This is a genomic window from Clostridium bornimense, assembly GCF_018917145.1.
Lineage (GTDB): Bacteria > Bacillota > Clostridia > Clostridiales > Clostridiaceae > Clostridium_AN > Clostridium_AN bornimense_A.
The window spans coordinates 1-56,653 of sequence record NZ_JAHLOD010000023.1 but is presented as its reverse complement, the minus strand read 5'-3'; the positions used below and the strand labels follow the sequence as shown (position 1 = coordinate 56,653).

The following is a 56,653-nucleotide window of genomic DNA, read 5'->3' as shown; positions in this document are numbered from 1 at the left end:
TAAAGCAGAATTAGAAGCAAAGAAAAAAAGAGCATCATGATAAATGCGACTAACAACGTAGTCGCATCATCATATATCTTTTATTTATTTTGATTGTCTACTTGACAGGAGTCAGATCATAATGGGATAGTTCTTTTTTACTTGTATATAACAAAGTTTTCTTTTTCTAATCTATCAATCATTTTTTCATAAGTTTTAAATGTATCCTCTGTAATGGGCTGCGAATCAATATCATAATTAATGATTTCATCAAAATTTTCAAAGTTAAATCCCATTGATTTATAATATTGATATACTGCTTCTTCCATGTCTTCTATAGTTATATCATCAAAACTTTTATAATAATATCCAGCATCGATGTACTCTTGTAATAACTTTTCTTTTAACTGCTCTTCTGTGATTTTATCATCATAATATAAATCTAAAAACATTTGTTTTGTTAATTCATATCGTATTTGTTTTTCCAAAGCTTTACTCATACTCTGCACCTCACTTCATATTAGATTAGCATCATTATAGTAGCAAAAACTTTTATATCTTATTTATCTGCAATATTATCGAAGCTATGCTGTAGTTTTTATGAGTATGCTTTCAAAATATTTATTTTTTTGAAATAACTACTGAAGATAATGGTTTTATCTTTAATTTGTTTCCTTTTATAGAATCCTTACCACTTCTTGAATATTCCACTTTCATTCCATCTATATTCTCTACTGTTACTTGTTGTTCTTTTTCACTAAAGTTATGAATTACGTATACTTTACTATCATCCTTATTTCTTTCATATGCCATAATACTATTATTATTTGCTTCTATAGCCTTAAAATCACCATTATATAATGCTGGTGTAGATTTTCTTAAATTAATAACTTCCTTATAAAAACTATACATTGAATTTTTATCTTTCTTCTGTTCGTCTAATGGTGTTAAATCTTTATTGTATTTGCTTTTTTCCCAAGTAGTATTTGAATTTTTACTTCCATCAGTCCACACAAAAGGTTCTCTTATATTTTCATCAGGCTTTTTCCCTCTCATTCCTATTTCTTCACCATAATATATATAAGGATTACCTGGTAATGTCATATATATCATAGTTGCCAGTTTAGATTTTTCTTCTGAGTCACACATTGACATAATCCTCTCTTGATCATGATTTGTTGCAAAAACTCCATCAATGTAATTACTATCTATAGAATCATATCTACTATAGATTTCCTCTAGACTCTTAGAAAATTCTTTATTATCGATAATAGCTTTACCAGAAGATATTGCATTAAAAATATCTGCAGATACATCAAAATTAAAGATAGTATCAAAAGGTTGTACATAGGCAGATACATCTTTTCTTGATTCATCCCAACATTCTCCGACTAAATATACATTTTTATTAACTTCTTCACATGCAGCAGCAAACTCATTCCACCATTGCAAATTCTTATGTAACGGATCACTTTCTTCTTCAAATTCATGTACACCATAAATATGCCTTGCTGCATCTAACCTAAAACCATCAACACCTTTTTTTAACCAAAACTTTGCTATATCTTTTATTTCTTCTCTTACGGCTTCATTATTATAATTCAAATCTGGCATACCACTCCAAAAAATTCCGTAGTAATAAGCTCCATTTTTTTTGTGCCATACATTATCTGACCCAAAATCTGATGTCGCATTGGATACATAATTATCCTTATCATCTTTAGTAACCCATCTATAATAATCTCTATACTTACTGTCTATTGAAGATTTAGATTCTTTAAACCATGAATGTTCAGAACTAGTATGATTAATAACTAGATCCATAATTACTTTTATATCTAGCTTATGTGCTTCTTCTAATAACTTTTGAAAATCTTCCATAGTACCATAATCTTTCTCGATTTGCTTATAATCTGTAACATCATAACCATGATAAGACTCTGACTCTGTTATAGGCATAAGCCAAATTCCTTCTACTCCCAATTCTTTTAAATATGAAAGTTTTTCTGTAACACCATTAATATCACCAATTCCATCGCCATCAGAATCGGCAAAAGATCTTACAAAAATTTCGTAATAAACTCCTTTTTTATTATCCATATCAATTTTATTTCTTTTTACATCTTCAAATTCTACCTCATTAAACTTAGAATTCTTAGATGAAGGAACTTTCATTCCAATCTCACATCCAGATATCAATACAATAAATAACAAAAACACAACAATCCCTTTTAAACGTTTTCCCATAACCCAATTTTCCTCCTTAACTTTTCCTTTATAGTACCACTTTTTATCATTTATTCCAATATATTTGTATGTTCGTTATTGTAATTATTTGTGTTATATATTGATATTAGCATCTGTTATCGGAAAGTAGTGGTACTAATATATAATAAAAGCACATGGATTCTATTTAAAATTTATCCATGTGCCTCTTATTTTCTTTTTACAAATACATTCTTTTACATTTACCACTACTTATCTTTAACAGATACTAATATGCGATTTTATATAAACATTTTATGATGAATTTGTATTTTAATGTATATTAGGAAATTTCTTCAATAAATAATACTCCTTCTTCATTATGCAATTCTAATATACAATCAGCATGATTTACTTTCTCTAACATTCTTATAGTCATAACTACCCCAACATTATTCTTATCTATTTTATCTGTTTTTGGTACCTCTAAATTAGAAATTCTTATTCCTTGAGCCCTAAGTTTCTTAATAAAACTTGTAACATTAGATATATTATCAAATTCAACATAAATATTAATTACCTTTGAATTATTTTGAACATATAAATCCAACTTGTGAAGACCTGTCATCACACCGAATAAAAATATGCATGATATTATGGCACCTTCATAAAATCCAATCCCTATAGCTAGTCCCATACATGCACAAGCCCAAAGTCCAGCCGCTGTAGTAAGACCTTTTACCTGATTTCTTCTATCAACAATTATAGTTCCTGCACCTAAAAAACCTATTCCACTTATAACTTGAGCTCCAAGTCTTGTAGGATCAGAATCCATATGCATTATGTCAATTATATATTGATTTGTAATCATAATAATCGTTGCACCGATACACACTAATATATGTGTTCTAAATCCTGCTGGTCTCTTTTTCTTTCCTCTTTCTAATCCTATTATACCTGCAAATAATGTAGCAAGTGTTAATCTCAATATTATAGAAACTGTATTTACTTCTCTTAGATATGCTATAATTGCATTCATACTTCCGTCACCCTTAAAATTTAACTATTCTACTTTTTATTACTTAAATTCTATATATAACACTATTTTTCCTTCTTTTTCTTGGGCAAAATAAAAAGGTTATTGCTAAAATAATTTAATTTTTTCTAGCAATAACCCTTATTAATTAATAATATGGAGTTAAGTTTTCCATATAAATCGCCATAATTTCCTTCATTTCCTTTGGTGGCAATTCATCTAATTCTACTCCAATAAAATTATCAGAACTTCTAGCAACTCTCGCATTAGCCTCCAACCCTTGTTCATTATTGGATATTTTCAACTTAATTTTATCATTAACATTAAAATCATATCGTTTAGGAAGTATTATTCCTAATCCCTTTTCAGAGAAATCATGTATCTTTCCTTTTACATCACCATATTTATCTGTATTTAACTCTAACTTAGTATCTTCTGATACAGTTATACGTTCAGATGTCCTATATATAGGTCTTTGATATGCAAGTCTTATACATACACCAAGAGCAATAACATTATATATACTCCATAAAATATTAATTAAATATCCTATAAAATAAATGTTACCAACCTTAACATTTACAACTCCCACAATCCATGAAATTAATATTATACTCAAAAGGAAAATATGTGGTGCCACTACTTTAAATTGAAAATATGATTTACCAGTTGTAACATCTTTAGGTGTTACATTAAAACTAACCTTTAAATTTAAAAGTGACTTTATAACTGAGAACACTAAATGTGGAGCTACAGCTGTATCATAAAATATACTATATAACATCTTTTGATTTTTTGTTGGTACTGATTTCATTACTAATAATTGACCTATTGAATAGGGAATAAGTACAGAAGCCATAACAATTAAATTACAATCAATAATTGGGACTCCAAAAAATAAATACACCATTGGACATAATATAAATACCATCTTTGTTATAGATCCAAACCAGAACAAATATCCACTAAGATATGATATCTTTTGGCTAAAATTCAACTTTTCTTTAAAAAGCTTAGTGAATTTCTTCATAACCTGTATATTTCCTCTACACCAACGATCTCTTTGTTTTACAAGATCCACAAATGTAGTAGGACTTAATCCTAACGCCAACGTTTCATTTATAAATACGCTTTTATATCCATTACCTTGTAATAACATACCCACTGCCATATCTTCTGTTATAGTACATGTTGGAAATTTACCTATCTTCATAATTGCATCTCTGCTATATACATTATTTGTTCCAACATCAATTATTGCATTAATAGCTGCCTTATGTTCTTGTAAATCTCTCATAAAAAAGTCTTGTTCATTAGGTATATTTTTATTTAAATGATATTGATACATATCAGGATTATAATAATTTTGTGGAGTTTGAACAAAACCCATATTTTCATCAATAAAATATCCTACTGTCTTTTCTAAGAATTCTCTCTTTGGCATCATATCTGCATCTAAAACCACAAATAATTCCCCATTTGTAAATTCTAAAGCATTATTTATATTTCCAGCCTTTGCATAAAGATTATTATCTCTAGTAATATATTGAACTCCATAACTTTCAGCCATATCCTTAAATTCTTTTCTTCTACCATCATCACAAACATATACTTTATATCTGTCCTTTGGATAATTTAAATTCAAGCACGCTGCAACATTTTTTTCTACTAACTTTAAAGGCTCATTGTAAGTACATATCAGCACATCTACTGTTGGTAATTCTTTGCCATTATATACTTCTAACCCTTTAACCTCTTGTTTCTTCGCATTAGCACCTTTACCATATAAATATTGTATACAAACAAACTGTACAATAGAAATTAATTCTGCTAAAAATAAAATGCCACCAAAAATCATTCCAGATACAGATGAATATGGTAATGTAACCAATCTACAAGTAGTATAAATAATAATTGCAATCATTTCTGTGACAACTACTATCTTTGCATACTTTGGATTTGATCTAGCTGCAAAATAGCCACTTATTAAAATCGTCATAGAAATGATAAAATAAACTAAACTTACAACAATCATAATTTCCCTCCCTCGTACATTTGCATATTGCATTTGTTATTTTTTATATATTGTACCTAAATATACACCTTATCTCTTTTTATGTAAATACTATTTTATCTTTTTGTGAGTTTTATTAAATTTTTCAACATAAAATACAGGTTTTTTATTGAATTAACTAGAATTTTATTATTTCTTGATTTTTATTGTATTTTTGTATTTTTTCTTTATTTGGTATGAAAAAACCAATATTCAATTCAGAATATTGGTTTCTTAATATTATTTTATTTTAAATCTAATAACTTTTTTCTCTGATACTCTTTCTACTTTACCGTCTTCAACTAATTGTCTAATTAACGCAGATATTTTTTGACTAGTACATTGGGACAAACCTAAGGAATATTCGTCTTTTCTTATTTCCTTTATTGTAATAAAATCATTTTTGTTTTTTAAAGCTATTAAGATTTTCTCCTTAATCTCTTCATTTTCTTCTTTTAATTTTGTTACAGTTCTATTTCCTTTTTTTTCCGATTTCGTTTCTTTTTCTATAATATTCTTTTTCTCTTTAATATCTTCTTCTTTTTCTTCAAAGCCTTCTTCTTTTTCCGGAACTTCTTTATTTTCTTTAACCTCTTCTTCCTTTTCTAAAACGTCTTTATTTCCTTCAACGTCTTCTTCTTTTTCTGCGATATTTTCTATTTCTTCCTCTTCTATTACTTCCACATCATTATTATTCTCATTTTCGCTTTCCATAGATTCATCAACAACATCTTGTTTTTCTTCTATATTTCTTATTTCTACTTCTATAAAATCTTCATCTTTATTATCTTCTTCACTACTAATTTCTTTCGGCATCTCTATTGAATTATAATGAAGAAATTTAGTTATATGCTTTAATCCAACTTTATTATCAGATGTCAACTCTATACTATTACATTCCTCTAATTCATATATATATTTCATAAATACATCATTGTCCATAGCCCTAATAATTTCATCAACACATTTAAGTTTTTTCATATCCAATTCAGTATTGAAACAATATAATACAGCAATTATTCTTGTTTTATTTAATAAATTTACCCTAACTTCTTCACTCTCAATATTCTTCTCTCTAATATATAACTTAGTAACAGATAATCTCTCATTAAGTTTTTCCTTATATCTATGTAATGCCTTAATTTCTTTACCTTTAAACTCTATGCCGTCAATTATCTCTACTTTATTTCCCCCAAAAAAGCTTTTAATAGTTTCTATTATATCCACGTTGATCCCTCTTTCTTTCGAAAACTCTTTGTCCACAATTCATGTATTTTCTTCATTATATCATATTATTTTCTATTTTGTATATTTTTTGTCGATTTATATTTTATATAGCTCTTGAAATACGGTAATTAAAAGCCTTTTATATAAAAATATTTACCATATCTATTGTGTTTCCTCTTTCATTATGCTAATATATAGTAAATCAAATAATATATTACAGGAGGTTGATGTAATGAAAATTCCGACTATAGCTATTATTGTTGCTATATCTATTGTGGTTATAATATCACTAATCCTAATAACATGGAAAAAAGCTCCCGCTGATAAAGCCATAGTAGTTACAGGTTTAAAAAAGAGAGTCATTAGTGGTGGTGGTGGACTTGTCATACCTTTCTTTGAACAAACTGACAGAATATCATTAGAAAATATGAAAGTAGAAGTTAGGACTCATGAGTCACTAGATAGTAATGGTGTTCCTATCGACACCGATGGTGTAGCCATCATAAAAATAATGTCTTCATCTACTGGAATCCTTCTTGCTATGGAACAATTTAATACTGGCAAAGAAAGAGAAACTATTGAAGTTATCAGAAGTACTGTACAAGATGTTCTTGAAGGTAAACTTCGTGAGATTGTATCAAAAATGTCCATTGAAGAGATCTATAAAGACAGAGAAATGTTTGCTAATGAAGTAGAAAATGTCGCAAAAAGCGACTTAGAAAAAATGGGACTTGAAATAAAAACATTTACTATAAGAGATATAGATGATACTAAAGGTTACTTAACAGCTTTAGGTGCTAAACAAATAGCTGAAGTTAAAAAGAATGCTGCTATTGCAGAAGCTGAAGCACAAAGAGAAGAAAAACAAAAAACAGCAGAAGCTAAACGACTTGGAACAGAAGCAGAAATTAAAGCTGATACTGAAATAGCTAAAGCCATAAAGGAAAAAGAACTTAGAGTACAAGCTTATAAAGAAGAAGAACAAAGAGCAAAAGCAAAAGCTGACTTCTCTTATGAAGTAGAACAAAACATCGTTAAAAAACAAGTTATTGAAGCTGCAAAAAATGCAGAGCTTTTTGAGGAACAAAGACAAACAGAAATAGCAGAGCAACAAGCTAGAAAAAAAGCTATGGAACTTGATGCAACTATAAAAAAAGTAGCAGAAGCTGATAAATATAGCGAAGAGCAAAAGGCGGAAGCAGCAAGATTTAAATTAATAAAGCAAGCAGAAGCTGAAGCTGAAGCAATAAAAATTAAAGGTATGGCAGAAGCTGAAGCAATAAGACTTAAAGGTGAAGCAAATGCTGATGCTATGAAGGCTGAGGCGGAAGCCATGAAAGAAAAAGCTGAGGCATACAAACAATATGGTGATGCTGCTGTTATTCAAATGTTAGCTGATAAGCTTCCAGAAATAGCTCGTTACATTGCAGAACCACTTTCTAGAACTGATAAGATGGTTGTAATTGATAATGGTGGACAAGGAGCTGCTTCAAAAGTTACAAAAAACGTCACTAATATTATGGCTGAACTACCAGAGGTGGTTAACTCTTTAACAGGTGTTAATATTGTAGACTTAATCAAAGATATTTCTAAAAAAGAAAAAGTTAATAAATTGGCTATTACCAAAGACGACACACCTGAAATAAAAGACATAAAAAATTAATATCCACTCTCTAAAAAAGGAGTTATCATACTAACAGTAATGATGTTAGCGATAACTCCTTTATTTCTCTACCTAGAAACATTCCACTATATCACTGTGGACAAACACACAGAAATTCACCACTACTTTTCTAAAACAGATGTTAATATCCAATTATAACACTTACAATAGCAAAAAATCATGGAATCCACATTATAAAGAAACTCCATGATTTTTTATTCTACATACTAATTTGTCACAATTTCAACTTTACTGCCACCACGCCCTGACTCTGCTGGTGTTATTACTAGTTGCATTGGAACTCTGTTTTTAATAGACTCAACATGACTTATTATACCTATCTTTAACTTATCATTATGAATCTTTTCAAGGGAATTCATTACTATATCTAATAAATTATCATCTAATGTACCAAATCCCTCATCTAAGAAGAATAATTCTAAAGGTGCCGTACCTTTCAACTGAATTTGAGCTGATAATGCCAAAGCTAGTGCCAATGATGCTAAGAAAGTCTCTCCACCAGAAAGGGTAGTTGCATCTCTTTCTGCTCCACCATTTTTATAATCTCTTATTATAAACTTACCATTTTCATCTACTTCAAGACCATAATTGCCGTTAGTAATTTCTTTTAGTCTTTTTGATGCCTCCATAGAAATATATTTAAGCTGATGAGCTGCTACAAATTCAACAAACTTCTTTCCCTTAAATAATTTTTCTAAATCACTAAGCAATGCAAGTTTGTGATCTAACTTTTCTTTCTTTTCTAGAAGACCTTCCATTTCCTTTAACTTTGTGTTGATATTTTTTATTTCTTCATCAATTCTTACCTTATCTTCACTTATAAGTTTATATTTTTCTTCCAATGAGACCTTATCGCTCTTTATTTTTTCCCATTTTTCTTCTTCTAAAAATCTACCATTTATTTTTACATTGATACTTTCAATAGTTCCCTTTAATCGTAAAAGTAAATCATTATATTCTTCTATTTCCTTTTTCAAAGCCTCTACTTCCATATTAGAAACTTCATATCTTCTTACTTCATCGATAGAAGTAAACTTTTCTTCTTGTAGTTTTTCATTTATTGATTCTTCCTCTAATCCCTTTCTATGTAGCAGTTGCTCCTTCTTTCCTAAGATAGAACTATAATTTTCATTAGCTGTAGTGTATTCTTTATCCTTAACAAGTTTTTCATTTTCAAGATTTTTATAGGTATCTTCTATAAACTTTACTTCTTTTTCTATAGAAGCCAATAATTCAGATATATCCTCTACAACTCCAACTTTAGATTTTATAGAATCTTCTTTTTCTTTACAATTCTCCTCTAAAGCCTGCATATTACTTCTCTTTTCAATAAACTCTCCTCTTAGATCATCAGTACTTTTTTTAATTTCTTCTTGTTCCTTGCTTAACTTATCTTTAGCACCTCTGAAGTTCTTTAATTCTTCTAAAAGTTTTTCCCTCTTCTCTTCTATGACTTTTATTTCTTCCCACTTACTTTTAAAATCTTCAACATTAGTATCCCTTACTAATTGATTTAACTCATCTTTTATCCCTTTGAAATCTTCTTCTAGACTTTTATTTTCTTTCTCAATCTCCTTATATTGTTTATTCAAGTTTTTTATTTCAACAACAACATTACTTATATTTTTCTCCAAGTTTAATTTCTCTTCTTTTCCTAAATTAACTTCCTTTTCTAATTGCTCTTTCTTATTAATATGACTTTCTATATCACTTTTTAACTTTATAAAATTATCCTCTAATTCCTTAGGCGATATATTTTTAAAATCTGATCCTAATTCTAATAATATTTTATTATTCTCTTGTAACTTTTCTTCCTCATTCTTTATATTAGCCTTAACTATAGCAACTTTTTCATTATATCCTTTTAATAAGATATCTTTATCCTTTATATTATCCTCCAGTTCTTTGATACCATCTATTTTTATAGCCTTTATATTTTCTTTAAAATGCTCCCTTGAACCACAAACAGGACATATTTCTCCCTCTCTTAATTGCTCTCTCAAATTGTGTGCCAACATTTCTTTGTCCATAATATCAAGATTATTTTTCATAGCTATTAAGGATTCTTCTTCATTACATATAACCTTATTATAATTATCTAAATCTATATGAAATTTGGAAATTCTATCTTTTCCATCTTCAATATCCTTTGAAATTCTATTAAAACTGCTCCATTTTTCCTTATTCTCTGAAAGTAACTTCTGCATATTTAAAAGATCATCTTGAGTCCCCGGCACAGATTTTAAAAGATTTTCTAACATTTCAATTTTTCCATCTAATGACTTTGTTATACTTTCCAAATTATTAGACGCACTTTCCTTCAAGTTGTTGTTATTCTCTATAACCTGTAGTATACCCTTTATCTTTGAATTATTTTTATCTATATTTTCTTTGAAAGTGTCATGTCTCTCTTTCAATATTATTCCCTTTTGAACCTTTTCCTTTAATCCATCTTCAATCTTAAGAGATAGAATCTTCTCATCAGCTTCCTTTTCCTTCTTTTCTAATGATTCTAATTCAACTTTGAGTTTATTAAAAATAGCATTCTGATTCTTACCTCTTTCACTTATCTCATTAAGATTAATTTTAAGTTCTGTAATTTTCTTTAACATATTATTTAAAGATTTCTTATCCTCTAGTGCATCTGATGCCTTTTGCTTTTTCACCAATAACTCTGGTTTCTTAGTATCATTATTTTCTTTAGCTATAGTCCACTTTTCTTCTAAAACTTCTTTTTCTTTTTTTATTTTCTCAATAATATTCTTCGTTTCAGTTATCTGTAATTGAGTTTTCTCTATTTCCTTTAAAGTATTATCATACCCCTTAATATAAGGCAATACCCTTGCCGCAGCTTCTCCTAACCTTACTACCTCTTTAGATTTTTCTATATCACCTTTCTTTCGAATAAGTGTTTTTTCTTTTTCCCTATATCCTATTAAATCTAATTGCAGATTCCATAACTCTTCATTTTCTTTATATACAGTATCAATTTTTAATAATTCATCTTTAGCATTACTAAGATTTCTACTAATCTCTACTAATTCTGATTCCTTACTCTTAAGCAATTCTCTACTTATATCTTCATACCCCTTAAGTTCACCCAATAATACACTATTATTTTCTTTTTCCCTTACAATCTCTTTTGATAACTTAAAAGATAAATTATCACCATATTGTTGCAAATTAAAAAGTCTTTCTAGCATATCCCTTCTACTTTTACCTTCTAATTTTAAAAATTCACTAAACTTCCCCTGTGGCAATACTACTGTTCTTGTAAAATCCTCAATACCGAGACCTATTATAGATTTCACTTTTTCATCAATTAATTTTTTCTTATCTGCTAATATCTCATTTTTACCATCAGTTATATCCATAAGCTTGCATTTTCCAGAGTTTATAGCCCCATCCTTTTTTCTTTTAAACTCCCTAGAAACAACATACCTTTTTGTATCAGCACCTGAAATTTGAAAAGTAAACTCTACGCTAGTACTATCACAATTAGTATTTATGTAATTTGAACTTTTTCTTGAAACTTCTCCATATAACGCCAACGTTATACCATCAAGAATAGTAGATTTACCACTACCAGTAGGTCCAAAGATACCAAACAATCCTCTTTTAGTTAGTTTATTAAAATCTATTGTTTGTTTTTCAATAAAACTATTTAATCCTTTGATTTCAAGTTTAATTGGTCTCATGATCTTCCTCCTCTGATATTATTGATAATAATGTATTTACTACCTCATCACTAGGTTCAACTTCCCTCTCCTTAAAATAAAAATCTCTAAATATATCTTCAAAAGACTTTTCCTTAAAACTTTCAACATCATCCTCTTCACTATTAAACGATGTTATCTTAGGCATTATCTCTAAAATATCCTTTTTCAGATCTTTCATCATCTTTATTTCGTCTTCTCTTATATACCTGTCAGTAGTAATTTCTAAATACACCCAACATTCTCTATCCTTATTCTCTTCACACTTTTTAATAGCATCCTCTACACCATTACACTTCCATATCTCTATAGGTTTATATACCTTAAGATCTATGTCAGTAACATTACATGGCTCTCCAGCCTTAACATCAATAATAAAACACTTTTTAGTAAAACTTATCTCTTTCTTATTATAATGAATAGGAGATCCTGAATATCTAGCCCTTCTTTCTGTTCCTGGTACTATTTGCGGCTTATGAACATGTCCTAAAGCAATATATTGCGCTTCCTTAGGAAAACAGCTACCATCAACTACATAGCTACCACCTAATTGAATACTTCTTTCAGATCCACTTTCTTCACTTCCCATAGCAAAAATGTGTGTTGTAACAAGATTAATTGTATCTTTTCTATAATGCTTCTTTAATCCATCAAACAAAGTAAAAATTCTATCACTATAAGACTTCATCTTTTCTTCTTCATCATCCATAGCATCATATAAAACTTCATTTAATCTTTTTTCACTAGGATAAGGCACCGTAAGTATTACCGCCTTTTCTCCATTAATACTTATCTCAATATAACCTTCCCCTGCATCGACAACTGAGTTCTTGCCATATTCCCCAATAGGTACAATAGACTTAGGAGTTCCAACCATAACAATACCATGATCTCTTGCTAAAGGTCCTGCTGCTACTAATCTATCTGGATTATCATGATTACCTGAAATAACCAAAGTCATTCTTTCTCCATCTCTTGATAAATTTTTTAATGTATCATAAAACATTTTTTCTGCCCTTGCCGGTGGATTACTACTATCATAAATATCTCCAGCAATTATAACTAAATCTATATTATTATCTTTAACTATATCTATAAAATCTTTTAAAAATCTTTCTTGTTCATCCATTCTACTTTGACCTTCAAGATTTTTTCCAAGATGCCAATCTCCAGTATGTAAGATTCTCATATTTTTATCCTCCTTATAGGAAAATTCCATCAATTTAAGTATAGACTAAAATAAATTTTCTTAAAAGTTTATAATAAACAAAAAATCTATAAAGATAGCTTTTGCTACTTTATAGATTTTAATATCAATATACTTTTTTAATGTGGAAGTAACCGTTACCCCTAGTTACTTCCATCCCTCAACCCTATATATTATTCAAACCCAGTAAATGTTCTCTTTTCCCATGGTTCTCTATATCTCCCATACCCCTTATACCGGCAATTTGTCGAATTGTTTATAGGAATCTACATAATCATCTTTCCCCAAAGATGATATCTATACATAATTTGAAGCTATTTCAAATATACCATAACTCTTCAAACATCTATTTGCAATTATATAATATCATAGTTATTTCGAAAATTTTGTCGTAACTTGTCGCAACTTTAAATTTTTTTAAATTATTTTAAATTTATTATTAAAAATATTTACCAGTAATTATTATACAATTAACACCCTTTGTACACTAATGGAGCTTTAAATGACTTATCTAACCTTTCAATTACATATTCATAAAGTTCTCTATTCTCTACAGGTGATTTAAATGTAAAAGTATTTATAGAACCTTTTCCAACTATTGAATATTTATGATATATATTTTTATCATCATTCCATGTTAAATTATAAGCATAATCATTACACCATGTAATATGATTATCTTTCGGAATATATAACATATCTTTCCTATAAAGACTTTCTGCATTACTTCCTTCTGTATTGTTGTTTCCCCATACTATAAGTTCCACTGTATTATCTATATTACTAAAATAGATTCCATCACTATTTGATGATGGTTCTTTTGGTGCTAATTCTAAAGGATATTCTATTGAAAATCCATATCTTTCATTAGTATAAGTATTATATGTACTATATTTTTCAATAAGATCTGTGTTTATAGTTTCTTTATACCCCTTTACTACTTGTGTATTAAGCACTACCAGTATAACAGTAGATACTACTATTAAAAATTTTTTATTTATTGTAACCATATTTTCTTACCCCTAACTCGACGTAATATAAATATAGTATTCTCAACTTTTAATTAATTATACCCAACAATAAATATTATTAATGCACCTATTAATAATAATCCAATAATTGATGATAAAATAATTGGAACCCATGCTACCTTTGATATTCTTGAAGATTTAGCTTCTTTCTTCCGTTTGCTCTGATTCTTATTTTTAGCCTTATTATACATATCTTTAATCTTAGTATCATTAGGGCTTAACCATAATGTTCTTTTAGCTAAAATCTCCACTAATTCATATTCTTTTTCATCATATAATTTATATATAATTTCTCCTAACTTAGTGGACATATATTCCCTACTTTTCTTATCATTAGATATATTTCTCTCAACCATATCCATAGTATTCTTTATTTCTTCTTTGTTTTTATCCATAACATATATTTTTACTAACTCAATGTAATAAGGTAATATATCAAATTGACTAGTTTTATTTCTTATTATAGATTTCTTAAGAAAAGACGATGCTTTATTGTACCTTTTATTATCTTTGTAAAATGCTAATATTTCAAATACTCTATTATCATTTAGAGGATCAATTTCATAAGCTTTAAGAAAATGTTCTTCTGCTTTATCATATTGAGATGTCTTCTTATATGCTTCTCCTAAATTCTCTTGAAATTCTGCGTTTTTAGGCTCTAATTGTACAAGTTCTTGAAATTGTAATAAAGCCTTTTCATATTGTCCACTATAAAGAAATGCTACACCTAAATAATTCTTAGCCGATACTAATTTCGGTTCTATGGCTAATATCTTACTAAATTCATTGATAGCTTTTTTAAAATTTTGACTTTCTAAAGCTTTCATACCCTCTTCATTATATCTATTTATTTCTTTACCATGTTTTAAAAACGCATCATACTCTTTTCTAGCAACTGGATTAGTCAATGTTTCATAAGCTTTTCTTATCTCTTTAAACTCCTCCGGAGCTTTCTCTGGTGGATATCTTCTTACCATACTAACATATGCTTTTTTTATTTCAATATCTCCTGCTTCAGGGCTAACTTTAAGAATCCCATACAAATCTCTCATTTTTTTCTCCTCTCTTGTAAATTTAATTATTTAATATTTCTGAAACTCTGCTATTTACAAAAATACTATCTGGTACTTCATTTACTAATTTATTAAGCATTTCTTTACTTTCATCAACTTTTCCTTGGCTATACATCATTAATCCACAATTATATAACGAATCATCATAATAATTTTTTTCTTTAAATTTATCTATGTATCTCTTATACCACTTATACGCACCTTCATAATCTCCTGTTTTCTCTAAAGAAACAGCTAAGTAATATGTTCCTTCTGCTACATATATTTCATCTTTCCCTTTATTACACAAAGGAGTTAATTCTTTTATAGCTTCACTATAATTCTCTTCCTTAAATTTCTCTATAGCTTTATTAAACACTTCTGACTCATTTGCAATAGACTCTGTAGATTCAACATTTTCCTTTTTTTTACTACTTATACTATTTATATCAACAACCAGTTTATCATAAGCTGATTTGCTCTCTTTCAATTGACTTTCAAGGACAGTAGTCCTATTTTTATATGAATCTAATTCATTTAATGTAGAATTGTACTTTCTATAACTTCCACCAGCAATTATAGTCATAGCAATAATAGCTATTCCCATAGTAGCATATGCCATAATATTTCTTCTATTTGAAATACTTGTACTCTTCTTATTATTCTTAATTTTCAATAGCCAAGATAAATACTTATTATTTCCTATATCTTTATTTATCCCTTCCTCTAAATATCTTTTAGCACAAGAATAATCTTTTATATTATAATAAGCTAACCCAAGCATTATATAAGGTTCAATCCATTCCTTATTTCTTTTATTAATATCTTTCATAACTTGAATTGATTCCTTATACTTTCCACTATTAAAATTAACTATACCTTCATTATATATTTCTAATATTTCTTTAAACTCTTCTCCTTCTAATATATCTAGATAATACTGAGCCCTATTATTGTCTGGTCTATACTCTAAACTTTTATGCCAATAAAAGTTTGCTCCTTGAAAATCACAAAGTTTATACTTACACAATCCCATAAGATTAAGAGTATCAATATCCCTGCAATAATATTTAAGAGCCTTTTCTAGATTATTAATAGCAGCTGAAACCTTATTATCCTTAACAAGTTTCAATGAGTCATTATAATATTTATTTGAAATTTCTATTAAACTACTCATATATCTCTCCTAAAAATTAACTTTGTCACTCTATACAATATTAAAAAGTAAATCCGTTAACTCATTATCATATTTCTGTAATAATGATTCATTATCTGATATAATAGCTCTTTTAATATTATCTAAAATTACTTTTACCTTTTGTTTTAATTCACCATTTAACGAATCTAACTTTTTTTCTCCAAGTTCTATAACATCTCTACCTTTATAAGCTAACTTACATGATGACCACTTTTCTAAATCTTCTTCAGATAATTGTTCTTCTTTAACTAATTTAGTTGTATCAATAATTCCTTCTATACACTTTCCATTACTTAAAACTTTTGCTGTTATCTTTAATATTCCATCAAGATCGTAAGTAAATGACACTTCTATTTCTTCTTCTCCTGCTGGTCTTGGTGGTATTCCATCTAAAACAAATTCACCAATACTTACATTTTCATTTGCCTTTTTTTCATCACCTTGATAAACGTCTATAGTCATTTTTGTCTGATTTCTTTCTACAGTAAAGTAATTTTTCTTAACAGTACATGGTATCTTACTATCTCTCATAATTATTGGATCATATACTCCCTCTAGTACTCTATCTTCACCATTTATTACGATACTTGTCCCAAGTGTATATCTACAGGCATCAGTTATAACAACACTCTTTTTAGAGCTTATCTCATCATTTTTAATACCCGCTTGAATAGCTGCTCCCAAGGCTATAGCCTCATCTGGATTCACTTCATCTCTTATCTTATCTCCAAACTTTGATACAAGTAACTGTCTAACATAAGGAATTTTACTTGATCCTCCTACAGCTATTACTGTACCTATATCTTCCGGCTTGAATCCCGCAGCATTCATAGCATCATCTATTTCTCTTTCTGTACTCTTTACTAAATCACAAATAAGCTTTTCAAACATTTCTCTTGTAAGTCTCATCTGTATTGCTAACGGCTTATTATATTTATCTACTGTTATAAATGGAACTTCAATATTTGTATTTTTCTTTGTTGTTAATTCTATCTTTGCTCTTTCCGCCGCATCCTTTATTCTTGCCATAGCTTTTTTATTTTCTCTTAAATTTATACCATGACGATCTTTGAATTTTTTAACTACATAGTCAATGATCCTATCATCAAAATCTTTTCCACCTAGTCTGTTATTTCCTCTACTAGCTTTTATATCTAATATTCCATCAAATAACTCTAAAACAGTAACATCAAAAGTTCCACCACCTAAGTCATAAACTAATACATTTTCTTCTTTATTTAAATTATTAATTCCATAGGCTAATGCTGCTGCTGTAGGTTCATTTATTATTCTTTCGATTTTCAATCCAGCTTTTCTTCCTGCAGACTTAGTAGCCTGACGTTGAAGATCTGTAAAATTTGATGGTACAGTAATTACTGCCTCTGTTACTTCTTCTCCAAAATAATCTTCAGCTGATCTTTTTAACTCTTTTAAAATCATTGCTGATACCTCTTGTGGCAGCAAGTGTTTCCCACCTAAAGGAACTCTTTTATTTGTTCCCATAAGTCTCTTAACTTCCATTATTGTTCTATCTGGTTTTAATATAGCTTGTCCTTTTGCTTTTTCTCCAACAATTAACTCATTATCATCTGTAAGCCCTACTACAGATGGAGTAACTCTAGAACCAAATCTATTTACTATTATCTCTGGTTTACCATTCTTTATATAAGCAATTTCAGAGGTTGTTGTCCCTAAATCTATTCCTATTACTCTACCCATATTCTACTCCTTTTAATTCAATATTCTACTTTACTGCAATAACAGATGCTGTTCTTTTTACTTTTCCGTTCATTAAGTATCCTCTTTTTACAACATCTACAATTTCGTATTTTGTCTTTGTATCATCTTCAACTGCATCAATACATTGATGTAAATCTTGATTATATATTTCTCCAACTGTAGGAATTTCTTCAATACCTACTTCTCTCAATTCTTTTCTTATTATCTTTTTCACAGTATTCATATTATTAATAAGTGCCTCATCTTCTGTAGACTTAGCAAAATTATCTATATAATCAATTTGGTCTAAAACTTTTATTACCTTTTTAACTAGCTTATCTTCTCTTTCACTATATTCTCTAATGGTAGATTCTAGCTCACGAATTTTCTTATTTTTTTCATCTAATTCAGCTTTTATTGTATCCATAATTAGAGTATTCTTTTTATTAGCCTTTTCGATATTTCTCATTTTTTCTTCCATATCTACAAAAGGTCCATATAAATCATCTAATTCCTTATCATCCATAGTCAATTTCTTTATTGGAAATAATTCTAACTCTTCTCCTATATGAATATTGATGTCATCTTTTTCATTAGTAGCCATAACATCCACTCCCAACTTTCTTTGTATGTATATGTAAATACACCTGTTTTATCTATATTACAACAAATTATAACATAATTATTTATATTTTTCCAGTATTTATATAAAATTGTAATAACTTTTTATAGAAAATTGTTGAAAAACAAAAACAACAGCTTCTAAAAGCTGTTGTTTTCTATTTAATATATTAATTTAATTAAAGTAATTAACAAATTTCAAAAAGAAGATCTGTTAACTCTTCATCATATTTGTCTACTAACTCATCATCATCATCAATAATAGCTCTTTTTAAAGATTCTATCACTTTAACTACTTTTACTTTATTTTCGCTATCTAAATGAGGAACCTTTTTTTCTGCCATTTCAATTATAGTCTTTGATTTGCTGCTAAGTCTCGAAGAACTCCACTTCCCTAAATCTTCACTATATTCTATTGGTTTTGAATTAACACCCATTGTATCAATAATCCCAACTATAGATTCCCCACTACTTATAATTTCTGCAGTAACTTCTAAAATTCCATCTATATTATATGTGAATGCCACTTCCACCTCTTCATCTCCAGCTGGAGCTTCTGGAATACCTTCTATCTTAAATTCTCCAATCTTGGTATTCTCACTTTTTAAAGTAGCATCTCCTTGATATACTTCAATTGTCATAGATTTTTGATTATCAAAAGAAGTACTATATATTTTGTTTTCTGTACAAGGTAATTTACTATCCTTCATTATTATGTGATCAACAGTATCTTTTCCTACACTTATTCCTAATGTATGCATACATATATCCATAATCTTTATAGAACTTAATTTTGGATCATTTTTATGTATAGCACCTTGAATAGCAGCTCCCATAGCTACTGCTTCATCAACATTTATACCACCTTTTAGCTTATCTCCAAACTTATTTTTTAACAGTTCTCTTACGCAAGGTATCCTTGTAGAACCACCTACTGCTATAACTGTATCAATATCTTCTTTATTATATCCAGCAGCTTCAAGAGCTTTATCTACCTCGACTTCTGTTATATCTATTAGATCTTTTATAAGCCCTTCAAATTCTTCTCTAGATATTTTAAAATTTATTTCTAGCGGATTATTTTTTTCATCTGTTGCTATAAATGGTATTTCTATTTCAGCAAAATTCATAACCGATAGATCAATTTTCGCTCGTTCAGATGCTTCTTTTATTCTAGCCATAGCTATATAATTTTTACTTAAATCAATATTAGTATCTTCTCTAAATTTTTTTAAAATATAATTTGTCAGTCTTTCATCAAAGTCCTTACCTCCTAATTTATTGTTTCCCCTACTTGTCTTAATATCTAAGTTACCATTTAATAAGTTAAGAATAGTTATATCAAAAGTTCCCCCACCTAAATCATATACTATAATCTTCTCTTCCTTATCTAAATTATCAATACTATAAGCAATAGCAGCTGCTGTTGGTTCATTGATAATTCTCTCTATTTTTAACCCTGCTAATTCTCCTGCAATTTTTGTAGCTTGACGTTGCAAATCATTAAAATTTGCAGGTACTGTTATCACTGCTTCAGTTATATTCTCTCCAATATAACTTTCAGCATATCTCTTTAGTTCTTTTAAAATCATTGCTGATACTTCTTCTGGTGTTACAACGTTGTCGCCTAAGGTAACCATTTTATCCGTACCCATAATTCTTTTTACTTCCATTACGGTTCTATCCGGCTTCAAGGCTGCCTGACCTTTAGCTGTGTTTCCGATTATAATTTCATTTTCATCAGTAAGTCCTACTACTGACGGAGTTATTCTACTTCCTAACTCATTAATTATTACTTCTGGTTTTCCATCTTTAACATAAGCGATTTCAGAGGTAGTAGTTCCTAAATCAATCCCTATTATTGTACCCATTAAATTTCCCCCTAATTAATCCTTTATATAATACATTTTAATAGTTTTATTTTTTTGTACAATAACTTCGACAATAATAGATTTAATCAAAATTTTCTTACAGCTTTTTTCTATCTTTTTTTGAATTACACACTATTTTCCCCGTTATACTTTATAAAATAATAAAAATTCTAATAATTAAAATAATTATTTTTATTACATTATAATAATATAAAAATTGTTTAATAATCTTTTTCACTTTCCTTAACAAAAAGTAAAAAAATAGAGTTATTTTCACAATAAAATTCAAATTTTATCATAAAAACAACTCTAGTACACACACTTCTTTAATCTATACTATATATAAACTTTACTCCCTTTATACCATTTTACCCATATCATTAATATTATAGATTGAAGTGCATTATAAATTTTTTTTAATACATATTCCCTATATCAACTTATTTTTTATCCCTGTAAAATGACTTTCATCATTTATCTTCAATATGAATATATCATATCTTTTATGCGAATTTTGTCGCTTATTGTCTTTTTACCATTAATATTTTATATTTTTTTATTAAACTTCATTTTTTATTATGTATTTGTATAATTTTAACTTATTTAAATTATTTTCACATAATTGAATTTTTATTTTCAACGAATAGAAAAACTGCTGTAAAACTAACAAAATTAGTCTTACAGCAGTTACAAAATGTACTTTAAATTTGCGAAAAAGAGTTTGTTCTCTTATATATATCGATATAATATAGTTATTTTTTATAGCTAATTATATACTTCTTGTATATTTTTTCAACCATAGATTTTCTTCTTCTGTCATATATGGAGATATTTTTTCATATACCATAGCATGATATTTATTTAGCATTTCTATTTCTTTCTTTGACATTAAAGATGGATCTATTGCATCTAAATCTATTGGTGCATATGTTATAGTCTCAAAATCCATAAATTGACCATATTCATTTTTTTCAGCTTTTCTACATACTAACTCATTTTCAATACGTATTCCATGACTACCTTCAATATATACTCCTGGTTCATCGGTAGTTACCATACCTTCTTCAAATACACAACTATCGTTACGTTCTGGTACTATTCTCCATCTAAATCCATTAGGAGCCTCATGAACATTAAGCAAGTAACCTACTCCATGTCCTGTTCCACATTTATAATCTATTCCTAACTCCCAAAGTGGTCCTCTAGCAAGAATATCTAAATTCATACCTCTACAACCATAAAGAAATTTTGCATTTGCAAGATTAAGCATACTACGAGTTACTGTTGTAAAATGTAACTTTAACTTATCACTTATTGGTCCTAATGCCATAGTACGTGTAATATCTGTAGTTCCCTCAAAGTATTGTCCACCTGAATCAACAAGTAAAAGTCCTTCTTCTTTTAGTTCTGCTGCAGTATCTTCTGTAGCAGAATAATGCATCATAGCTGCATTAGCCTTATATCCAGCAATAGTTGGAAAACTTAATTCTATAAATCCATCTTGTGCTCTTCTGCAGTTTTCTAAGTAATCACTAGCAGATATCTCTGTTATCTTAGTCTTTCCTATATTATTTTTTAACCAATACATAAATTTAGTAAATGCAACACCATCTTTTATATGAGCTTTTCTTAAATTCTCAATTTCTACTGAATTCTTTATAGCTTTAGCGAAGGTTGTTGGATTCATTTCACTAATAATTTTAATACCTTCGGGTAAAGTTTTAGTTAATGTGTAGTTTACTTTATTAGTATCTAATAATACTGTTGCATCGGCACTTATCTTTTTAACATCTTCATATATGTCGTTATAATCTTTAATAGTAACGTCAGCTGCAGTTAGATATTTAACAATTTCATCATTAAGTACAGTTTTATCTACATATAATGTAGCAGTATCTTTTTTAACTATAGCATAAGATAATACTACTGGATTACATTGTACATCATTTCCACGAATATTAAAAAGCCATGCAATATCATCTAATGAAGTTAATATATGTACATCAGCATTTTTTTCTTCCATAACATTACGTAAATCTTTTAATTTATCTACAGCTTCTTTTCCAGCATATTTAACAGGAAGTAAAAATGCTGGTTTCTTTGAAATTTCAGGACGATTACCCCATATTAAATCTACTAAATCCTCTTGATATTTTATAGTAACATTTTTTCCTTCAAGAGTATTTTCGATATCTTCAACATATCTAGTATTCATTACACGACCATCAAAACCAATGCAGCCATTTTCTTTAACGGCATCTTTCAAAAATTCTTTAATGGTAGGAACGCCTTCTTCTCCCATAGGAAATAACTTAAAACAAGTTCCTTTTATCTCATTAGCTGCTTGAATAAAGTATCTTCCATCAGTCCAAAGTCCTGCAACATCTTTTGTAATTACTACAATCCCTGCTGAACCTGTAAATCCAGAAATAAATTTTCTTGCTTCAAAATATTCTCCAACATATTCAGATTCATGGAAATCTGCTGTAGGAATTATATATGCGTCTATGCCTCTTTCATTCATTAAAGAACGTAAAGCTTCAACATTTTTATTTATCATATGTTCTCCCCTCCTAGAATTAAATTCTTTCAAAATTATTATATCATTAATAGAATGTATTTGATGTAAATTTGAAACAAATAATTATTTTAATTATAGCAAAAACTGCCACACTTATTTGTATGGCAGTTTCTCATTATTTATAATTTTATGCTGCTTCCATTGCATTTAATATAACTAACTTTAGCAATTCTACATCACCTTTATCAGTTATATTTTTTATTTTTAATCTATTGTTCAATTTTTCTTTTTCATAATTCTTATAGAGCTTACCTATTGCATTATTAAGGAAAGCTGTAGTAATAAGTTTTAATCCCGAGAAATCCAATAAAATTTCTGCTTCACTTTTATCAAGGCTTGTAGCTATTTCATCAAAAATCAAATCTCCTTGCTTATTTTCTGAAGCAACTTTAGAACCAATAATATCTTTAATTACTAAATTCATGACGTTCCCTCCCTTTAATAATACACTCATTTCTAATGTCTATAAGAATATTATATACTAAATATATATGCATTTGACCTATACTAATTTCAAAATATTTTTTATCATCTATAGTTATATCTGAAAAGTTATAATCTAATTTTTCTCCAAGTAAATAGTAATCACGATAGTTTTGTTCAGTATCTAATACTTTTATAGAATCACATAATTCTTTTATTTTATCTATAGTTATAGCTTTAATATGATTTTGACTTATAGGATTAGAAATTTTAAATTTACTATACAACTCACTATCATAAACATGATTCCTACAAAAGTTTGTAAATATAGCTACATTGTCTTTATATGCACTTTTATGTAGTCTATCATTATCCTTATTTTTTAATTTAGTAGAACTATAAATTATACCATTAAAATCATTTTCCTTTGCTATTTGAGCTAACATTTGTGGTAATACATATTCTTCACAAAACGAAAACTTTCTATGCTCTTGACGTTTTTCAAAGGTACAAATTGAAGCTAGTATAAATTTAAAAAACTTTTCTTTAATATCATTATATCCTAATAAAAAAACATCGTCACTATTAACAAGGATATTTTCTAATGGATCTTCTTGAAAATATTCGTAGAAACTATTTCTTAAATCTAATACATTAAATCCTACTTTCATCTTATAAGCACATAATTTAATATTTTTATAGTCATAATAATTATTATCTAACTCTGCTAATATATCTAATACTGAAAATCCTAAATATAGTAATGGCTGACCTGTTAAACTATATCTTTGATTTCCGATTAAATATCTTTTATTAAAAGGAATATGAAACATATCAAAAGGAGTTAATATAGAATCACATTGTCTTCCTCTAAATAATATATTATTACTTAAATCATATTTAAATTGCTTATAATTAATACTATCTAATATATCTTCAAAATTTTTTAATGCTTCCTTGCCTTTAGAATCAATCCACATTATATATACTGACAAAATTTTATTAAAAAACGCCTCAATATCTTCTATAGGAATCTCATTTATAAACTCAATTATCCTATTAGTTTTTTTATTTATACTATTAATATCATTTCCTTTTCTTCTCATTAATATTATTTCAGAAATAAACGAATCTCTGTATTTTTCTATAGCTTCTTCATAAGTTTCACTTTGTACTTGTGCCAAATTTCTTAAACCTTCTTGATAGCTATCATGAAGAAAGTCAATAATATTCACTTCTACTATTTCACCACCTATATTACCTACAAAATTACTATTTTTATTACTTCCCTACTTACAAATTTTTAAACAAAATATTTCATTATATTAATATTATACCACTATTATATACTTTATATTTCACCTAAATTAAAATAGGTAACACATCACCGTTTATATGTAATATATTACCTATCTTAACTTTTATCAATATTTTTGGGAACGTTATCTATACCATTATTTCACATGGTAATATATATGTAAAAACTCATATTAGCATCTGTTCTAGCAAAGTAGTGGTAGAATTCATAGTATTATTTAAAAAAATAGAAATTTAATTAACGTTGGCGTTATTCCCTTCTCCATATTTTTTAATTTTTGCAATCCAACTACGATACATAAGCCAATTACCCATGCAATAATATTAAAATTTGATATACTAATAGCAGCTTGTGGTACATCTAAAGTAGTAGATCCCATTATAATAGCATAAAAAGAACCTAGCATCATACCTAATATCCACCCTGTTCCTAATTTTACAAGATATTTTAAGGAATCTTTTTTCTTTATTTCCAAATACAATATTATTTATTGAACCAATAAACTTATCATAAAAATCCATAATAAATGCTATCGTTCCACCTGAAACACCTGGTACGCTATCTGCTATTGCCATGCACACACCATTTATTGCTTCTTTTAACATTAAAAATCTCTCCTTTTATTTTAGTAGCTTATCCACAATAACTACGTACTTCTTGCATTAAATCCATATAAACTTTTTCCACATCTATTGCAAATTTTTCACCTTTTAAAAATTCAATGCTATTTCTAATTTTATTTTTGAATTCACTACTTTTCATTGCATTAATAAGATATTTATATCCTTCTAAAAATTGAGACTGATTTTCATAAGCTACTCCATTAACCTTTTCTAAAAGAATATTATTAAGGCACGGATCTTTTCTAACTAATAGCGGCAAACTAGATGCTAACGCTTCTGCATATGTTAGTCCCTGAGTTTCAGAAGTTGATGCCGAAACGAATATATCTCCTATTCCATAATAGTCTTCAATACTATCCCATGGAACCATACCTGTAAATATAACATTTTCTCTTAATCCTAGACTTTCTTTATACCTTTTGAGGCTGTCCATCTCTGGTCCATCACCAACAATAACCAATGCCGCTTTGTCATCTATCTTTTGCACTTCTAAGAAATTATCCATTACTTCTTCAATATTCTTTTCCTCAGAAATTCTACCTATATATATCAATACATGCTTATCTAAAAGTCCAAGATCTTTTTTGATTTTATTTGTATTTAATTTATTAAATTTCATAAACTTATTTAAATTAATTCCTGTTGGAATAACTTTGATTTCTTTATCTACATGATATTCTGCTAATATCTTCTTTACTTTATCTGTAGGAACAATTACAACATCTGCATTATTACAACAATGTCTACTAAAACTTCTTACTACACCCTTTAATCTTTTATTGCCTGGTATCCTCAAATAATGTGTATAATCTTCATAAATTGTATGATACGTATGAACATGTGGTATATCTAAATATTCCGCTACCTTATGTCCTAAATGTCCCATAATAAATTCTGTTTGTGTATGGATTATATCTAGTTCTAATTCTTTTATTACTCTTTTCCATTTCCTTATAATAGGGCATCCTACTCTACGTTCTTTACATAAAATAAATGGCACACTAGCTATACGAAAAACATTTGTCTCACTTTCAATATTTGCATTAGGATTTGTTACTGTAAAAACATAAACTTTATGTCCTAATTCTTCCAATCCTCTTTTTAGTTGATATGTTGAATTTGCAACTCCATTAACCTCTGGATAATATGTATCCGTGAAAATTCCGATATTCATTGTATCACCCCTTAAAATTCTTATTTACTATTCTTGATTTAAAGTATATTAGAACAATCTAATTGAAATAAATACTCTATCATAATTATCTCCTTATCTTTATAGTTTATATTTGTATTATTAATAAAAACTATAAACAACTAGGAGGTAATTTCTAAACTTTTTATAAACAAAATATTATCAATATCGCAATTATGTAATAAGCAATTTACATATTACTTATATTAACATATGCAACCAATTTAAACCATATTCTTTTGTAACATTGCATGTAATTAACATTTCTTGTGTATTCTTAACATTTCTAACTTTTTCTACTTTATCCACCTTAAGTTGCTAATAGGCTTTCCATGTCCAAAATAGTTTTTCTCATTTTTCGACAATATTCAAGTTTATGTAATACTATTCGATATACTAAATAACAAGAATTTTTTTCTAAATATGAATTTGAAAAGGAGAAACAAATGAAAAAGAAACAATTATCACTAATTTTATTCGTTGCCTTATTAACTTATAATTTATCCTCACCAAATGTTTATGCAATAACAACAGAACAACCAACTACTAACAAAACAGTTTGTAATTTAGATTCTACTTATGAAGGTCCTATTGTAGGATTACAAACTTTATACTTTAATACAAAAGAACCTCAAGATGTAACAATAACAGGAGTTGATTTCAAAAAAGAGGATTTAAGGAATTTTGCTCTTGAACAAACATATTTACCTTTAGATAAACTTATTATAGACAAAGCTGAAAAAACGATTACAATTCCTGCTGAAGTTTTATCTAGCTTAAATCTTGATACAAAACTATACGCTGTTGCAATAGAATTTACAGATTATACTTATTATTTAGCATATGCTAATATCATGTATACAAATGATAAAACAGTAACGCCTCCAACACCAGATGATAATCATAAACCAACATATAACCCATCTATATCACAAAAAATTGTATCTTATGATATAGCAAAACCGGATGATATTATAATTAATAATGTTGATTTTGATAACGATATATTAAATAAAATATATATAAACAATTCAGTATTAGATAAAAATGATTTTACTATAACTAATAATTCAATTATTATTTCTAAAGAATCGCTAAAAAATGCTACCCTTGTTGAAGGAAACTACAGTATATCATTTACTTTTAAAAGCGGTAAAGTTTTAAAATCAGCTGTTGAATTAGAAGTTATCAATTCAACGTCATCTAAAGATGAAGTACCAGTACTTCCTCCTGCTAACGATGTGCCTGTACTTCCTCCTGCTGATGATGTACCTGTAAATATAACTTTTGATACTAATAAAGATAATACATTAAAAGTTTCAAATATTATACCAAGCGGTTCTACTATTAGTTCAATTTTTATTAATGATATGGAGGTAACAGTTAAGGATACTAACTTAATATTATTAAAAACTACTATATATTCTGATTTTGAGCCTTATGTTTATATAGATGGAGAAAATTTAATAATCCCAAAAGAAACATTACTGGCACTTAAGATTGATAACTCTAATTATGATATAAATATAATATTAGATAATGGAGAAGTTATTAATAAAACTCTCGCTATAGATTTTGTTGATTCCTCTAAAGATAGCACCATAATTACACCAGATAAATCTGAAGATACTAATACTCCAAATTCATCTGATAGTAATATATTTACTGAAAAACCATCTAACAATAGTACTATTGTTAAAACTAATAAAAACTATATTTCTAATACACCAAAGACAGGTGATACTTCTAGTATTGGATTTATTGCTTCTTTATTAGCAGCAACTACTGCCCTTGGATTCACAAGAAAGAAGCATAAATAAAAAATGGGCACAGGGCACAAGTAAGGTTAATTTTCCCTAAAGGGAATTTCATCCATACCTGTGCCTTGTGCCTTCATACTTGTACCCCGACTTCTATTTTGCTGAAAAAACTGCTGTACTTTGATTTTACTTTTTTGTGCCACAACCCCTATTTATTTTAAATCATATGTTTTTTCTAAAACAATTCCTTCTTTGAATCCGCCTCTTGCCTTAAGCTTTTCTTCTCTCTTTTTTATAAGATCCTCTTCTGTATATCCTAATTGATTTGCTAGTCCAAACAATACTTCCATTACATCGGCTAGCTCTTCCAAGTTATCATCTTCTAAATACTCATTAACCTCTTCCATTAACTTTGCTCTCAATAATTCTTTTTTCTCGTCACCGCAAGCAATGGTAATATCGCAACCTTTTCCGTCTTTCTCTATTATTTGCGGTATTTTATCTCTTACTAACTTATTATATGTCTTCATTTAAATTACTCCTTAAAGTTATGTATTTTCCTTAGACGCAGTTTATACTACATTCTATAAGCTCTTTTATACCTATTATTTTTTATTATAATCTATAACTGCAATGTATTAAAACAAAATCTTACGTGACGTACACTAATTATATTTTATTTGTTACTACCCTTTCATTAACACTTATAACAAACTCTTCTATTGCCTTTATATCTGGTTTATCTGGTAATGATGTATTTTTTCCAGCATAATCTAATCTTTTTTCATAATCACTTATCATTTCATAAAACTCTTTTTTAAAACTTCCATCACTATTTTGATATTCTCCATTTCTAATATTTAATAATAATTTCTGTTCATTTTCACGATATGTGTTGATCTCTTCTTTTTCTAAAATATCAATAGCCATCATAAATAACCTTATCAAATGCATTGCATGTTTATTAAGATGAGCATCATCTTTTTTGTTATTACGTTTTCCTACTCTATCATAATCTTTAACAATGTTATTCATCTCTGCCCAAATATTTTTATAATCTCTTAAGGGATAATGCTTCAAATTAGCATCGACAAAAATTTCTTCATTCATATCTATCTTATTTGATTGATCTATGTATATCTTTAATGAACCTTCCTGAAATTCTTGATATCTATTATTAAAAGTATTCATAGCATTCTTTAAAGAATTATATATATGCTTTTCCTTCTCTTCCTGTGGATATGAGTCTCTTGCTAAAGCATTTTGTAATCTTCTTAATTGTGCGCTGGCATATCCACCAAATGATTGTATAGCTCTTTTAGATAAAAAAAGTTTTTTATTATTAATTAATTCTTTTCCAATATCATTTAGATATAAATAATGCTCTTCTTTTAGTCCTAATAATTCTATGGTATTAGGATTACAGTTCAATAATAGATTAATTATTTTATTAAAAGAATAAATACATGTATCGGTATTATCATCGACATACTGTTCAAAAGACGTCATCCCTATTAGATCAGACTTTTTATTAATTGTAATGCCCCTTATGTCAATATCGCTATTTTCATTATTAGTACCATAAGAATAACTACCTGCTACCCCTAGCATAATAATATTTTTCCCAAGATGTTCATTAGTCCTTAAAAATCCGTACTCCTTGCTATCTAATAATTTGTTAAAATCCATGTTTTCACCCACCCTTATTATTTAATTACTTATATAATAATATATTTTTGTAAGATTTAAATCTTTATGTTTATTAAAACTCATATTAGCATCTGTTCTAGCAAAGTAGTGGTGAAATTTACTCAAAAAACGCCACGGAAAATCTTACGTGACGTATACTATTATAAATTAATTTTCTCAATAAACTCTTCTATACTACTGCTTCTAGCTGCTATCTTATTCCACATTCTCAATGTTTCTAAATTATTTTCTTTTTCTAGTATATTCATTATACTTTCATTTACTAATCCTATATCTAATAAGAAATCAACTATTGATTTCTTTGATTCTTCTATCTTTCCTTCTTCTATTCCTTCTTCTTTACCTTTTTGTATATTATACATATCTCTTACTTCATCAACAGTCATTTTTATTTTACCTCCCTTAAATTCTTTATACCTTTTTTCTAATTCTTCATCTTGTATTAGAAACAAGTACTCTAAAAAATATACTAATGCCTTAATTTGATCATTATTCTTAACTTTATCGTAATTACTTAATTCATTAGCAAGTTTTATTTTCGCTTCATAAATTTCTTTATCACTAGCGCCCAATTTCAACAATTCTTTTGCCATTTAAAAAACTAACTTTAAAGGGTTGTTTTCATTTATTCTACATAAATCAATTTTCTCCACATCTATTGTTCTAAAATTATATGTAAGTATCTCCTCTTCTAAATCTAATGGTTTATATACATATCTAGTATCTTTCCCTCTATGTCATTTATATGTATATATTGCTGCTGCAACAATTTCTGATGTATCATTATTTTTATATCTAAATTTATCCCAAATTCTATAGAAGTATCTAAACATTCTTTCTCCAAAAGAATTATTTTCACTACTGTAGCTTTGTACTTCTACATGAATAAATAATATTTTACTTTCATTATCTTTTAAATAAACCTTAATTATCTTATCTGAAATTATTTTTTCACTGGCATCCTGATGAAAAATTTCTTTTTGAATTTCTAATAATTCTTTATCAAGGATATCCTTAATTTTTTCTTTAGTTTAATTATTAACGCTTTTAAGTAAATTATATCATCAACTTATTTTATAAAAAATCAGATTCTAAAAAAAATATCACGTAAAATATTATTCTAAAAATAAAATCTTACGTGACGTACATTTTTAAAATTATTTTCTCAATAAATTCTTATATACATATTAATGCTGCATATCACTTTCTAATGCTTTAATAATTCTACAACCTAATATTTCATATTCACCATTACTAATTGCATCTAATACTGATTCTAAATCCCAATTAATTTTCAAACCAATATCACATTCTCGTTGTTCTTTTGGTATAGAGTAATACTTTTCCCAAAATTCCTTATTCTCTGCATCAGTAGGCCACCAGAAATACTCTAATTCTTCATTAGTGTAAAAATCCATAACATTTATGTCATCCCCATTTAATCTTTCTGCTTTCTTTTCTCGCCTTACATAGTTAATAAGATTGTTAATTCTTCTAAATGTATTATTATCTTTATAACTAAATTCAATATAAAAATCTGATTCTGTAATTTCCCCTTTATTACTCATTGTATCCCTCTTTTATAATGTTCATTAAAATTAAATGTCCTTTATACTATTAATTGACTCTTCTAATGTTTTAATAAGCTTAGATTTAATTTTATCTGGAAACATTTCTTTTATTTCAGTAAGTAACATATTACTTTTATTTTTAATCTCTTGCTGAAACTCTGTAGCTGTTATGAAATTTTCTTTAAAACTAGTTTCCTCCATCTTAACATCTCTGAAAAAAATCTCACCACTTTTTAAAACTACTTCTTCTTTAATAGGTTTGGTATCCATTAATGGGCCGCTTACACAATCTATATCTTCCATACCTTCAATCTTATGATATACTTCTCTTAATTCTCTAACCTTAATAAGATTATTAGACTTAGTTAATTCTATCCACACAGGTGCTTCAATTTCAGAAAACATTACATAATTATTACTTACTAATAACTTTGCCGCTTTAATAAGATTTCTAAACCATAAAGTTACCCACTCATCTTGAAAGCATCCTACTTCATACATTTCTTCAGTTATTTCACCTTCAAAAGTCTCTCCAATCTTACTTCCATTAAAATTTAGTTCAATAATTCCTTCTAAGTCATCATATTCCTTATCAAATTCTTCTAAGGACATTGAATTAATTTCGTTCATATCTAGAACTAATCTATATTTGATTTCAAACATATTAACTTATCCCTCATTATCAAATCTCATCTTATAATACTCCACTGTTCTAAAATCAATTATATCTTTAAAATGAGTTAAAAATTCTTCATTTTTAATATATGATTCTAATGATTTTGACAGATAAAATTTATCATTTTCAAAAGTAAAGAAATCTCTATGAGTTTTGCATAAAAATTTTATTGGATTATCTTTGGCTAATTTATAATATTTATCGTCATTCCATGATTTATAGTCTTCTGTTGCTTTATGTTTTTTCATATCTATGCCGTTAGAACCGTAACTATAAAAATTCCTAAAAGATTTTGCTATATCACTTTTATCAAGTTTCATTATCATATTTCCATCGTTATAGAACGCTAATAATAATGGCATTTTATATGTTTTACTCATAGCTGTAGTTTCTATTTGCACTAAAAATCTGTGAGCTACAGTATCTAGCAATGGCGACTCTTCTCCCATTTCACTTAGAAATGATATGTAATCTTTAAATATATTTTCTTTAGATTTTGCTTTGAGGTTTATATATAAGTCATCTTCCATTTGTAAAAAGAATTCTTTTCTATTTGGAGTATGTCCTAATTCTTCTTTAATTCTTAAGAACTCATCTTTTATCCATGTTTTAATATTTCTTGATCTACTATATTCTTCTTTAAAAATATCTATAAGCTTAAAATCGAAATCTACTAAGCATCCGTCAGGATAATCATCAACTTGAGGATTTACAAATCTGTTTCCACTACTTCTTTTTCCGTCTTCGCCTTTTAATAATAATGGCACTAAGTTAACTTTTTTATATTTGCCTATAAAATCTAGTACATTGAGATATTTTTTATCTTTTGATTTTCTAAGACCTCTTCCTAATTGTTGCAAAAATACTGTTGATGATTCTGTAGGTCTTAAAAACATTACCATGTCTATTGATGGTACATCTAATCCTTCATTAAACATATCGATAGAAAATATTACTGAGATTTCTCCTGATGCTAATTTTTCTATAGCTTCGTTCCTATTATATTTTCCACCACTATAAACAGCTACAGCTTTAACTCCTTGATCTGCAAAATACTCTGCCATATATTCTGCATGAATCTTTGATGTACAAAATCCTAATGCTCTTTTACTATCAAACTTTCTATAATGATTATAAACTAAATCCGCTCTTTCCTTTTTACTTAATGCTTTTTCTAATTGTGTTTCATTATATTTTCCTCTTGAATAATCAATACTTTCATAATCTACTGTATTATCATAAATACCATAATATCTATATGGACAAAGGATATCTTTTTCTATAGCTTCTTTTAATCTAATTTCATAAGCAACATTATAATCACAAATTGCGAAAACATCTTTGTTGTCCATTCTTTCTGGTGTTGCGGTTATACCAAATAAAAATTTAGGTGTAAAATAATCTATTATCTTTTTATAATTACTAGCAGTGGCATGATGAAATTCATCTATGATAATATAATCAAAATCATCTTTCTTAAAATATTTATCACTTAAATATTCTTTTTTACCTAAAGTTTGTACTAATGCAAAAACTACATCAGCATCTTTATTTTTTATATTGCTATAAAAATATCCATAAGTAGAAGATTTCCCTCTTACATTCCTAAAACTTTTATATGCTTGTTTTAATATTTCTTCCCTATGTGCTACAAAAAGTACCTTCTTATATTCCTTTGAGTCAAAAGCTGAAAGATATGTTTTACCAACACCAGTGGCAGCTACTACTAATGCTCTATCAAAGCCCTCTTCCCTTGTAGCCTTTAAGTTATATAAGCATTGTAGCTGTGTGTCAGTAGGTGTGTATAAATCTATAATATTAGTATCTTCCTCAACATCATCAACAATAATACGTCTTCTTCTCCAAGTTTTTGCATATTCATTAAGCTCATCCCTCCCTATTATAGTAGAGTGGTTTAAAAATAAATCATCAAAAGTGCTTTCAAAATAATTAAAATCTTCTGGTGACGTACTTTTATCAATCCTATAATTCCACTCAATAGCATCAGTAAGGGCTGCTCTAGACATATTAGAAGATCCTAAATAAATTTCTCCACCTTCATTGTTTTTGAAAATATAAGCCTTAGGATGAAATGATTTATTCTTAACATTATAAAATCGCAAATCAATCTTATCCCCAAAGTTATATTTTAATGATGTAAGAGCTTTAGGCTCTGTTATATTAAGATAGTTACCTGTTAATATTTTTATATTAACTCCCCTATCAACTAATCCCCTAATATCGTCTTCTAATAGCTTAACACCGGTATCTTTTAAAAATGCTACGATTATTTTAACTTCTGTAGCTTTTTTAAATGCTTGTCTAAGTTTTGGTAATAGATGATTAGTTTCTCCTGTGATACAATTGTTGTTTATGTCTTTAAATTTAATATTATCTATAGCGACTTCATTAGTTATAATATTCTTAATATTGATATTTCCCATAGACTTCTCCTATTTATATTTCTCTACAATTTTAATAATATCTCTACCGTACTTCTCACATTTTATATCACCAAAACCTCGTATTAACTTTAGTTGTTCAATACTTCTTGGCTTGTACTTTATTATATCTTCTATTTGTTCATTTTTATAAATCATATATGGTTTTAAACCTTCCTCTTTACTTTTCATATATCTATATTGCTTCAATTCTTTATAAAAATCTGTATCCTCTATATTATATTTTGATACAAAATTCTCATCATTAACAGATTTGTTTTCTAATTCTTCGCTACCTTGATCTTCATATATACTATATTTCTCTGTATAATCTTTTTTATTTTCCTTATGATGACTTAAGTAGAATTCTGCAAGTTCCCTCATTTCTTTATCTGACATATTAGGATTAGGACTTAGCTGATTAAGTTTCTTTATATAATCATTAACTTGATCGCAACGAATTATCTTTTCTTTAATATCTTTTTTAGCATATTTCATATTTGTAACAGTTTTAGGATTTGCTAAAACTACAACTGATTTATAATTATTATCAAATTGCTTTTGAAATAATTTTTTAGATATAATATTGTTTTTACTATTTAATCTTAATTGTTTTAATACTTGCATATGACGCTGATTTTGAGTTATAGGACTATATATTCCTTCTTTTATATATCTACCATTTATATTAAAAGTACGAATAAATTCTCCATTACTATTTACTTCAATATTTCCAATAAGATTTTTACATTCTAATATTATAGTTAACTTTTTTGTTATTATTAAATAATCTATTTGTGCAGTTAATCCATCTACTTCTAAAAATAAATCATGTAAAACTATCATAGGCATAAAGCTATTTTTCAATTCAAATAAAATAGCCTCTTCACCTTTAAGTCCATATGATAATATTTTAATATCCTCTTGGATCTTTTCTTTCTTTTTTCCTGATGACTTTTCTTCTAATGCTTTAAGTTCTTCAATTTGTTTAGTAGCTTCACTTTCATCTTTTAAAAAAACTGGTTTCTTTAATGCTTCTGTTCCTGTAATAACTTCTTTCAAATAATTTAACATAACCTTTTTTACCCCTTTTGTTGTATATCTTATTAATCCTATTATATCAAAAATAATCCAATAAAAAATAAAATAAATCCTGATAGAGCTTAAATTACCCCATCAGGATATTTAAATATATTTTTAAAATAATAAATGATATCAAAGCTTTGATGTTTAGATTATAAAAACTCTCAAAATATTACTAACGTGAACATTGATCCATTGTTTGTACAAGATTTTTATATCTATTTGGTGAAACCTTTAAATAATAAAATGCCCCTTCATTTAAATTATGTCCAATTACTGGTGCATAAAACGAATCACAATATTTACATGAAAAAGTTTTATCAATCTCTTGTTTAGTGCCATCTACGTTAATATAAGTTTCCTTTAGTAATACTTTTGTAATAAACTTTCCGCATGTTGGGCAAACATAAATAGTACCCCTAAAATTTGCTGTACCTTCAGGTACAATAGGATTTAAATTAGATAGATGTGATTGTTGCATCACACCTTTTACTAATGTCCACCTATCATCTATATGAAGTGTTTTATTGCCTTTTCCATTTGAAACGTCACTTATTGGTATCATTCTAATTAATTTTTCCATGCTAATTTGTTTATTACTACATTTCGTAGTCCAGCTATTTCTGGAAATATATGCTACTGCATTATACCTGCTAATGTTATTATTAATTTGACTTGTAATTGATGTAAACACATCATCAATTTGAAATGGTGAACTACCACTCCACATCATTCCACAAATACATACTGTATTAGCTAATTGCCACAAAATAGTCCCTTTCTTTAATGTTTTACACTCCCAATCTTCCATATTTTCTTTAATATCTACTTCTTCTACTAAGTTATCCAAAAGATCTACCTTATACCATACTCCTCTAAATTCATTATAAATATATGCTATATCTTTTTTAATTCCCACCTTTGTTATTCTACAATATTCACCTTTAATCATATGGTCTGTATAATCTGCTAAAATTAACATTACTGGTGATCCATTTTGATTTCCTGTGTTTACTATATGTTTTTCTCCACCAGAAAAAGTATTGCTACTCTTAAATAACCTGCTAAAAAAACTCATCTCTATCTCCTATTCTGTATATCTCTCATCTTATAACATATACAATATGCTAATTTAGTTTAATTTCTATATATAATTCACTATCAATTTCTTGTAGTAAACTATTTTTATCTTTAAAATACATAACATCTAACTTATTCCTTGCTCTAGTGAAAGCTACATACCAAAGCTTTCTCTGATTATTCCAGTAATCCTCATCTTTTGAATCTCTATACATAGAATCATCTTCGGTAAATTCTGGTATTATCACATAGTCAAATTCTAAACCTTTTGATGAATGAAGTGTAGTTATTATTATATCCATTTCAAAATTTATTTTTTCTGATCCAGTCTGTAGAAATGCATCTATACCTGCCCTATTTAAAACACCCTGTACTTCTCTTGCAGTATTTCTATTCTTACAAAGGATACCTATCTTACCATCAATATTATTAGTCTGATAAGAATTAATTCTTTTAATTAGCTCTGCATCTCTTAATATTGAATTACTACAATCTATTAATGTTGGTTTTGCACCTTTCATAGTCTTGTCAAACTCTGGTTCTATATAGTTTTCACCTCGCAATGATGTATCTTTCTTCTGCAATTCACTAGCAAATTTAAAAATTTCATAGGTAGATCTAAATGACTTATTTAATCTCTTTGCACGTCCACCTTTGAAATTTGCTCCTACTTCTGCCCATGTATAATTAGTCCTATATATTTTTTGTCCATCATCTGCACAAACATAAAATCCCCTTTTAGCTATCTTTCTAAGTAATTGCAATTCTACTTGATTTAAATCTTGTGCCTCATCAATATATACATAATCGTACTTACTTACATCTTCAATTCTAGGATATAAAGAAAATCCCAAATCTATAAATTCAAATTTACAAGCATATTTCTTACTCTTCTCAAACTTTTCATAGATATTATAAATAACTTCTCTATCTATAGAATTAGGCATTAACCTCACTTTTGTTCCTCTTCCTATTCTCTCCACATTCATGTAGTCAGATAATGAACGTAAGTTTTTTCCTTTGATAAAATTAAATTCTTCACATAAAAATTCCAAATTCTCATTACTATCATCTATAAATCTGTTATCGTAATCTCTTCCCATATTATCAACAATTTGTTTTATAAGCTTTTTCTTTTCATTATCCCATAACGGTTTATTAGGTCTACCTAAAATTTTTGAAACCTCTGCATATGCCCAACTATGAAAGCTTTTAATTTCTATATTACTCCTAATACTATCTTCTACCAGATTTTCAATTTTCTGATTTAGAGCTTTATTAAAAGTTATAAATAATATAGTTTTACTTTCTTTACACTTCTTTATAGCATTAGCTAAAAGTGATATTGTTTTTCCACTTCCCGCAACACCTCTAACTAATAATTCATCCTCTCCATAATTAGCAATAGACTGTTGTTCTATTGTATAATTCACCCCTCTTACCTCCTTATGTGTCATCATATTATTGTAACAATTTTTCAAGAAATTCTTTTTCTGAAATAACATTAAATGTTTTTATCTCTTCTGTAATTTTGCCAAAAAAAATATTCTTTATATTATTAAATTCACTTTCTTCCATTGATCGCTTAGCACTACATTTATATGGAATACTATTCATTTTTCTTAAAAATACATCCTCACTTTTCAAATCATCTTTAAATATTATTGGTGGTAAAAAAGCATATTTATTAAATCCTTTACTCTCCCATTGCTCACTTGATATATATGGTAACACTATAATAGGCTTTATCCCTACACTATCATTGTATTCATCAATATCCTTTAAAAAATCAATAATATTTGTAATATTTCTATCTAATTGATAGTTAGGATTTATTTTTTCTTTATATATCCCTTCGCAATGCCAACCATCAATACTAATAGATATAATATTGTGTATATTAATGCCCTTTACTTCAAAAACATTAATTCCTAATTGTTTATCAATCAAAAGTACATCTGCTTCAATTGTGTATTTTTTATTCAGGAAATTCATAATATATCCATGCTTTGCAATGCATTCTTTATCAGAAAAAATACTCTTAATAGAATCAAATAATATTTTTTCTCCACGATATCCTTTTGATTCACAATATATATTTTCAAAAAAGATTGATTTCTTTTTCAAATTACTCATTCCTTTTATAAAATAGTTAAAATACTAAATTTCTTATAATACTAATCTAATATTTTATTTTAGATATTTGCTCATAAATTATATTGTTAAAATACTTATATTAACAATATAATTACTTTTGACAGAAATTTTGCTTATTGTATGCTTCTACAATTAATTTTCGTATATTTATAAAAATACTTAAGATATTTTAGGAATTCTTATAAATAGAAATATACTAATTGGTGTAATCATACAATAATTTCTTTTTAGAAATCAAAAAAGCGCAAAACAAAACACCCATTAGGGTGTTCTATTTAAATGATCTTTTAAAGCATCTAGAACATAGAATAGATATACATAAAAACAGAACGTCTCTTGATATGTATACAATAATCTACTGCAGATATAGCCAAAACACTACCAGATCATTATATTTTCTTTTCCATAACATTTAAATCTAATCATCTTCAACAAACATAAATAACTCATCTACAGATGTATTTAAAATTATTGTGTTATTTGTTATTAATAAAAACATCATTATTTTACTTATTTATAATTGAATCAAATCATAGAAACTATTATCAACTTTATCTATTATCTCAGGCACCTCTTTATTACAGTACATATATACCCCTTCTCTAGATCTAGTAAGTAGCGTATATAATATCTTTTCTTTATTAGTATAACTATAACTTTCAAACTCATTTAGCCCAAGAATAAATACATAATCAAATTCTAATCCCTTTACTTGATGATAATTTGTTACTGATACATCTTTTGTAAAATCCCATTCATCTTTTACTGCTATATAACTATTAATTCCTGATTCATTTAATTGTTCATCAATATATTTTAGATGTTTACTATCTGGATATAAAATGACTATGGAGGCATCTTTATTCTTAGATTTTATATTTGTTATTTTTTCTTTTATATTCTCTATATTATCTTTTAACCCTTTTCCACAATATAATATTGGCTTTGAACCGCTATTATCATTAATAATTTCATCTTCTTTTCCAATCAAAGCATTAGCAAAATTTATTGTTTGAATTGTAGATCTGTGAACTTCTTTTAATGTAAAAAAGTTATCTATTGTAATACCTAAGCCATCCCATTCATCTATATTAGTATTAAAAATTTTTTGATTAACATCTCCTGCTAACGTCATTGAATATGTTGAAATATTCTTTAATGCCTTTAATTGAATAGGTAGAAAATCTTGAACTTCATCCACTGCAATATGATCAAAAACTCTTAAATCATCATTAATTTCTCCTGAAATCAAAGTTAATAGATAAGTTATCAAATATAATTCATATTTATTAGCTCTATTTTGGAATAAAGGTTTATAATAGAAAAATGCATCTTTGTATGATTCCTTTAATTCCTCTGATATATAAATCTTATAAATAATGTTAGTTGCATTTAACATATAACTCTTATTATTAAAATCTATTTTACTTACATAAGTAGACTTTAATATCTTTTCTAGTTCTCTATCTATAGTAGATTTTCTTTCTTCTGAATTATCCATTGCACTTACAATATCATGAATATCATCTCTTAGTTGGAATATATCTTCAATAGTTATAATGTCATTAAATAGATACTGATCTGGGATATAGAATTTTAGAATATCATTACTAGTTATCTGTTTTTCTATTTCATTACTTAAGCTTTGCACATAATTGAAAAGTATATCTCCAAACTCTACAGACTTATATGCTTCTATTGTTTCGTCACTTATCTTTGCATTATAGTTAATAAAACCTATATTACTATAATTTCTTACTAAATTATAAGCCCACTTATCAAAGGAAAAAACTTTTATATTTTTAAGATTAAGATCTCCAATAACACTGCTTAAATATTCTTTTAATGCTACATTAAAACAAACTAAAGCCATATTTTCTTCTTTAAACATACCACCGAACTCATTTAATAAATATCTCAATCTATGAATGGCTATATTAGTTTTACCAGTACCTGCTCCACCATTTATAAGAGTTACTCCTATCTCTGGTGACCTCATTACTGTATCTTGTTCAAGTTTCATTCTATCAATAATTTCTTGCATTCCTATTTTTCTATCGCCAACAGGTTTTATAACCTTTTTCACTTTAGGCATTTCACCTTTAATTACTGTTACATCTTCACCATCATAAGTATAAGTTAGCTCTTTCTTATAGTATGTTAATTTCTTAAGCTCTGATTCCTCTATAATATAATCTACCTTTTCTTTGACATTATGCTTTATACCATTAATATTTTCATATTCACCTATATCATAAAATCTTAATTTTGCAATATTATCAGTAAATAGTACTATATCATTTTCATAATCCTTTTTATATTTTGAAATAAATAAGTTGCCATCTCCTGTAGTAACTTTACAAAAATACGGTGATTTTATAAATAATTCTGTGTCTTTTTCATCACCGTCTCTACAAAGAACAGCATAGTTATCTCTAAGTGTATTTAATTCTTGTCTCATATATATTTTATCTTCCCTATCTGCATAAGGAATTTCTTCTCTAAGGTCACATATTTTCTTTTCTAAAACTTTGATATCTTCTTTATATTTTTCTTGTTTCACTTCTACATTATCAATTGTATTAGATATGTGCTTCTTTGTATTATTCCAAAATTCAATATATTGTTCTGTCATTTATTATATCCCACCTTCCCCATATACCTTTTACAAACCCTTATATACTTTTATTTGTATTTGCCTTCACTTTCAGCTGCCATTTCAGAAAAATCCATACTACCACACATAAGCTCTGCTTGTCTTAACACTGTTTCTAACGCTTTCTTAGATTTATCTGGTGGATAGTCATATTTCTTTAACAATCTTTTTACTATTCTTCTCATACCAGCTTGGGCACTCTTCTTTATGCTCCAATCAATAGAAATATTTCTCTTTATTGAATAAGTTAATTCATGAGCAATAAGTTTTAATGTTTCATCTGTCATAAACTCTTTTACAGCTTCATCATCTGTTAAAGCATCATAAAAAGCTATTTCATCTGATGTTAATCCAAGCTCTTCTTCTCTTGACTTCATATTTTTTAATTCATGAGCCATTCTTATTAATTCTTCTATAACTTCTGCATTGGTAATAGCTTGATTTCTATACTTATTTAAAGTTTTCTTTAACATTTCAGAGAACTTTTCTGATTTAACTAAGTTAGTTTTCTCCAATGTTTTCAAGTTACCTTCCAACAATTTTTTCAACATTTCTACTGCTAGATTTTTTTCTTTCATCAATTTTACTTCTTCTAAAAATTCTTCTGAAAGAATGGACACTTCTGGTCTTTTTAATCCCATTGCATCAAATACATCAATCACTTCCTCTGATATTATTGATTTTTCTAGCAATTGATTTACTCTAGCTTCCATTTCTGCTTTTGATTTTTTAGCAGTTGATTTAGTATCTAGCTTAACTAAACTAGCTTTTACAGCTTTGAAATAACTTACTTCTAATGCATGATTTTTACCTTCATCAGTAGCAGCACAAAGTCCATGTGCTTTGCCTAACTCTGTAGCAAATTGTTTAAATTCTTTTTGCTCTTTTTCATTAAGGCCACAAACAAAATTCATACCTTCTACTATTGCTCTCATTCTTTTTGCTTGGCTATCATTCATATACCCTGAATAATCTAATCCATGAACTATGCCTCTTAATATTTCTAACTTTTCTAACATTATTGAAACAGCTACTGATGTATCTATCCCAGTATTATGCTTATCACTGTCTGTATATTGTTTCAATGCCTTTTTTAAACTTTCAAGTATTCCTAAGTAGTCAACAACTACCCCTCCAGATTTATCTTTAAATACTCTATTAACTCTAGCTATTGCTTGCATTAAGTTATGACCTTTCATAGGCTTGTCTATATACATAGTATGCATTGAAGGAACATCAAAACCTGTTAGCCACATATCTCTAACAATAACAATCTTTAACTCATCATTATTATCTTTCATTCTATTAGCTAAAGTATCGCGTCTTTGCTTTCCACCAATATGAGGTTGTAGTCTATCATTATCAGCAGCACTACCAGTGATAACAACTTTTATCTTACCTTTGTTAACATCATCACTATGCCATTCTGGTCTTAATTTAACAATCTCATCATATAGAGAAACACAGATATTTCTACTCATGCAAACTATCATTGCTTTTCCATCAATAGTTTTAGCTTTTTCCTCATAGTGATTTACTATATCTTCTGCTAATCTTTTAACTCTACTTGGTGCACCAACGACAGCCTCTAACCTTGACCATTTACTTTTATACTTTTCCTTTGAGGTTTCCTCTTGTCCTTCTGTTATTTCATCAAATTCATCATCAACTTCACTAAGGACATCTTCATTGGCATCAAGTTTAATTATTCTATTTTCATAATATATCTTTACTGTAGCCCCATCTTCCACAGCTCTAGTCATATCATAAATATCAATATATTGGCCAAACACAGCTGGTGTTGACTTATCATCAAGTTCAATTGGTGTACCTGTAAATCCAATAAAAGTAGCATTTGGTAGTGCATCTCTTAAATACTTTGCATATCCATACTTAACTTCACCAGTTTTTGCATTAGTCTTTGCCTCAAGTCCATATTGACTTCTATGAGCCTCATCTGCAATAATAATAACATTTCTTCTATCTGTTAATACTGGCATCTCACCATCTTCTGGTTTGAACTTTTGAATAGTTGTAAAGATTATCCCACCAGATTCCCTATCGTTAAGTAAATCGAATAAACCATTTACTTCTTTTGAATTATCCTTAGATTTTACATTACTTAATTTTTGCTCATCTGAAAGTTTCCTAACATCAGCTTGCTTTGGAGTTTGTCTTAATATATCAGAAGACTTAGCAAAAGTAGAAAATAACTGATCATCTAAATCATTTCTATCTGTTAATACAATTATTGTTGGATTATTTAGTTCCTTAACTAATTGTGCTGCATAAAACACCATAGAAAAACTTTTTCCTGAACCTTGGGTATGCCAAATAACTCCTGCCTTTTTATCACCATTGACACTACAAGCTATCTTAGTTTTTTCAACAGCTTTTCTAACAGCAAAATATTGATGATACCCTGCTAATATCTTGATATTGGTAGCTTTATCTCCAATCTTATTGCCATCTTTATCATAATCAGCTTTTTTAGAAGTTTGAAACAATAAGAAATTTTGTACTATATCTAATAAACGCTCCTTAGATAACATACCTCTTAACATAACTTCATACTGTGGCACACTTAATGGTTCAATTTTTTCTCCATCAATACTTCTCCAGTTCATAAATCTTTCTTCACTAGAAGTAATTGTACCTACCTTAGCATTTATACCATCAGATAATATGCAAAAAGCATTGTAATTAAAAAGACTAGGAATATCATTTTTATATGTTTGAATTTGATTATAAGCTTCTTCAATACCTACATTTTCATCAGTAGCTGATTTAAGCTCTATAACTACTAAAGGAATTCCATTTACAAAGATAATTAAATCTGGTCTTCTTTCTTCCTTTTCAACTATTGTAAATTGATTAACAACTAAAAAATCATTTTTCTCTATATCGTCAAAATCTATAATATAAGCTTTTTCAGTTTTTATAGCACCATCTCTACTAAAAGAAACATCTATTCCTTCCACTAAAAGCTTATGAAAATCCTTATTATTATCAACTAACACTGGGCTATTAAATGTAATAATCTTTCTGTAAGCTTCTTCTAAAGCTTCCTCTGGCAAATGTCTATTTATACTAAATAAAGCATCTTTAACCCTTTGTTCTAAAATAACATCTTTATAATTAAATCTTTCAGCACAATCACCATCATAAGCAATATCTGGACCAAATGCATAACTATATCCAAGCTCTTGTAGTATCTCAATGGCCGCTTGCTCTAAATGATCTTCTCTAAAATTTTCTAATAAACTCACTACCCACCCCACCTTATTAATTGAAATATACTATTCTTTAATTCTTCTATTAATTATTAATTAAATACAAATAAGTATCTAAGCTCCTATGTACGGCATCTGTAACTATTTTAACAAAATGATTTAAATAATTTTTAGTGCTAGCTTCTTCTAAAGCTTTCATATAATCTTCTCTATCAACATTTCTTATTACTGTTATTGGATAACCATTTCTCATCAATATTAAATTCATAAGTAACCTAGCACTTCTACCATTACCATCAATAAAAGGATGTATGTATACAAATTTGAAATGAAACTCTGCCGCTAATTGTATAGGATGCATTGTATCTTTATTTTCCTTATACCAATTAACTAAATCATTCATCTTTTCCTTTACATAAAAGTGTTCTACTGCTCTATGGGCACTGCCACTAATAAGTACATTAGTAGTTCTATACTGACCTGCATTCTTATTATCTATACTTTTTAGTATTATATAATGTAAATCTCTTATTACTCTTTCTGAGATGTCTATATCTCTACTAACTATATCATCTATATAATCTATAGCTTCTTTATGATTTATAACTTCCAAATGTTCTCTTAAACTTTTTCCCTTACCAATTGTAATACCATCTTCTAAAATTACTTTTGTTTCAGTAATAGTTAAAGTATTACCTTCAATAGCATTTGAATTATAAGTAAGGTCAACATCAAAATATTTCTTTAAATTATTTAAAGCTTCTTTATCTAATGGTCTTTTACTATCTAAAACTGCTTTTTTACTATCTATTTCATTAAACAAACCTACACCTCACTTTTTATTAAAAGTTCTATAATTAATAATTATTACATTAACATTTTAACCCAATTCTTAATTATCCATTCTATAAACTATTGTTAATAATTTAAGACTTTTAGTCTAAAGGTACTCTTATTTCACCTGACATAAGTTTTGGTAGTAATGTGTCTCTTAAATTTATTAATCTATTACTCTGTTCATTATTTACAATTATATTTTGCCTAATATCAGAAAATATCTTTGTTGCTTTACTTAATAATTCTTTATCTTTAGGAATAGATATTATTAACTTATTTACGAATTCTTTATCAGCATGTGGTATTGCTGAACCAGTTAAATGAGATTTAATGTTTGATTCATTCATTTTTAAGAAATAATATAATATATCTTCATTTATTTCACTATCTTTAATAAATATTTTAGATAATGTTGATCCAACTATTCCATTCATACCATAATATAAAGCTCCAGAACTAGCTCCATCCATTACCATTAATACATCTTCTTTATTTGCTATAACAACCTTATCATTAATTGCATATTGAATATTATTTCCATTTAGTGCATCTATAGTTAGATATTTTTCACTGTTTTCAAATGGTTTATCCAAAATATTCTTAGGCTTTTTACCTTTAATAAATTTTATATAATTCCTTAACTCTTTTAATGCCCACCCCTTAGGAATCATCCCCATCTCACTTTCAACCATTTCTCCCCCACTAGATTTATAAGGTTTTCCTTCTTCATTTGGAAATTCAAAATCAACAAACCAGTGCTTAAAAATAGCTTGAGCCATTTCTTCTAGTTTTTTATTTATCTTATTGTTTATTTCTATTTTTTCATCTAGAGATGATAATATCTTTGCTATTGCTTTCTGTTCATTTATTGGTGGAATTGGAATCTCTAAAGCTCTAAATGCGGTTTTATTAAACTTAGGTTGAGCACTTCCTGAAAGAATTGATTTTATACTCTCTTGTCCTCCTTTACTTAAAAACCAGTAGTAATAAAAATTATCCTCTCCTTTTGTCTTTAACATTACTGTGTTAGGACCTAAATTCATTTTATATGATAACCTAGGTGCTTTAAAAACAGTTCCTACATTTGCTCCTACATTAGAAATAATAATCTCTCCCCCAAAAAGTTTAGTTTTAGATAAGAATTCATAAGCATTTTTATCAATAAAAACAAAATCACCGTCATATCCATTATTATAATCCACTAATCTTAATAAAACTGCATAATTAGGTTTATTATAATACGTAACATTCTTTTTAAGTGTGGCAAAACTCCCATTTGCAACATAATCTGTAACAACTTCAGTGTAATCAATAACCTTTTTTATACCCCACTCTTTAGGAATTTTCCCAAAACGAAACTCTTTAAAACTCATAGCCAATCCCCCCTAGATTCTTTCTTATCTCTTCCTCTAGGTTTCTTGATTTTTCAAATAGTTCTCCTAGCTCACTTGTTAAACTTTTCATTTTTTCATCAAATGGTATTCCATCATCTTCTGCTTCTTCTATACCTACATATCTTCCTGGAGTTAATACATATTCATTTTCTCTTATCTCTTCTAATTTTGCAGCTTTACAAAATCCTTGAATATCTTTATATTCTCCACCTATATTTCTATAATTATGATAGCAATCTGCTATTTTCTTTATATCATCTTTACTTAGTTCTCTATGTCTTCTATCTACCATTTCTCCTAAGTTTCTTCCATCTATAAATAGTATTTCATCTTCTCTTCCTCTAAACTTAGGATTATCCTTTTTATTTCTATTTAATATCCATAATGATACTGGTATACCTGTTGAGTAAAATAGCTTATCTGGCAAAGCTACTATTGCATCTACAAGCTTAGCATCTACTAAATTCTTTCTTATCACACCTTCATTAGAAGTATTTGAGCTTAAAGCTCCGTTAGCTAAAACTACTCCTGCTACTCCATTTGGTGCAAGGTGATATACTATATGTTCAAGCCATGCATAGTTTGCATTTCCTTCTGGTGGTACTCCATATTTCCATCTAACATCTTCAGTTAATTTATTTCCACCCCAATCACTAATATTAAAAGGTGGATTTGCAAGAACATAATCAGCTTTTAATGTTTTATGTAAATCATCATGGAAGGTATCTCCTTGATGTGGTCCTATATTACCATCTAACCCTCTAATAGCTAAATTCATCTTACACAATTTCCAAGTTGTAGCATTAAGTTCTTGTCCGTAAATTGATAAATCATCTATTTTCCCTGCATGCTCTTCAATGAACTTTTCACTTTGAATAAACATACCGCCTGATCCACAAGCTGGGTCATAAATTCTACCTCTATAAGGTTCTATCATTTCAACTAAAGTCTTAACGACACTAGTTGGCGTATAGAACTCTCCTCCACCTTTTCCTTCAGAACTAGCAAACTGTCCTAAGAAGTACTCGTAAACTCTACCTAAAAGGTCTTTCTCCCCGTTCTTATGTAATTTAATTGTTGAAATTAAATCTATAAGTTCCCCTAGTCTTCTTTTATCTAGTTCTGGTCTTCCATATCTTTTATCAAGAACACCTTTAAGGCTTGGATTTTCTTTTTCAATAATAATCATTGCATCATCAATTAATTGTCCAATCTTTGAATCCTTAGCATTATCTTTAATGTAATCCCATCTTGCTTCCTTCGGTACCCAGAAGATATTTTCAGCTTCATATTCATCTCTATCTTCTTCAAAGCCTTCTCCCTCTTCTACTAATTCTTGATATTTAGTTTTAAATTTGTCTGATATATATTTCATAAATATAAGTCCTAATACCACATACTTATATTCTGATGAATCCATACTTCCTCTTAATTTATCTGCTGACTTCCACAATGTTTCTTCAAAACCTATATTTGCACTTGACATACTATTTCCTCCAACCATAAATCTATTTTATTTTTAAAAATTATTATCATCAAAAATTTCAAATATCTCACTTTCAAATTCTGCCTGTTCTTCTCCAGTAGTTATACCCTCTGGCAATATTTCTAAATAATGTGCTAAAGCCTCTATTGTCTTATGGACTATAACTTCATGCTGAGCTTTTTCTACTATTTCTACTATAAGCTTATATGTATCAATATAAGGATTATCCTCTACAACTTCTAGAGAAGATTTAAACCGATTTATTAACTTAGCCTTCTCTATATCTCTTTCTAAAGAATTTATTTCCTCCTTATCATAAACAGGAGTATTAATCATATCGTTAATATCTTCTCCAGCATAAACTTTTCTATTTTCCTTTATTATCGGCTTTAAATCTCTTTTTAACTTCTCCTTTTGTATTTCTAATTTATCTATTTCACTTAAATCTTTCGAAAAATACTCTTGATCTATTCCGAATAACTTCTCTAGTATGGGGAGATATTTTTTAGGTATTTTTTGCTTACGCTTAATCCACATATTGATATTTTGTTTCTTTATCCCTAGCTTTTCTGCTAATTCTACAGATTGCATATTATGTAATCCAAGGATATACTCTAAACCTATCAATTAGCTCCCCCCTTTAAGCAATTTTATTGACTTAGTCAATATATTTATATTATATTTATTTTTATTGACCAAGTCAATAAAAATAAGATTACTATTCTTAAAATACCTACAACTTATCTTTTTAACTAAGTTGTAGGTATTTTAAAGTAATTTATACTTGTTCTATTTCTTCTTTATCTAAAAACAATCTTCTATATCCAAAAATATTCTTAAGCTCTCTACTTTCTTCAATATCTCTTTTAGTAAAACCACTAGCTTCATAATCTTTATAATTAAAATCATAAATAAACTCAGATATATTGTTTCTTCCTTTTTCAACATTAGCTATTAAATACAGCATTTCCTTCGCCCTTGTCATAGATACATATAACAACTTTTTCTCAGTATTAATAAACTCCAATATATCTTCTTCCACTAACTCTTTATCTTTACCTTCATTTGCTTCTCTTATCTTTTTTATTCCTTTTTTACTTGGATAATATTCACTATTAAAATCAATTATAAATACATAATCAAATTCTAATCCTTTTACATCATATCCATTGGTATAGAATATTTGTTTTTCTTTATCATATTGAAACTTCTTTCCATAGGAATATATATCTGTTATACTTTGTTTCAAATTAGTTTCTAAATACAATCTAAAATTACTCTTTAGACCTGTTTTGCCTTTTATCTCTTCTCTATGAATAATAGCTATACTTTTTGTTTTATCCATACTATAAATTTTATTAATAGTATCTACAATATATTTTCCAGCTGCTTCTAAGCCCTTCGTTACATGTATTATTGGTCTCCTTCCTCTTTTAACAAATTGTCTTTCTAAAAATTTACCTTTTGAATCATAAAACTTTAACGAATTAGCTAACGTAACTATTTCCTTCGTTGATCTATAATTTTTATTTAATATCTTTCTTCTTCCTTTTTGATTAATATTTAAACCTAAATCTTCATACTTCAAAGGACACTTTTTATAAATTCTTTGCTTTGCATCACCGGATAGAACAATATACTTTTTTGTTAAATTACATAATGCCATAACTTGCATAGGATCTAGATCTTGTATTTCATCTACAAATATATAATCATATTTTATTTCATCAGTAATTAAATGTTTATTACTAACTATGTTTAACGCATAATCCTCCAAATCTAAAACCCTTCCATATTTGCCGCTCTCTAAGCTTCCTTGATATTCTTCATATATCTTATAAATTGTCTTTCTTTGATTTCTAGTAAGCCTTATACTTTTACTTCTTCCTGTTCTCTCAATTTCAAGATATTTTTCCTTATTAGTAAATCCCATTGCTTTAATCCATGCTATTTCTTCTGTAACAAAATTATTATTATGAGTTTTATATAATAATTCTTCTTTAGGTAATGCTCTATACTTTTCCTTATCTTTCTCTGTATATTGGCAAAGTATAGCAGCAACTCTTCTTAACGCATCACCCTGATACTTTTTTATTTTTTCTACCGTAAGTTTTCCAACACCTTTATCAATAACCTTTACTTTTTTTAAAATCTTACTAGCAACTTCATGAAATGTCATAATATCAACTTGATGCTTGTCCTTATTTTCTTTATATTCATTTGATGTGTCTAATCTTTTTTTCGTATCTTCTATCAACATTGAATTATATGTTACAAATAAAACTTTCTTCTTTTCTTCCCTAACTAATACGTTTATAAATTTATATAATAATGTTACACTCTTCCCTGTCCCTGCATATCCTTCAATTAGTAACTGTTCTTCATCATCCTCAATAATTTTAATTTGTTCAGGAGACAAATTTATTCCCTCTAAATAAGAATAATCCTTAAAGTTCTGCCAAACTTTTGCGAACTTTAAAAAAAATTCTTTACCGTCATTATTTATAATCAATTATAAACGCCCCCCTTTTACAAATATAACAATGAGGACACATCTTGCAATGTAACCCACTATGTGATGTTATTCCTTTTAAATATTCATCTATAAACTCATTGTAATATCTTTTCCCATCAAATTCTCCTTTATTATATCTATTTCGTATTTTGCTTTTTTCTGTAACAACATATTTACTCTTCAAAATATATAGCTTGTCTATAACTTTAGGATAATTTATTCCCTGAAAAAATTTATACTCATACAAATTCTTTCTACTAAATTCACAATCTAAAATATTCTTTTTATATGCTTCTGTCCATTGAGGAAATAAAGGAAATACATGCTTATATATTTCACTATATCCATCTTGCATATTATTCTTAATAATTGATACTAATACAGAAAATATTAATCTATTATGAAAATCTGAATAATATACTGGATGCTCTTTTAATACAGATGAATAAAGAAATTTATCCCCACAAAAATCTAAATCTCTAAAAGCAACCTCCGGAAATTCTTTATTTTTATTTCTTATTTCATTTTTATCGTAAATATAAGTATTATCTCTGATAAGATCTTCATCATAAAACTTTGATACATCAATCTTTTGCTTTACAATTTTTGCTTTATCATATAAGCTTTCTATTTGCGTTAAAATTATTGACTTTGTATCATCTTGTCTCAATCTTTTTATCCAGCTAAATTCAATTTCCCCTTTGAAATTAATAAGTAAATTTGCTATAGCAAACTTATAATAACTCTTAAATGCTTCTTTACTTTGTATATGTATTGCTATTCCCCTCATTATTGTATCTTTACTAAACTTACTATTTGTTTTCATTATATCTTTAGTATCTTCCCAAGTTAAAATTTTTTCACTTAATGTATACTTGTTTATATACTTATCAAAAGCCTTAAATGATAAATCAGATATAAATATCTTGTTATTATTTGAAAACAATTGTTTATTAAGAATAATCCCCTCTAATTGATCTATTGAGAAATCTTGTTCTTTATCTCTTCTATTCCTATCTAGGTTCAAATAAATACTAAATAATTGAAATATATCCTCTTTATGCATGGTATCTAAAAACCTCTTCTTATTACTCAATACAGTAAAAATCCTAGATATTATTTTTCTTTCTTCCTCACTTCCATTGTTGAATTTTTCTACCATGTATTTATTTTGAAACATCTTTTTCAAGTTTTCTAAATGACCACTTACTTCTATAATGCCATTTTCATCACTTAACTCTCTCAATAAAAAATCTCTAAGTTTTAATGTTACTAAGTACATATATGTTGGAGTTATATTATAATCCTCAAAATTTAGATATCCCAGTGCCTTAAAAGGGTTTGATAAAAATTTCTTTCTTCTATCTTGCTTTGTTCTATACTTTCCTTCCTCATCGAAAATCTTACTAACCGTTTCTAAATTTATCAAATTTTCTATTCTACTAATAATATCATTTAATGTTTTTACACCTAAAAAGTACTCCGAATTTTCTAAAAGATATAAAGATAACTTTTCCCCATTCCAAGCTTTTTTATATTCTAGCCATCCAGATGTAATCATTTCTCTGTAAGTATTAAAAGAAATATATACTTCACCATTTTCCACCTTACAATTGTTATATAAATGATATAAAAATCTACCTATATCACTATTGAAACAATGTAAATTCTCCTTATCTCTCTTACTTCTTTCGCAAGAACTTAAACTGTCCTTATAAAATGTTACATATACGTTATCTTCTACTACTCTAAAAAAATCATTAGCTTCTGTATATTCTCTAACTACAACTTTCTCATCAGTTTTATCATCAATAACTTGAATATTGTTTTTTCCTTCTAAATATTCAACATATTTAACTTTTTTTGAATTAAACTGATTATTTTCCCTCTTTACATTGTATATCTTCGTCCATGTTCTATTAGTTTTCTCTAATTCATTAAAATATGGTACTCTAAATATTACTTCGTATCCATTCCGCTTAAGTCTTTCAATAAATATAAATCTCTTAAAATCTATATAATTTAAATTATAAAAATATATTTTTCTTATTTCCGATTTCTTCGCCATTATCTTTTCTTCTAATTCTACATTTTTTGTCTTATACTGAGACTCCATATATTTTATGAAGTTAGCAATCAAAATTTCTGAGATATTAGTTAAACTCTTTTTTAATTCTTGAGAAAATCTAACTACTTCTTTTCTTGCAATAAAATTATTATATAATTCGTAAATTGCAGACATTTTTTTGTTTGACGATTTACTATTTATACTTAATACATCACCCTCCATAAAAAACTTAAATTCACTTAAGAGCAAATCAATATTATCTTCTAGGAATTTTAATTCTTTTATCATCTTCTCATCATTATATTGACTCCTTAGTTCATTAATTGATAATCTTAATTCTCCTTTTAGCTTTACCTTATTTACGGAGTTGCTCCATATTGGATACATACTTTCAATAAACGTTTCTATATCTAATATTCTCCAGCATTGCTCTTGTTTAATACTATTATTGATTTTTATCATATTTGCTAAAGATACGTTTGCTGTTACATATATAGCATCTTCTTCGATATTTAAAGAACTAAAATACTCTTTTGAGTTATTATGAGCCTCAGCAACATATTTATAATTACCTTCATACATAATCTCTAGCCCCCCCTAATAATGTTTTCCAGTTGTTTTGACCTTCAGTTCCTATTAACTTTGATGCATTTATATATAATCCCTTTTTACATCTTGTCATTGCAACATATAGCAATCTTGTCTCTTCACCTATTATTTCTTCCTTTTCATCTTTAATATACTCTTTGTAATATAAATTTTTATGTTCTTCATCTCCAAATCTTAATTTTAATCCTATGTTCTCACACTTTCCCCTTGATCTTAATATAACATCAACACTTTTATTAATATTAAAACTATTAGTTAACTTAGGTAATACAACATAATCATATTCCATTCCCTTAGCTTTATGCACCGTTAAGCATTGAAGAAAATTATTTTCATCACTATCTTCTAACCTTCTTACATCCTCTATTGTATCTGTTGCCATCTTTATTCTAACAAACTCCTCAATAGCATATATTGAAGATATGTTATCTGAAAAATTTTCTTTTAATATGTATATTAAATACTCTAAATTATTTTTATAATCCAAAGTTTTCATATAAGCTATGTTCTTATAATTATTACTTACTTTTCTTGCCTTATTATATTCTCTACAATAATAATTTTTAATTGGATCTAAATCTTCTATTATTTCATCTACTAATTCTAAAATATTAGTATACCTAAGTTTTTTACTATATTCTTTCCAACCTGAATCCAATAATATCTGTTGCAAATAACTTTTTATTTCTGCAAAATCACTTTCTAAGATCACTTCTTTATTTATGTTTTTATTAATATACGGTGTTTCTATAAAAGAATATATAATATTATTATCTTGCAAATTCATCAAAGCCCTTATCATTACATAAAAATCTCTTACAGATTCATGTCTATAAAAACCTCCTGTAACATCCACCCTACAAAGAATACTGTTTTTATCACAATATTCTTTAAAATCTTTTAGATCATTATTACTCCTAAATAATACTGCTACTACTGCGTCTTTCTCTTTTTTATCTAAAAGAGAATTATAGAAGCTATTATCACTTCCTTCTTCACTTAAATCTATATACTCTATACTAGTTTCTTTTTTTTCTTCTTCCTTGGAATAAATATAATCTTCTTCTTCATAAACAAACTTTTTAACATCATCATTCAATTTTATAAAAATATTATTAATTTCACTTAATAATTTGCTATTTGTTCTATAATTTCTTACCATAGAATACTTTTTATATGGAATATGTTTAGAATCTAATTTATTACAAAATAAATTAAAAGCAGTATACTCTGCACCTCTAAATCTATATATACTTTGCTTTTCATCCCCTACTACTAAAGCCCTTGCTCCTGTAATAGAAATAAAATTAGTAATAAAGTCTATTTGAATGTTATCACTATCTTGAAACTCATCAACCATTATATATTGATATTTCTTATTTGTTTTAATTTCAGTAAATAGTTCCTTATAATATAATTTTTTCATCAAATCTACTATTTCTATATCATAATCCTTATATTCATCTAAATATTCCTGAGCTTTTCTAAGTGTAATATCAACTAACTTCGAAATATCATCTTCTCCAAATTTTACTTCATATCTTGTTGAATTTATATCTAAAGAATAATTATCTAGCTTATCCCATACCTTTAATAATTTATCTTCCATATCATAAATAGGATAATATTTTATTAACGTATATAATTCTTTATGATTCTGGAAAACAAAATTTAACCCTTTAGAAATAGCTAATTTTCTTTCATACTTATAAGACTTCACCTTTACATCTTTATTTATGTTAATATATTTACCATTGTCATTAATTATTTTCTTCGCAAATTTATGAATCGTCATTATTGAACAACTTAATGCTTCATCCATGTAATCCAAATATATAGAATCTCTTGTTGTTTTATAATACATTTCTAATTTCTCTATTAATTTTTCTCTCATAGCTATACTTGCCTTATTGGTAAACGTTATCAAAACAGCATTATTAAAGTTGAAATTATTATTATTCTTTTTTAAAAATATCAATCTATTTATCATAGTAGTTGTTTTTCCTGTTCCTGCTCCAGAAGAAACTATATAATTTCCATCTTCTTTTGAAGTAATTATTTCGTACTGTTGAAAATTAAAATTTGATTCTTTACAACGAATTTTATTATAAAGATTAGAATTAATAACATCTCCATCAATAGCAATAACAGCATTATCATCTCCCAATAAATGTTGACCTTCATATATAAATAATAATTTTCCTATTGCATAACTAAACGTATCCTTCTCATATTCATTTAACTCTAAGTCATCCTTTAAAGTATTAAAAAGAAATAGATGAACCACTATCCCTTTTGATATATTGTCTATAATAAATTCAATATTTTCTTCAAATAGTTCACAATAATATAAGATAATAGAATAACATGGTTTCCTTCTCATAATTACCCCCTCTTTTCCTCTTATTATAATTATTATCATATAATTTCATATAATATTCTATAGTAATTTCACAAATTCTTGCAATTTATTGTGATATGCTAAAAAAGCCATTGCAATTTTCTAACTAAAAAGTTACTATTGATCTGACTCCTGTCAAGTAGACAATCAAAATAAATAAAAGATATATGATGATGCGACTACGTTGTTAGTCGCATTTATCATGATGCTCTTTTTTTCTTTGCTTCTAATTCTGCTTTA

General features: G+C 27.4%; 40 protein-coding genes. 2 read left to right on the top strand and 38 right to left on the bottom strand.

All coding sequences use genetic code 11. The features are described 5' to 3' along the window. Window positions 1-137: 137 nt before the first annotated feature. From KQI30_RS09735 to KQI30_RS09715, 5 genes are all read right to left on the bottom strand, one after another. On the bottom strand, window positions 138-479 hold the full coding sequence (locus tag KQI30_RS09735; RefSeq protein WP_216463111.1) for a hypothetical protein: 342 nt from the start codon (window positions 477-479) through the stop codon (window positions 138-140). A gap of 121 nt (window positions 480-600) precedes the next feature. Next, the gene (locus tag KQI30_RS09730) at window positions 601-2,226 is read right to left on the bottom strand and encodes an alpha-amylase family glycosyl hydrolase (protein WP_216463110.1); all 1,626 of its coding nucleotides are present in this window, start codon (window positions 2,224-2,226) and stop codon (window positions 601-603) included. Between the two features lie 301 nt (window positions 2,227-2,527). Then, window positions 2,528-3,223 (bottom strand): MgtC/SapB family protein, encoded by a 696-nt coding sequence (locus tag KQI30_RS09725; RefSeq protein ID WP_216463109.1) that lies wholly within the window; start codon window positions 3,221-3,223, stop codon window positions 2,528-2,530. 145 nt (window positions 3,224-3,368) lie between these two features. After that, the gene (locus KQI30_RS09720; RefSeq protein ID WP_216463108.1) at window positions 3,369-5,255 is read right to left on the bottom strand and encodes a glycosyltransferase; all 1,887 of its coding nucleotides are present in this window, start codon (window positions 5,253-5,255) and stop codon (window positions 3,369-3,371) included. A gap of 258 nt (window positions 5,256-5,513) precedes the next feature. Then, window positions 5,514-6,500 carry a hypothetical protein gene (locus tag KQI30_RS09715; RefSeq protein WP_216463107.1) on the bottom strand — a complete coding sequence of 329 codons (987 nt, stop codon included), beginning with the start codon at window positions 6,498-6,500 and terminating at the stop codon, window positions 5,514-5,516. A 232-nt stretch (window positions 6,501-6,732) separates the two neighbouring features. Between KQI30_RS09715 and KQI30_RS09710 the strand changes: the two genes are divergently transcribed. Then, complete coding sequence (locus tag KQI30_RS09710) at window positions 6,733-8,163, top strand: flotillin family protein (RefSeq protein ID WP_216463106.1); 1,431 nt, start codon at window positions 6,733-6,735, stop codon at window positions 8,161-8,163. Between the two features lie 227 nt (window positions 8,164-8,390). On the opposite strand, the gene KQI30_RS09705 is transcribed toward KQI30_RS09710, so the two are convergent. From KQI30_RS09705 to KQI30_RS09645, 13 genes are all read right to left on the bottom strand, one after another. Further along, window positions 8,391-11,882 (bottom strand): AAA family ATPase, encoded by a 3,492-nt coding sequence (locus tag KQI30_RS09705; RefSeq protein WP_216463105.1) that lies wholly within the window; start codon window positions 11,880-11,882, stop codon window positions 8,391-8,393. Then, window positions 11,869-13,089 carry an exonuclease SbcCD subunit D gene (locus KQI30_RS09700; protein WP_216463104.1) on the bottom strand — a complete coding sequence of 407 codons (1,221 nt, stop codon included), beginning with the start codon at window positions 13,087-13,089 and terminating at the stop codon, window positions 11,869-11,871. The genes KQI30_RS09705 and KQI30_RS09700 overlap by 14 nt, the downstream gene beginning before the upstream one ends. Before the next feature lie 488 nt (window positions 13,090-13,577). After that, window positions 13,578-14,117: a hypothetical protein gene (locus KQI30_RS09695; protein WP_216463103.1), complete on the bottom strand. Its 540-nt coding sequence runs from the start codon at window positions 14,115-14,117 to the stop codon at window positions 13,578-13,580. 53 nt (window positions 14,118-14,170) lie between these two features. Continuing rightward, window positions 14,171-15,190 carry a J domain-containing protein gene (locus KQI30_RS09690; RefSeq protein WP_216463102.1) on the bottom strand — a complete coding sequence of 340 codons (1,020 nt, stop codon included), beginning with the start codon at window positions 15,188-15,190 and terminating at the stop codon, window positions 14,171-14,173. Window positions 15,191-15,212: 22 nt separating this feature from the next. Continuing rightward, window positions 15,213-16,367, bottom strand: coding sequence for a tetratricopeptide repeat protein (locus tag KQI30_RS09685; protein ID WP_216463101.1), 1,155 nt, complete (start codon window positions 16,365-16,367; stop codon window positions 15,213-15,215). Window positions 16,368-16,397: 30 nt separating this feature from the next. Then, window positions 16,398-18,107, bottom strand: coding sequence for an Hsp70 family protein (locus KQI30_RS09680; RefSeq protein WP_216463100.1), 1,710 nt, complete (start codon window positions 18,105-18,107; stop codon window positions 16,398-16,400). A 25-nt stretch (window positions 18,108-18,132) separates the two neighbouring features. Further along, entirely contained in the window at window positions 18,133-18,711 is a 579-nt protein-coding gene (locus KQI30_RS09675; RefSeq protein WP_216463099.1) for a nucleotide exchange factor GrpE, read from the bottom strand. A 205-nt stretch (window positions 18,712-18,916) separates the two neighbouring features. Then, entirely contained in the window at window positions 18,917-20,599 is a 1,683-nt protein-coding gene (locus KQI30_RS09670; RefSeq protein WP_216463098.1) for an Hsp70 family protein, read from the bottom strand. A 769-nt stretch (window positions 20,600-21,368) separates the two neighbouring features. After that, window positions 21,369-23,159: an aminopeptidase P family protein gene (locus KQI30_RS09665; protein ID WP_216463097.1), complete on the bottom strand. Its 1,791-nt coding sequence runs from the start codon at window positions 23,157-23,159 to the stop codon at window positions 21,369-21,371. 148 nt (window positions 23,160-23,307) lie between these two features. Further along, window positions 23,308-23,604 carry an STAS-like domain-containing protein gene (locus tag KQI30_RS09660; RefSeq protein ID WP_216463096.1) on the bottom strand — a complete coding sequence of 99 codons (297 nt, stop codon included), beginning with the start codon at window positions 23,602-23,604 and terminating at the stop codon, window positions 23,308-23,310. After that, on the bottom strand, window positions 23,588-24,838 hold the full coding sequence (locus KQI30_RS09655) for a hypothetical protein (protein ID WP_216463095.1): 1,251 nt from the start codon (window positions 24,836-24,838) through the stop codon (window positions 23,588-23,590). Before KQI30_RS09655 ends, KQI30_RS09660 begins: the two co-directional genes overlap by 17 nt. Window positions 24,839-25,259: 421 nt before the next feature. Further along, a complete protein-coding gene (locus KQI30_RS09650) occupies window positions 25,260-25,526 on the bottom strand; it encodes an undecaprenyl phosphate translocase family protein (protein WP_216463094.1) in 267 nt (88 codons plus the stop codon). A 28-nt stretch (window positions 25,527-25,554) separates the two neighbouring features. Continuing rightward, window positions 25,555-26,718 (bottom strand): glycosyltransferase family 4 protein, encoded by a 1,164-nt coding sequence (locus KQI30_RS09645; protein ID WP_216463093.1) that lies wholly within the window; start codon window positions 26,716-26,718, stop codon window positions 25,555-25,557. Window positions 26,719-27,182: 464 nt separating this feature from the next. Here KQI30_RS09645 and KQI30_RS09640 point away from each other — a divergent pair, with 464 nt between their 5' ends. Beyond that, window positions 27,183-28,556 (top strand): LPXTG cell wall anchor domain-containing protein, encoded by a 1,374-nt coding sequence (locus KQI30_RS09640; protein ID WP_216463092.1) that lies wholly within the window; start codon window positions 27,183-27,185, stop codon window positions 28,554-28,556. 152 nt (window positions 28,557-28,708) lie between these two features. Here the strand turns inward: KQI30_RS09640 and KQI30_RS09635 are convergent, their stop codons facing one another. The 20 genes from KQI30_RS09635 to KQI30_RS09545 form a co-directional block, all read right to left on the bottom strand. Then, window positions 28,709-29,026, bottom strand: coding sequence for a nucleoside triphosphate pyrophosphohydrolase (locus KQI30_RS09635; protein WP_216463091.1), 318 nt, complete (start codon window positions 29,024-29,026; stop codon window positions 28,709-28,711). A 139-nt stretch (window positions 29,027-29,165) separates the two neighbouring features. Further along, complete coding sequence (locus tag KQI30_RS09630; RefSeq protein ID WP_216463090.1) at window positions 29,166-30,185, bottom strand: nucleotidyltransferase domain-containing protein; 1,020 nt, start codon at window positions 30,183-30,185, stop codon at window positions 29,166-29,168. Between the two features lie 161 nt (window positions 30,186-30,346). Further along, a complete protein-coding gene (locus KQI30_RS17570; protein ID WP_367397844.1) occupies window positions 30,347-30,799 on the bottom strand; it encodes a hypothetical protein in 453 nt (150 codons plus the stop codon). Between the two features lie 144 nt (window positions 30,800-30,943). Then, complete coding sequence (locus KQI30_RS17565) at window positions 30,944-31,225, bottom strand: Rpn family recombination-promoting nuclease/putative transposase (RefSeq protein ID WP_367397845.1); 282 nt, start codon at window positions 31,223-31,225, stop codon at window positions 30,944-30,946. Between the two features lie 168 nt (window positions 31,226-31,393). Beyond that, window positions 31,394-31,774 carry a hypothetical protein gene (locus tag KQI30_RS09620; protein WP_216463089.1) on the bottom strand — a complete coding sequence of 127 codons (381 nt, stop codon included), beginning with the start codon at window positions 31,772-31,774 and terminating at the stop codon, window positions 31,394-31,396. A 30-nt stretch (window positions 31,775-31,804) separates the two neighbouring features. Continuing rightward, window positions 31,805-32,440, bottom strand: coding sequence for a hypothetical protein (locus KQI30_RS09615; RefSeq protein WP_044036776.1), 636 nt, complete (start codon window positions 32,438-32,440; stop codon window positions 31,805-31,807). A gap of 6 nt (window positions 32,441-32,446) precedes the next feature. Beyond that, window positions 32,447-34,897 (bottom strand): DEAD/DEAH box helicase family protein, encoded by a 2,451-nt coding sequence (locus tag KQI30_RS09610; protein WP_216463088.1) that lies wholly within the window; start codon window positions 34,895-34,897, stop codon window positions 32,447-32,449. Window positions 34,898-34,906: 9 nt separating this feature from the next. Next, entirely contained in the window at window positions 34,907-35,968 is a 1,062-nt protein-coding gene (locus tag KQI30_RS09605; RefSeq protein WP_216463087.1) for an NERD domain-containing protein, read from the bottom strand. A 184-nt stretch (window positions 35,969-36,152) separates the two neighbouring features. Then, on the bottom strand, window positions 36,153-37,055 hold the full coding sequence (locus tag KQI30_RS09600) for a hypothetical protein (RefSeq protein ID WP_216463086.1): 903 nt from the start codon (window positions 37,053-37,055) through the stop codon (window positions 36,153-36,155). Between the two features lie 49 nt (window positions 37,056-37,104). After that, entirely contained in the window at window positions 37,105-38,490 is a 1,386-nt protein-coding gene (locus KQI30_RS09595) for a UvrD-helicase domain-containing protein (RefSeq protein WP_216463085.1), read from the bottom strand. A 28-nt stretch (window positions 38,491-38,518) separates the two neighbouring features. Next, window positions 38,519-39,184: a hypothetical protein gene (locus tag KQI30_RS09590; protein WP_216463084.1), complete on the bottom strand. Its 666-nt coding sequence runs from the start codon at window positions 39,182-39,184 to the stop codon at window positions 38,519-38,521. A gap of 544 nt (window positions 39,185-39,728) precedes the next feature. After that, window positions 39,729-41,849 carry a UvrD-helicase domain-containing protein gene (locus tag KQI30_RS09585; RefSeq protein WP_216463083.1) on the bottom strand — a complete coding sequence of 707 codons (2,121 nt, stop codon included), beginning with the start codon at window positions 41,847-41,849 and terminating at the stop codon, window positions 39,729-39,731. Between the two features lie 50 nt (window positions 41,850-41,899). Continuing rightward, window positions 41,900-45,139 (bottom strand): type I restriction endonuclease subunit R, encoded by a 3,240-nt coding sequence (locus KQI30_RS09580; protein WP_216463082.1) that lies wholly within the window; start codon window positions 45,137-45,139, stop codon window positions 41,900-41,902. A 49-nt stretch (window positions 45,140-45,188) separates the two neighbouring features. After that, the gene (locus KQI30_RS09575) at window positions 45,189-45,926 is read right to left on the bottom strand and encodes a Fic family protein (RefSeq protein WP_216463081.1); all 738 of its coding nucleotides are present in this window, start codon (window positions 45,924-45,926) and stop codon (window positions 45,189-45,191) included. A 112-nt stretch (window positions 45,927-46,038) separates the two neighbouring features. Next, a complete protein-coding gene (locus KQI30_RS09570) occupies window positions 46,039-47,313 on the bottom strand; it encodes a restriction endonuclease subunit S (RefSeq protein WP_216463080.1) in 1,275 nt (424 codons plus the stop codon). Further along, entirely contained in the window at window positions 47,303-48,820 is a 1,518-nt protein-coding gene (locus tag KQI30_RS09565) for a type I restriction-modification system subunit M (RefSeq protein WP_216463079.1), read from the bottom strand. The genes KQI30_RS09570 and KQI30_RS09565 overlap by 11 nt, the downstream gene beginning before the upstream one ends. A 33-nt stretch (window positions 48,821-48,853) precedes the next feature. After that, a complete protein-coding gene (locus KQI30_RS09560; RefSeq protein ID WP_216463078.1) occupies window positions 48,854-49,447 on the bottom strand; it encodes a YdaS family helix-turn-helix protein in 594 nt (197 codons plus the stop codon). 151 nt (window positions 49,448-49,598) lie between these two features. Then, entirely contained in the window at window positions 49,599-51,332 is a 1,734-nt protein-coding gene (locus tag KQI30_RS09555) for a UvrD-helicase domain-containing protein (protein ID WP_216463077.1), read from the bottom strand. After that, window positions 51,319-53,985 (bottom strand): hypothetical protein, encoded by a 2,667-nt coding sequence (locus KQI30_RS09550; protein WP_216463076.1) that lies wholly within the window; start codon window positions 53,983-53,985, stop codon window positions 51,319-51,321. The genes KQI30_RS09555 and KQI30_RS09550 overlap by 14 nt, the downstream gene beginning before the upstream one ends. Continuing rightward, window positions 53,978-56,395, bottom strand: a complete 2,418-nt coding sequence (locus KQI30_RS09545; protein ID WP_216463075.1) for a UvrD-helicase domain-containing protein — start codon at window positions 56,393-56,395, stop codon at window positions 53,978-53,980. The genes KQI30_RS09550 and KQI30_RS09545 overlap by 8 nt, the downstream gene beginning before the upstream one ends. Window positions 56,396-56,653 lie beyond the last annotated feature (258 nt).

Excerpts from the sequence above, each read along its gene's own strand:
- KQI30_RS09735 (WP_216463111.1), bottom strand. The coding sequence starts at position 479 with ATGAGTAAAGCTTTGGAAAAACAAATACGATATGAATTAACAAAACAA.
- KQI30_RS09730 (WP_216463110.1), bottom strand. The coding sequence starts at position 2,226 with ATGGGAAAACGTTTAAAAGGGATTGTTGTGTTTTTGTTATTTATTGTA.
- KQI30_RS09725 (WP_216463109.1), bottom strand. The coding sequence starts at position 3,223 with ATGAATGCAATTATAGCATATCTAAGAGAAGTAAATACAGTTTCTATA.
- KQI30_RS09720 (WP_216463108.1), bottom strand. The coding sequence starts at position 5,255 with ATGATTGTTGTAAGTTTAGTTTATTTTATCATTTCTATGACGATTTTA.
- KQI30_RS09710 (WP_216463106.1), top strand. The coding sequence starts at position 6,733 with ATGAAAATTCCGACTATAGCTATTATTGTTGCTATATCTATTGTGGTT.
- KQI30_RS09705 (WP_216463105.1), bottom strand. The coding sequence starts at position 11,882 with ATGAGACCAATTAAACTTGAAATCAAAGGATTAAATAGTTTTATTGAA.
- KQI30_RS09700 (WP_216463104.1), bottom strand. The coding sequence starts at position 13,089 with ATGAGAATCTTACATACTGGAGATTGGCATCTTGGAAAAAATCTTGAA.
- KQI30_RS09695 (WP_216463103.1), bottom strand. The coding sequence starts at position 14,117 with ATGGTTACAATAAATAAAAAATTTTTAATAGTAGTATCTACTGTTATA.
- KQI30_RS09690 (WP_216463102.1), bottom strand. The coding sequence starts at position 15,190 with ATGAGAGATTTGTATGGGATTCTTAAAGTTAGCCCTGAAGCAGGAGAT.
- KQI30_RS09685 (WP_216463101.1), bottom strand. The coding sequence starts at position 16,367 with ATGAGTAGTTTAATAGAAATTTCAAATAAATATTATAATGACTCATTG.
- KQI30_RS09680 (WP_216463100.1), bottom strand. The coding sequence starts at position 18,107 with ATGGGTAGAGTAATAGGAATAGATTTAGGGACAACAACCTCTGAAATT.
- KQI30_RS09675 (WP_216463099.1), bottom strand. The coding sequence starts at position 18,711 with ATGGCTACTAATGAAAAAGATGACATCAATATTCATATAGGAGAAGAG.
- KQI30_RS09670 (WP_216463098.1), bottom strand. The coding sequence starts at position 20,599 with ATGGGTACAATAATAGGGATTGATTTAGGAACTACTACCTCTGAAATC.
- KQI30_RS09665 (WP_216463097.1), bottom strand. The coding sequence starts at position 23,159 with ATGATAAATAAAAATGTTGAAGCTTTACGTTCTTTAATGAATGAAAGA.
- KQI30_RS09660 (WP_216463096.1), bottom strand. The coding sequence starts at position 23,604 with ATGAATTTAGTAATTAAAGATATTATTGGTTCTAAAGTTGCTTCAGAA.
- KQI30_RS09650 (WP_216463094.1), bottom strand. The coding sequence starts at position 25,526 with ATGTTAAAAGAAGCAATAAATGGTGTGTGCATGGCAATAGCAGATAGC.
- KQI30_RS09645 (WP_216463093.1), bottom strand. The coding sequence starts at position 26,718 with ATGAATATCGGAATTTTCACGGATACATATTATCCAGAGGTTAATGGA.
- KQI30_RS09640 (WP_216463092.1), top strand. The coding sequence starts at position 27,183 with ATGAAAAAGAAACAATTATCACTAATTTTATTCGTTGCCTTATTAACT.
- KQI30_RS09635 (WP_216463091.1), bottom strand. The coding sequence starts at position 29,026 with ATGAAGACATATAATAAGTTAGTAAGAGATAAAATACCGCAAATAATA.
- KQI30_RS09630 (WP_216463090.1), bottom strand. The coding sequence starts at position 30,185 with ATGGATTTTAACAAATTATTAGATAGCAAGGAGTACGGATTTTTAAGG.
- KQI30_RS17570 (WP_367397844.1), bottom strand. The coding sequence starts at position 30,799 with ATGGCAAAAGAATTGTTGAAATTGGGCGCTAGTGATAAAGAAATTTAT.
- KQI30_RS09620 (WP_216463089.1), bottom strand. The coding sequence starts at position 31,774 with ATGAGTAATAAAGGGGAAATTACAGAATCAGATTTTTATATTGAATTT.
- KQI30_RS09615 (WP_044036776.1), bottom strand. The coding sequence starts at position 32,440 with ATGTTTGAAATCAAATATAGATTAGTTCTAGATATGAACGAAATTAAT.
- KQI30_RS09610 (WP_216463088.1), bottom strand. The coding sequence starts at position 34,897 with ATGGGAAATATCAATATTAAGAATATTATAACTAATGAAGTCGCTATA.
- KQI30_RS09605 (WP_216463087.1), bottom strand. The coding sequence starts at position 35,968 with ATGTTAAATTATTTGAAAGAAGTTATTACAGGAACAGAAGCATTAAAG.
- KQI30_RS09600 (WP_216463086.1), bottom strand. The coding sequence starts at position 37,055 with ATGAGTTTTTTTAGCAGGTTATTTAAGAGTAGCAATACTTTTTCTGGT.
- KQI30_RS09585 (WP_216463083.1), bottom strand. The coding sequence starts at position 41,849 with ATGACAGAACAATATATTGAATTTTGGAATAATACAAAGAAGCACATA.
- KQI30_RS09570 (WP_216463080.1), bottom strand. The coding sequence starts at position 47,313 with ATGAGTTTTAAAGAGTTTCGTTTTGGGAAAATTCCTAAAGAGTGGGGT.
- KQI30_RS09565 (WP_216463079.1), bottom strand. The coding sequence starts at position 48,820 with ATGTCAAGTGCAAATATAGGTTTTGAAGAAACATTGTGGAAGTCAGCA.
- KQI30_RS09550 (WP_216463076.1), bottom strand. The coding sequence starts at position 53,985 with ATGTATGAAGGTAATTATAAATATGTTGCTGAGGCTCATAATAACTCA.
- KQI30_RS09545 (WP_216463075.1), bottom strand. The coding sequence starts at position 56,395 with ATGAGAAGGAAACCATGTTATTCTATTATCTTATATTATTGTGAACTA.